The sequence below is a fragment of the Segatella copri genome (assembly GCF_009494395.1).
Classification (GTDB): domain Bacteria; phylum Bacteroidota; class Bacteroidia; order Bacteroidales; family Bacteroidaceae; genus Prevotella.
The window spans coordinates 1-52,140 of sequence record NZ_VZCB01000039.1 but is presented as its reverse complement, the minus strand read 5'-3'; the positions used below and the strand labels follow the sequence as shown (position 1 = coordinate 52,140).

Here is a 52,140-nt window from a genome sequence, read left to right as displayed (position 1 = left end):
AAGGTTAGATTATGAGCAAGACAAACGACAACAATCAGCCTGTAGGCGTGGGAAAAGCAAAAGCCACAGGCAGCACCTACGACAAACGAGGTGTTCATCCGTGTTGGCACTACCTTGTACAAGGTGGTTGACCAACCTACCATCACAGGAGGAAAGGTAAGAAAGCGCATCCCATGGAATATGGAGACCTTGCGTCAGGATTACGGCAAGGAGTTCATCAAGTACGTTCACAAGTATGACGGCTTCTGTACCGTTCCCGAACATGTGAACCACCGCACGGTGATAGATGGTTTTCTCAACCTTTACGAACCGATAGGACACAAGCCGATTCAAGGTGACTTCCCGAACATCAAGAAATTGGTAAGTCACATCTTCGGTGAACAATACGAGCTTGGCATGGACTACCTGCAACTGCTCTATCTCAGACCTGTGCAGAAGTTGCCCATTCTGCTACTTGTATCAGAGGAGAGGAACACAGGCAAGACCACGTTCTTGAACTTTCTGAAGGCATTGTTCCAAGACAACGTGACATTCAACACCAACGAGGACTTCCGTAGTCAGTTCAACTCCGATTGGGCTGGCAAACTGCTCATTGTCGTGGACGAGGTGCTGCTCAGCCGCAGGGAGGATTCCGAGCGGTTAAAGAACCTTAGCACCACACTCTCGTATAAGGTGGAAGCCAAGGGTAAGGACAGAAATGAGATTTCTTTCTTTGCCAAGTTCGTGCTATGTTCTAACAATGAATCCTTGCCTGTCATCATTGACGAGGGAGAAACCCGATATTGGGTGAGGAAGATTTCATCGTTGCAAGCGGATGATACCAACTTCTTGGAGAAACTAAAGGCGGAGATACCCGCTCTTCTGTTTCATCTGCAAGGCAGAACGCTATCCACCGAGCACAAGAGCCGAATGTGGTTCGCTCCCGAACAGATAGCTACTGATGCACTGAGAAGAATCATACGTTGCAACCGCAACAGGCTTGAGGTGGAAATGTCGGAGCTGTACCTTGAGGTCATGGAGAACACCCAGACCGACAGCTTGCAGTTCTGCCTTAATGACGCAATCGCCTTGTTGCAGTGCAACCACGTGAAAGCGGAGAAGCACCTTGTGCGAAAGATAGTGCAGGACTGCTGGAAGCTGCAACCTTCCGAGAACGCCCTCACCTACACCTCATACGAGTACAACTATAACAGCAGCGGTCGCTACTCGCCAACAAAACGTGTGGGCAGGTTCTACACAGTAACAAGAGACAAGCTAAATAGCATATAATTTTGTTGAATTGTTGAATATGATGAAAGAAGCGTTGAATACCAGGCAATTACGGTTCAACATTTTCTCAACAAATCTCTCAACAAAAGAAAGAGACTGTTGAAAAGATAAAACATGACGGCTCATGCCTTTCTTTCTCTTTTGCCCAGTGATTTTGTTGAAAAGAACCATTTGTTGAGAGATTGTTGAGAAGATAAGTCTTTGATTATCATACCAATTACATACTATCCTCAACAATTCATCAGAAATACATACACCACTTAATCCACAGTAAGACATGAACATTCAAGAAGCAAAGCAAATCAAGATTGCAGACTATCTGCAAAGTTTGGGACACAGTCCTGTCAAGCAGCAGGGCGCAAACCTTTGGTACAAGTCACCATTGAGAAACGAGAGCGAGGTATCTTTCAAGGTGAACACTACGATGAACAGTTGGTTCGATTTCGGAGTGGGCAAGGGCGGCAACATCATCACCCTTGCGTCATACCTCTACGCATCAGATAGCTTGCCATATCTCTTGGACAAGCTGGAGAAGCAAGCACTCCATGTCCGCCCGACTGACTTTTCTTTCCCTCAGCAAGCTTCCGAGCCGAGTTTTGAGAGATTGGAGGTTAGGGAACTCAACCACCCTGCACTCCTACGCTATCTGAGCGAGCGGAATATTGACCTGTGCATCGCCCGAAAGGAATGTGTGGAACTCCACTTCTCGCATAATGGCAAGAACTACTTCGCCATCGGCTTCAAGAACAAGTCGGGCGGTTACGAGGTTCGTAACCGATTCTTCAAGGGTTGCATGTCCCCCAAGGACATCACACATATCCGACAGCAAGGCGAGCCAAGATACGCTTGCTATGTGTTCGAGGGTATGATGGACTATCTTTCCTTTCTCTCGTTACGCATGGAGAAGTTTCCGTCTTGTCCGTCATTGGAAGCGCAGGACTACGTGATACTCAACTCAACAAGCAACGTTGACAAGGCTATTGGCGCACTACACGGCTACGAGCGCATCAGTTGTCTGCTCGACAACGACGAGGCTGGGCAGAAGGCAACGCTTGCCATCGAGACTGCCCTCGGCTACCATGTGAGGGACGCATCCCACTTGTACAGTGAGTACAAAGACTTGAACGACTATCTGTGCGGAGTTAAATCCAAACAGTCTGTACACCAAGTACAGCCTGTTAAGCAAACCGTTCCACCTCGAAAGAGAGGCGCAGCCTTGGGCATATAGGCGGTTCCTGCTCCAATGGCTATTCTGAACGGAAAAGCCATAGCTCAATAGGGCGTTTTCTTGACGCAGTGGCACGCCACCACTAAAAACGCCCATTGAGCAAAGGGGCATCCCCTTTTGAAACCCCGTGAGCCATGCGCAGGGCGCAATGCGGCAAGCGGATTTGTACAACTCAAGAACAAGTTTATTATGGGACATTTCAGTTTGGATTTCAAGAAGGCAAAGGGCAGCTCTGACGCAAGGGAGTCAGACCACATAGAGCGCAAGGTGATACCCGACAACGCTGACCCTACGAGAACTCACCTCAACCGTGAGCTTGTCAAGATGCCGAGCGGTGTGTATGGTCGTGACGAAGCCATCGCCCACCGCATCAAGACGGCAGGCATCAAGCGCAAGATAACCAATGACCAGGTGAGGGTGATTAGAACCGTGCTGTCTGGAACGCACGAGGACATGATGAACATCGCAGCCAATGGTCAGCTTGACGATTGGTGCAACGACAGCTTGAAGTGGTTGCAGGACACATTCGGCAAGGAGAATGTCGTTTCGGTGGTTCTCCACATGGACGAGCACACGCCACACCTCCATGCCTCCATCGTTCCAATAGTGATAGGCGAGCGGAGAAAGGCAAGAAGCAAACCTACGGAAGAGGGCAAGCGGACATACCGCAAGAAAGCCAATGCCGTGAGACTGTGTGCCGATGATGTGCTCAACCGAGACAAAATGATTGGCTATCACGACAGCTATGCTGAAGCCATGAGCAAGTATGGCTTGAAGAGAGGTGTCCGTGGATCAGATGCGAGGCATACCACCACGGCACAGTATTATCGCAACATCAAGCGAGAGACCGAGAGACTTCAAAACTGTATGAAGCTGCTGCAATCTGATATTGAGGAAGCACAGCGACTTCTACAACAAACCAAGAGTGAAATCAGCACGGAGAAACTACAGGCTGCTAAGATGGAAGCCAAGACAGCCTTTGTGTCGAAGATTGGTTTTCTTTTAGGTAGTGGAAAATTGAAGGAGGTGGAGCAACACAACCGAAAGTTGTGCGAGCTTGTGACAGACCGAGAGCAATACATTGACGAACTCCATGAGAAGGTGCAGCGAATGGAGGACAGCCACAGTAAACAGCTTGGCGAGATGCGGCAGAAGCACCAATCGGAGGTTGCGAATTTAGAGAGCAAGCACACAGTAGAGGTTTCTTTACTCAACGACATCATCCGCAAAGCCAAGCGTTGGTTCCCTATGTTGGATGCACGCTTGCAAATGGAAGACCTGTGCAGGAAGATTGGTTTCTCCATCGAGCAAATCGGAGTGCTTCTGACCGGAAAGGCACTCAACTTTAGCGGTTCACTCTATTCCGAGGAACACAGAAGAAAGTTCAAAGTGGAGAATGCAGAAATCAAGGTGTTCGCTGATTCTACCAAGCCTAACCAATTGTTTTTATATGTCAATAGACAGCCTATTGTTGAATGGTTCAAAGAGCAATGGAATAACCTAAAGTTACATTTGTTTTCACAACGTAAAAGTCTAAGATTATAAAAATCTATGAGGGTACGCTTAGCGCCCTCATGGATTATCAAGTTTTACGATATAACTTTCCTTTAAAATTTCTCTTTATTACCGATGCTTAATACATACCAGCATGAAGTGGTGAAGAAATTTCTGATATACTTCACTCTCCAGACCCAATGAGGCAAGAGCCGTGGGGTAAGATGGAACTTCTGCTTGTAATGAGGATTGATGAACCAAAGTTTTTGGTCAGTTACCGAAAAGCCACATTGGTGTATGAGTCTTTCAAACAACTCTATACTTGTTCGGCAATCTTTTATGCTCATAAGTTCATTTATTGTTCCTTTCTCTTCATTGCATGTTTTTAGCAACAACTTGTATAAAGGGTTTGACAACAAGTGAATGAATGGAAGATGGGAGCAAAGTTTGCTTCTGCAAATCTGTTGATGTCCCCCAAAAGGCATCTGCCATGCTGGAAATCCGACAAACAGCACACCTTTTGTTTTCAGAAATTTTCTTAGGTGTACAAGAAAAAGTTCTTTTGTCGGAACGTGTTCTATCACATCATGCAATAGTATTACATCATATTTATCCTCTTCATTACATGGAACAGGATATTGCATGAAATCACAGCATACAAATGTTGCATGATTACAGATTTCAGAAAAGTATGCCTTAGCATCTTTGATTCTGCATTCCGCAACATCTATGCCTGTCACCTTGCAGCCCAACTGTGCAAAGGGAACTAAGTTTCCTCCTTCGCCACAGCCAACCTCCAAGATTCTACTCTTTGATGTCAGTTCCGTGAAATCTGACAAGTAACTGATGTAAAACTCCTTAGATGTTATCTCCAAGTCACGGAAATACATCTTCCTGTCTGTATGTCTTTTTTGCATGTATCTTATTTTTTGAACTTTCTGTAAATATAGATACAGAAAGTTCATAAAGACTGCACGCAAAATGAGACTTTTTTACCAAGAGAACCTAATGCCGAAAGGCACAGTCAAGGTAAATGGACGTTCTGTCCAAGCATTCTTGACAGCACTTCCATTCGGAATATACCAATTCAGCGTAGGTTCAACAAATAAAGTCAGCTTTGGTGCAAATTGATATTGTATTCCAATGTTTGTGTTAACAGTCCACTGCATTGAAGATGTTGTCTTCCAATCCGTTGTATAGCCAGACTTTCCTCCTACTATATAATCTGCATAAGTCTTTCCATATAATGGTATCTGAATGCTTGCTCCTGCTGAACCATAAGCTGACAGCCTCTTGTACCTCATGAATTGGTATGAGAGCTTGACAGGAATACCGATGTAATGTAACTTTTGTTCCTTGTCAACACGGTAATCGCCTGTACCTAAGGTGAAGTATGATTTCAAGTAAGAGTATTGGAGTCCTGTTTCCAAACTCCAATGCTTTCCAATATTCTTGTTCACAGCCAATCCTAATGTTATAGGTTTGTCATGATGTTCTGCCTCTTCAATTTTACCCTTGTTGTTATCGGCAATATCCATCATGGCAACATTTTCAGCCGTATGGTCTGTTGGAGTTAAGCGATGTAGATATTCCGCATACTCTTCCCATGTCGTAAAGCTCTTTTCTGATGGTTGTTCACTCGTTATATCATCACCGCTGCCTGCTATAATCTTATAGACGTTTTGTGCAAGAGTAGTACCCAAAGAACCTGCTGCAAGCAATTGCCATTTACTTTTCTTGTGCGTCCTTGTATCACCTGCAATCCATTTTTCCTCATTTGGAATAGGTGTATAGACAGAATCTTTTATGATGATACTATCTCGCTTGTTATCTGCCAAAAAATGTTGGCTCTCCTGCAAAGAATCGGATATTTCGACAATAACATTTTGACCAGCCTTAATAGAATCACTAACAGTTATTACAGTGTTCTTTCCATGTTGAACACTTAGATAATTAGAGCATAAAACAGCATTTTGCGCACTACTAATAGAAACATTAGGTTTCTTTTGCATAGACGTAATGCCTTTACTTGGCTTTCGGGTTCTAACTATATTCACATCATTTTTAGAAACGAGTTTCTTCTTTGCTGTAAAATATCTATATACAGGAATGACTATCAACGCCAATGCGATGAGAAGCATAGCCCTTGGAAACAATGTATTTCGCAACATTGCCTTTGCCCTTGCCAATTGTGAGGAAGAACTATGTGGGGCAATATCAAGCAATTCTCCGATTTCTCGATGTGATAAGCCATCCAATACGGACATATTGAATATTTTCTTATACCCTTCTGGCAAATTGTCTATTGCCGACATGATTTCCTCATACTGAATTGATTGCTGGGAAGCACTGTCATTTTCCAACACGATACTAAAATCTTCCTCTATTTCAGACAAGGAAATGAAATTGTACTTCTTACCTTTCTCCTGATATTTCAAGACAAGGTTAGTGGTGATACTTGTAAGCCATTGACTAAACCTATGAGTATTTTTCAAGTCTTTCAACGAAACAAACGCAAGTACAAAAGCATCTTGGACAAGGTCATCAACGACTGCCTTGTCCTCTCTAAGAATATTGATGCATATCCCTTTCATCTTAGGATAATACATCTGGTATAATGTGCTGAAAGCGTCAGCGTCACCTAGTTTTGCTTTTTCTACTAATGTTGTTATATTCGAAGCCATGAGCGAATTGTTTCGTACTATCTATTTTGATATAGATACACCAATGGCTTGATGACTGCACGAAATTTGGTTAAAGAATGTAAATATGAATTATTTTAAGGCATTGATTTTGGAACAGACACTCTGCACATGGTCGAGCCCATACAACATTGAGCGAGAATCTATTCCCATCCAAGAGAATAAAGTCTGAATTTTCTGGTATTCATTGACGATGTAACTTGTGTCAATTTCCGATGCATGAAGTCTGAAACAGATAGGTTCATGGTGTGCAATTCTGTTTCTCAAACTGTTCACCTTGTCTAGTTCATTGAATATGTATGTGTTGTTGTATTGAATCGCAGCTGACGAACGAGGTTTGTTAGGGAATGCCCTTAGCAGACATTGTCCTGTCACACGATATTGTAGTGAGGAATACATATATTTCCAAACACCAAATTCCATTTCTGCAATCAGTTTGGAATGAGAGTATATGCCTTGTCTATTCAATCGGTTGTATGCCTTTTCTATGATTTTCCTTGTCTCGTTCATGCGTCCATTGGAGAATATTCCATTGTCTTGAACAGAATCTTTCAGCCAATTCTCTCCCAAGGTCGGCACCAAAAGACTATCAATCGCATTACGCAATGCCACTTCAAAGCAGCTAACTATCGTAAACATCTCCTGCGACAAACGTAAGTTGTAGCGATACAAAGCCATAGCCTTGCGAGTGTCACCATTCGCAGCATCCTTATATCTCTGCATTCGTTTGGCAGACAAGATTCGCTCAAATTCTAAATATTCCATAAAAAATCGTCCATTTACTTGGTTGTAACAAGAAAAAACACTATCTTTGTAGCGTTGATTCCCGGTAGCCTCTGATTCGTCAAGCTATCGGGTCTTGTTTTTATATGATTCTTGCCTACAAAAATACATCTTTTTCTGTGATTACGATTATGCCACATTATATAATTACAGAAATTTAACTGTAAAAAGTTGCAAAAATCCCTTGCGATTTCGTGTTATTGTTGTAATTTTGCAGTTAATAAGAGTTGTTAGGTAAGCAAACGTATGCAGATTGCAGAAATTAGAACCGTTGCTAAATCATTACCTCCATTGAGGTGAAACACTCATAAATCGCTCATTTTAAGCTATTCAGCAGATTTTAGCGTAATTTTATTAAAAAAGTTCACATAAATCCCATTATTGGGCGATAATCGAAAATAAAATAGTACCTTTGCATGGTCAAAAAAAGAAGAAAACAGATATTTCACAATGAAGAAAACAAGAGATAATTATACATTCCTGACCGAAGCTCCTGTGCACAAGGTTGTTTTCACGATGGCGATTCCTACCATCATCAGCATGCTGTCTACGAGTATGTACAATCTCGCCGACACCTATTTCGTGGGAAGCATCAACACCCAGAGCGTAGCGGCTGTGGGAATATCGTTTGCCATGATGGCGGTAATACAGGCTGTTGGCTTCTTCTATGGTCATGGAGCTGGTAATTATATCTCTCGTAAGTTGGGCGCCAAAGAGGAGGAGAACGCCAGAAAGATGGCGACAACAGGCTTTGTATTGAGCTTTCTCACAGGTTTGGTCATCGCAATTCTGGGTCAGCTGTTTCTTACCCCGCTCTGCCTTACCTTGGGCTCTACTCCCACCATCCTTCCCTATACAGAGCGTTATCTGGGCATTATCCTGTTAGGGGCTCCTTTCATGACCACTTCGCTCACTCTCAACAACATGATGCGTTTCCAGGGCAACACGATGTATGCGATGAAAGGCATCATGTCGGGCGTATTGCTGAATCTGATTCTCGCCCCTTTGCTCATTCTCTACTTCGAGCTGGGCATTACGGGTGCAGCCATCGCCACTCTCATCAGCCAATGTTTCGGTTGCGCCATCCTCTTCTGGATGACGCACAAGGGGCAGAACATCCGAATCCACCTTCGCTACTTCACACCTAGCAAGGCTTATGCCAAGGAAATCATCTTTGGCGGAACCCCTTCCCTGTCAAGACAAGGCTTGGGAAGTATCGCCACCTTGGTATTGAATGTGGCAGCGGGAGCTTACGGAGATGCTGCCATTGCCGGCATGAGTATCGTCACCCGCATCTCTTTCTTTACCTATGCTGTGGTAATCGGATTGGGTCAAGGATTCCAGCCTCTCTGTGGCTTCTGCTATGGAGCCAGACTATATGCCCGCGTCAAGGAAGCTTTTTATTACTGCATCAAGTGTGGCACCATATTCCTGGCTATCTGTGCTGTGATTGGCTTCATTTTCTCAGAGCCTATCATCGAACTCTTCCGTGATGACGCCAAGGTAATAGAGGTTGGTTCCATGGCTTTGAAATGGCAGGTTATCAGTTTTCCTCTGGTTGCCACCATCGTACTTACCAATATGCTGATGCAGACCATCCGCAAGCCTATCCGTGCCAATATCGTAGCTGCAGCAAGAAGCGGTTTGTTCTTCATTCCGCTCATCTTTATCCTACCCCATTTCTTCGGTTTGCTGGGGGTAGAAATGTGTCAGGCATGGGCAGACTTCTGCTCCTTTGCAGTAGCTATTCCGATAGCATGGAGTGCATTCAGAGATATGAGAAAGGTGTGAATGCCCATTCTTTGTTCTTTGAAAAAGTCATGGGATTATTAGCAAAAATCATAGCTGTCTTTTGGTTTTTTTGAAAGATTTTTGTAATTTTGCAGGCTGAAAGAAAGAAGAGAAATGAAGAAAGCAAAATATAGTATCGGACTAGATGTTGGCTCTACAACAGCCAAAGTTGCCGTTATCGATGGCAAAAAAAACTTGATTTACTCAAAATACGAACGCCACAACGCTCGTGTCAAAGAACTTGTGTCTCATTATTTCGATGAGATTAACCAGTTGATAGGCGATACAAAGGTAAATATCTGCGTTACGGGAAGCGTGGGCATGGCAACGGCAGAACAGCTGCAGGCTGAGTTTGTTCAGGAAGTAGTGGCAGCATCGGTTTATGCCCGTAAGGCTCATCCTGAGGCAAAGGCTCTCATCGATATCGGTGGAGAGGATGCCAAGGTTGTTTTCTTCAAGCCTAATGGCGGAATGGAGCTTCGCATGAACGGAAACTGTGCCGGAGGTACTGGTGCATTTATTGACCAGATGAGCGTATTAATGGGAGTAGACAACCAGAAAATGAGCCAGTTGGCTATGAATGCCCAACATGTTTATCCGATGGCAGCCCGCTGTGGTGTCTTCGCCAAGACCGATATCCAGAATCTCATGGCACGCAATCTTCCGGAAGAGGATATTGCAGCTAGTATCTTTCATAGCATCGCAGTACAAACTGTGGTGACGCTTTCTCACGGCATCGACTTCGAGGCTCCTATCCTGCTTTGCGGTGGTCCGCTGACCTTTCTCCCAGCACTCCGCAAAGCATTCTGCGACTATATGCAGCTGTCAGAAAATGATTTCATCGTATCTGAAAATAGCAATCTGATTCCTGCGCTGGGATGCGCCTACCGTAATTCTCCCACAGATTCCGCAGATTCTACAGATGCTTCTGATTCTGACGGAATCCAGCTTTCCATACTCAGAAAGCGCTTACATCAGGAAATAAAGGTTGAGTGGAACAGTAGCTTGGAACCTTTGTTTAAAAACGAAATGGAGCACGATAAATGGCTCCAGTCAAAAGCAAGATTCGCTACAGAAACCCATCCCCTGGCAAAAGGTAAGCAGCAGGTGGTTATCGGTATTGATTCCGGCTCCACTACGACCAAGATTGTGGCAGTTAGAATGGGAAGCAATACGGATACAGATGCGAAATCTGCCCAAAAGGACAAGGGCGATATTGTTTTTACAAACTATCGTCTGAACCTAGGCAACCCTATTAAGGCGGTAGCCGATGGTCTGAACGCCCTGAAGCAGGAAGCAGAACATAGAGGGGCTGAACTGGAAATCGTAGGCTCTTGTTCTACCGGCTATGGCGAGGAACTGATTAAGGCTGCATTCGGACTTGACAGCGGCATTATCGAAACCATGGCACACGAACGAGCAGCTGCATCACTCATGCCCGACGTCAGTTTCATCCTTGATATTGGCGGACAGGACATGAAGGCTATCTTCGTAGAAAAAGGTGCTGTAGTTAGAATGGAACTCAACGAGGCATGCTCTTCCGGTTGCGGAACCTTCATACAGACTTTTGCCAATAACATGGGATATTCTGTAGGTGATTTCGCCAAACTTGCCTGCCAGTCTAAAGCTCCTTGCGACCTGGGTACCCGCTGTACGGTTTTCATGAACTCCAAGGTAAAGCAGGTTCTCAGAGAGGGGGCTTCGGTGGCTGATATTTCTGCCGGAATCTCTTATTCGGTTATCAAGAACTGTCTTTATAAAGTACTGAAACTCCATGGTAACGAGAACCTTGGAGGAAAAATCGTCGTACAGGGTGGTACCATGAGAAACGATGCTGTGGTAAGAGCTTTCGAATTGCTGACTCATACCGAAGTGGCCCGTAGCAACATGCCGGAATTGATGGGTGCCTACGGCTGTGCACTCCATGCGGCAGCTGATTATCCAACAGAGACGAATGCCCGGAGCATTGACGACCTTCTGAATCTGGCTCATTACGAAACCAGGCAGTTGCAATGTAAAGGCTGTGAGAACCATTGCTATGTTTCTCGCTACACCTTCGCTGGTGGCAATAAGTTTTACTCGGGAAACAAGTGTGAACGGGTTTTCAACAACAAGGGTGCAAATGAGATAAAAGGTAAGAATATTTACGAATATAAATATCACTTACTCTTTGACGGTAAGGAAATTAAGCACTTTGATATCACAAAACGCCACATCAAGGTTGGTATCCCCCGCATTCTCAACATGTATGAGGATTTTCCGTTCTGGAATGCCCTGCTTCATGCAGCAGGTTTCGAGGTCATTCTCTCTTCTGATTCAACCTTCAGCCAGTATGAAGGAGCCTTGAATACAGTTATGAGCGACAACATCTGCTTCCCTGCCAAGTTGGCTCACAGTCATCTCAAAGAACTTAATGAGAACCCGGAGGTAGACCGCATCCTGATGCCATACGTAGTATATGAACACAATGACGACCCGAAGAATACGCTGAACAGCTTCAACTGTCCTGTGGTTTCGGGCTATAGCGATGTCATCAAATCGGTAATAGATCTGAAGAAACCGATAGATTCTCCAGTCATCAACTTTGCACAATCCAAGGCTTTGGAAAAGCAAATCGTGGATTATCTCAAGAAGTTGGGAGTAGACAGAAAGACTGCCCGAAAGGCCTTGGGAGAAGCACTCTATGCGCAAGCTGCCTATTCAGCAGAAATCAAGACGAAAGCTTGGGAGATTCTCAATCAGAACGAGGAAAAGCCTCGTCTTACCATCCTCCTGGCTGGTCGTCCTTATCATACAGACCCGTTGGTTCAGCACAAGTTGAGCGAGATGATTGCAAACCTGGGAGTCAACGTAATCAGCGAAGACATCGCCAGAGGCTCATCAGACAACAACGATGCATACAACAGCCAGCCAGAGACTTATCTTGTCAAGCAATGGGCTTACATGAACCGCATCATGAAGGCTGCGCAATGGGCAGCCGAACAAGGTGACAATGTACATTTCGTACAGATGACCAGCTTCGGTTGCGGACCGGATAGCTTTATCCAGGACGAGATTCGTGACATCATGAAGCGCCACAACAAGCCTTTCACGCTCTTGAAGATAGATGATGTCAGCAATATTGGTTCGCTGAAGCTTCGTGTCCGCTCGCTGATAGAAAGCCTAAAGGGAGTGAAGAGTGAAGAACGAAGAGTGAAAAATTCAACAGCAGAAGAAATTCAACATTCAACACTCAACACTCAACATTTACAGCAGACCAAGGTTTTCACCAAGCAGGATGTGCATCGCAAGATTCTCGCTCCGTTTATGACTGAGTATCTCACTCCTATCATTCCTCCTATCCTGAAGCTGATAGGTTATGATGTAGAAGTTTTGCCTATGAGCGATGAAGCTAGTGCAGAAATTGGCTTGAGATTCGCCAACAATGAGGTTTGCTATCCTGCAACACTCATCGTCGGAGACATCATCAAAGCCTTGAAATCAGGCAAATACGACCTCAAGAACACGGCTGTAGTAATGAGCCAGACGGGTGGACAATGTCGTGCAACCAACTATGCAGGTCTCATCAAACGGGCGATGATTTCCAACGGTTTCCAGGATGTACCATTACTCACACTAGGCGTGACAGCCTCGACAGGTGAAGCTTCCGGTTCTACGGATGATAAGCAAGACTATAATGAGCAGGATGGCTTCAACGTACCTTGGCTAAAATACAGCCAGATTATCGTTACCGCTATTTTCTATGGCGATGCGATTAACGAGATGTACAACGCCTGCATCGCAAGAGAACGGAAACAGGGAATAGCCAAGGAATTAAGGGATAAGTACATACGCCTCATCGACGAGCCTATCGCCCGAAACTCAGCAAAAGGTCTCATCAAGCTCCTGGAACAGGCTGCAGAGGAATTCAACCAGATGACCCTAGACAAGGATGTACCCAAAGTGGGCATCGTAGGAGAAATCTTCCTGAAGTTCAATCCTTTTGCCCATCAGTACCTGGAGCGATACATCATCTCTAAAGGCATTGAGGTAGTGCCTCCGCTACTCGCTCCATTCTTCCTACAGGAATTCGTGAATGTAGAGATACAGAAGCACATGCGACTGAATTGTACCAAGGTACCAGACTTCATCATCAAGGGTGCTTATCAGGCATTGATAGGCAGAAGATTGCGCCAGGTGAACAAGGCAGCCAGCAAGTTCCGCTACTTTCGTCCATTCACCAATATTTATGATGATGCGAAGGATGTGCAGGGATTGGTTTCGCTGGCAGCACAATTTGGAGAAGGCTGGCTCCTGCCTGCCGACATCGTGGGTTATATCCGAGACGGAGTGAATAATATCATCTCGCTCCAGCCATTCGGCTGCATCGCTAACCACGTGATTTCCAAGGGAATCGAGAAACGGTTACATGAGCGTTTTCCTCAACTGAACCTGGTATCCCTCGATTTCGATTCGGGAGTTTCAGAAGTAAATGTCACCAACCGATTGCTGCTCTTTTTAGACAGTATCACAGAATAGAAGCAAGAAAAGCAGATTCGCCCAAAAGCTGAATCTGCTTTTTCTGTTTCGATTATTCTACAAAAAAGCAAAAAAAACAGCCGTCATTTTTTTGCAATTCAAGAAATAAATCGTATCTTTGCACACGAATTTTATTGATACATGAAGAAAATGAGTAAAGATACATTAACTCATCAGCTGACAGAGACCATCGACGAGCTTTCTTGCGCCGATTCATTAAAAGGTCTATTCCATCAGCACAGAGACGGAAATCCACTTCCTTCGGGCAAGGCGCTCGAAGATATCATCAATCTGTCTCGCTCCATCCTCTTTCCGGGATATTTCGGCAATTCTTCCGTAAATATCTCCACTATCAAATATCATATTGGAGTAAGAGTAGAGAAACTCTACGAGATGCTTGCAGAACAGATTCTCGCCGGACTCTGCTTCACCAATGATTGCGAAACTGAGACACAGGCTGAACTACAGCATCAACGTGCCAAGGCTGGCGTTATCGCAGCAAAAGCCATCATGGAGTTTCCAAAACTTCGTAAAATTCTCGCCACCGACGTGGAGGCTGCCTATAATGGAGACCCTGCGGCAATGAGCCACGGAGAAATCATCTCCTGCTATCCTGTCATCAAGGCGATAACCAACTATCGTATCGCTCATGTACTTCACCTGCTCGGTGTGCCTCTCATCCCTCGTATGATGACCGAATTGGCACATTCAGAGACCGGTATCGATATCAATCCAGAGGCTACCATCGGTCACCACTTCACCATCGACCATGGAACGGGTGTGGTAATTGGAGCCACCTGCATCATCGGCAACAACGTGAAACTCTACCAGGGTGTAACCCTCGGAGCCAAGAGTTTTCCACTCGATAAGGACGGCAACCCTATCAAGGGAATCCCTCGTCACCCTATCCTGGAAGACGATGTCATCGTCTATGCCAATGCTACAATCCTCGGTCGCATCACCATCGGAGAAGGCTGCGTAGTGGGAGCTAACGTATGGGTAACCAAGGATATGAAGCCAAAAACAAAGAAATATAAAAAAGAAAAACAAAGTTTATTAGATATAGAATTCAATAATGGAACAGGAATTTGAACTCATTGCCAAGACCTTCATGGGTCTGGAGCCCGTCTTGGCTGAGGAGCTCACCCAGTTGGGTGCCAACAATGTACAGATAGGTCGCCGTATGGTATCTTTCACAGGCGACAAGGAAATGATGTATCGTGCCAACTTCCAGTTGCACACAGCCATCCGTATCTTAAAGCCTATCAAGCACTTCAAGGCTCGTTCTGCCGAAGAAGTGTATGATCAGATTCAGAAGATCAAGTGGGATGACATCTTGGACGTGAAGAAGACTTTCTCTGTAGACTCAGTAGTTTACTCAGAGGAATTCCGCAACTCACGCTTTGTTACTTACAAGGTAAAAGATGCTATCGTAGACTGGTTCCGCGAGAAGCAGGGCACACGTCCTAACATCAGCGTATCCAACCCAGACATCCGTCTTAATATCCATATCGCAGAAGATAACGCTACCTTGAGTCTTGACTCTAGTGGCGAGAGCTTGCACCGCCGTGGCTACCGCCAGGAGCAGGTTGAGGCTCCATTGAACGAGGTTCTGGCTGCAGGTATGATCCTGATGACCGGTTGGAAGGGCGAATGCGACTTCATCGATCCTATGTGTGGTTCAGGTACCATCGCTATCGAGGCTGCCCTCATTGCCCGTAACATCTCTCCAGGTGTTTTCCGCAAGGAGTTTGCTTTCGAGAAGTGGAACGATTTCGATCAGGATCTCTTCGACATGATTTACAATGATGACTCTCAGGAGCGCGAGTTTGAGCACCACATCTACGGTTATGATGTAGATATGAAGGCTGTAAATACAGCTAATCTCAACGTACGTGCTGCAGGTTTGACCAAGGATATAACGATTTCACAGCAAGATTTCAAGGACTTCACTCAGCCAGCAGAAAAGAGTATCATCGTGATGAACCCTCCATACGGTGAGCGTATCTCTACCCCTAACCTCTTGAATACCTACAAGATGATTGGCGAGCGCTTCAAGAAGGCTTTCGCAGGCAACGAGGCTTGGGTATTGAGTTACCGCGAGGAATGCTTTGAGCAGATTGGTCTGAAGCCATCTATCAAGATTCCTGTATACAACGGAAGTTTGGAATGCGAATTCCGCAAGTACGTGATGTTCGACGGTAAGATGAAGGAATTCCGCTCTGAAGGCGGTATTGTCAAGACCGAAGCCGAGAAGCGCGAAATGGCTCAGAAGCATCGTTTCAAGAAAGAACGCGAGTTTAAGAAACGCGTAAGCGAGGAGACAGAAAACGAGGATGCAGACATCCGCAGCTTCCAGTTCCATAGCCATCGCCTGGAAGACTTTGAAAAGCGCCGCAATGAGATTCGCCGTGGCGGACGAAGCCACGATGATGATGACCGCAAGGGCGGACGCAGCTTCGGCGGAAAGCGTGGCAACGACCGTGACGACAAGCGTGGCGGATTCAAGGGAGACCGCAAGGGTGGCAGAGATTTCGGAGGCAAACGCTTTGAAAAGGGAGATAAGCGTGGCGGATTCAAGGGAGACCGTCGCGGTGGTCGTGATTTCGGAGGAAAGCGTGGTGGCAAGCCTAGCTTCAACACCGACTTCGATGATGAGGATTAAAAACTACGCATCAAACTATACAAGACCTTGACGTGGCATTCTGCCACATCAAGGTTTTTATTCATTCAATCAACAAACAAAATAACAATGAATCTAAAGAATTCAATTTATAAATTATCTTTTGCAGCAATGATTTCCATGATGGCAATGAATGCAACCGAGATACAGGCTCAGGGCGTGGTTCCTGCACAGAAGGGTGAAAAGACCTTCACCCTGGAGGATTTGAACTTCGGCGGCAACAACTATCGCAACATGGTGGCAAAGAACCGCTGGTGCACCTGGTGGGGAAATGAACTCATCCATCAGGACATCGAGGCATGCTATCTCGTAAACAAGACTACCGGAAAGGAAACAAAGCTCTTCGGTATCAACGATATCAACCAGTGGATTGCTCCTACCAAGGACATCAAGGTAAGAGCCCTCTACAACGCTCAGTTCCCTTTTGCAGGAAAGAGCATCGTAATGGTGAGCAATGGCAGCAAGACCTATACCATCGACTTCAAGAAGCATAAGCTGCTGAGCGAGATGGAGTTTGCTGACGGCGAAAACCTCCTCGAGGCGAACGCCCAGCAGAATGCATTCGCCTATCTGAAGGGAAGCAACCTCTATGTGCGCACCTTCAACGTAGCCAACAATGCCATGACAAGAGAGAAGAAGTCTCACGATTTCCAGATTTCTACAGACGGTAGCCGCTCTATCGTATATGGTCAGAGTGTTCACCGCGATGAGTTCGGCATCAGCAAGGGTACCTTCTGGAGCCCTGACGGCGAACAGCTCGCCTTCTACCGCATGGACCAGAGCATGGTGACAGATTATCCGCAGGTGGATATCCCGGAGATTGATTACTTCAATCATCCTGAGACAGAGACCTGCTGCGCCAAGCCTGCACCAGACAAGTATCCGATGACAGGCGAGACATCTCATAAGGTGACCGTAGGCGTGTTCGACTGCATGACCGGCAAGACCATCTATCTGAAGGCTGGCGATCCTACAGACCGCTACTTCACCAACATCGCATGGAGCCCGGACAGCAAGACCATCTATATGTTCGAGCTGAACCGCGACCAGAACGACTGTCGCCTGACAGCCTACAGCGCAGAGACTGGTGAGAAGACCGGCGAACTCTATCGCGAGACCGATGAGAAGTATGTAGAGCCTTGCCACCCAATCCAGTTCTTGCCATGGGACAACAGCAGCTTCATCATGCAGAGCCGCAAGGATGGCTACAACCACCTCTATCTCTGCACCCTGGGCAAACACGGCAGCCGCATGGCAAGCAACACGGAATCACTCGAAATCAAACAGTTGACTTCCGGTAAATGGGAGGTGATGGAAGTGCTCGGCTTCAACGCCAAGCGCAAGAGCATCATCATCGCATCCAACGAGTGCTCTCCTATCCAGCGTAACATCTTCGTGGTGGATACCAAGACCGGCAAGCGCACCATGATGGACGACTGCGGCAAGGGATGGCACAACGCTACCCTGAGCGAGAACGGTCAGTTTATCTATGACAACTACTCTACCCCAACCGTGCCTCGCAAGATTGCCATCGTAAACACCGAGAACGGCAAGCGCACCGCCTACTTCACAGCCGAGAACCCTTGGAAGGGATACAACGTGCCTGAGTACAGCTGCGGTTCCATCAAGGCTGATGACGGCGAGACCGACCTCTACTGGAGAATGGTGAAGCCGGTGAACTTCGACCCTAACAAGAAGTATCCTACTATTATATATGTATATGGCGGTCCTCACGCCCACAACGTGGATGCCCGCTGGAACTACTCTAGCCGTGGCTGGGAAACCTACATGGCAGAAAAGGGCTATCTTCTCTTCATCCTTGACAACCGTGGCAGCGAGAACCGTGGCAAGGCTTTCGAGCAGGCAACCTTCCGCCAGCTGGGTCAGGTAGAGATGAAGGACCAGATGAAGGGTGTAGAGTATCTGAAGACCCTGCCATACGTAGATGCCGACAAGATTGGTGTTCACGGTTGGAGCTTCGGAGGATTCATGACCATCTCATTGATGACCAACTATCCTGACGTATTCAAGGTAGGCGTAGCAGGCGGTCCGGTAATCGACTGGCACTGGTACGAGGTGATGTATGGCGAGCGCTATATGGATACCCCCCAGACCAACCCAGAGGGTTACAAGAAGACATCCCTGCTCTATCAGGCTAAGAACCTGAAGGGTAAGCTGCAGATTATCCAGGGCTTGAACGATGTAACTGTAGTACCACAGCATTGCCTCACCTTCCTGAAGGCATGTATCGCAGCAGGTACACAGCCAGATTTCTTCGTATACCCAGGCGAACCTCATAACATGAGAGGTCACCAAAGCACTCACTTGCATGAGCGCATCAGCAATTACTTCTTCGACTATTTGAAGTAAAACTTGCAAAAAAATATATTTTATGTAAATATTTTGCCTAATTCATAGGATTTTAGTAACTTTGCAGCAAAATGGAGAAATTAAGTATCCTAAGGTAAAATATCAGAGGAACTATTAAACGTACAACGATGAAAATATTATTGTTAGGAGGCGGTGGACGCGAGCACGCCTTAGCTTGGAAAATCGCTCAGAGCGAAAAGTGTGAGAAACTTTTTATCGCTCCAGGTAATGCCGGTACTCAGAATGTCGGCGAGAACGTGAATATCAAGGCTGACGACTTCGAGGCTCTGAAGAACTTCGCTGTCGAGAAAGGTGTTGATATGGTTGTTGTTGGTCCTGAAGACCCATTGGTAAAGGGTGTTTATGACGACTTCAAAACCGATCCTCGCACCAAGAACATTCCTGTAATCGGTCCTTCAAAGGCTGGTGCTGTATTGGAAGGCAGCAAGGACTTCGCCAAGAAGTTTATGAAGCGCCACAACATTCCTACAGCTCAATACGAGACTTTCGATGGCGAGCATGTAGAGGAAGGTCTTAAATTCCTGGAGACCTTGAAGGCTCCATACGTATTGAAGGCTGACGGTTTGTGCGCAGGTAAGGGTGTTCTCATCCTCCCTACTTTGGAAGAGGCAAAGAAGGAGTTCAAGGAGATGCTGGGCGGTATGTTCGGCAATGCTTCTGCACGTGTGGTTATCGAGGAATTCCTGAGCGGCATCGAATGCTCTGTCTTTGTTCTCACAGATGGCAAGAACTATAAGATTTTGCCTGAGGCTAAGGACTACAAGCGTATCGGTGAGCACGATACCGGTTTGAATACAGGCGGTATGGGTAGTGTTACCCCTGTGCCATTCGCTACCAAAGAATGGATGCAGAAGGTAGACGAGCGCATCATCCGTCCTACAGTAGAGGGACTTGCAGAAGAGAACATCGACTACAAGGGCTTCATCTTCTTCGGACTGATCAACGTTGAGGGCGAGCCAATGGTCATCGAGTACAACTGCCGTATGGGCGACCCAGAAACAGAAAGTGTCATGCTCCGATTGAAGAGCGACATCGTAGACCTCTTCGAAGGTGTTGCTGCTGGCGACCTTGACAAGCGCAACATCGAGTTTGATGAGCGTGCAGCAGTCTGCGTCATGCTCGTGAGCGGCGGTTATCCAGAGGCTTACAAGAAGGGCTATCCTATCGAAGGTATCGACAAGGTTGAAGGTTCTGTGGTATTCCACTCTGGTACAGCGATGAAGGATGGACAGGTAGTAACCAACGGTGGTCGTGTTATCTGCGTAAGCAGCTACGGCAAAGACAAGGAAGAAGCCTTGAAGAAGAGCTTTGCCGAGGCCCAGAAGATTCAGTTCACCGACAAGTACTTCCGTTCAGACATCGGACAGGACCTTTAAGTAATGTTTAATTAGTAGTGATTAATGATTAATTAGGCAGATGCCTTATCGTTTACTTCAGAAGTAAAAATTAAACATTAATCACTAAACACTAATATTGATGTTAAGAAAAAAAACTTTTCAAAATAAAGTAGCACCTAGTCGCTACGCATTACCATTCACTGCAACCCTTGCCACCTTGGTTTGGGTTGCAGTAGGTTTTATAGAGGGTAACATTTGGCTTAATTTTGCTTTTACCATCATATCTACATTACTGATGGTAGAACTCAACAACCACAACTCTCTGATGCGTACCTACAGCCGAATGGTTTCGTGCAGTTTTCTGGTACTAGTCACCATGACTTGTCTACCAACCCCATCTTATAAAGCCAATATCGTGTCGATGTGTTTCATCGCCTTCTATCTCATTATATGGAATAGCTATCAGGATAAACGGTCGGCAGGATGGACTTTCTATGCCTTTACCTGTATCGGACTCGCTTCGATGGTATTCATACAGATAGGTTATTTCTTACCGATATTATGGCTGATGATGATGGTATTCACCAATTCCTTCAGTATCAGAAACTTATTTGCCTCTCTCATCGGAATCATCATACCTTACTGGTTCTCGGCAGGATACTATGCCTATACCAACAACATCGATGGACTTGTCAGCCATTTTACAGAATTCATCAACTATCATGAATTGTTTGATTATTCAAGGGTAACCGACCATGAAGTCGTCAACCTGATATTCATCACCATCCTGGGCATTATCGGTTCCATCCACTTCCTGCACACAGCATACGCAGACAAGATTCGTACAAGAATGATATACGAGTCGTTCACCATGGTGAACTTCGTGAGCCTCGCCTTCATCATCCTGCAGCCTCAGCACATCAAGGAGTTAGGCAGCATCATGATAGTAAACACGGCACCACTCATCGCTCACTTCATCACCTATACCAAGGGAAAAAAAACCAATATCATGTTTATCACGATGCTCGTGATAACTGTCTTGATATTATTATACAATATATTCATTCCTGAAACTGTATTATTACAGGCAGTTCAAGGATTAAGTATCCACGGATAAAGTTTGATGTGTTGAAACGCTGCATCAGACCTATTAAATGACGAATTGACAATGAGTTGGATTATCAGTTTCTTAATCGACTGGGGCTATTGGGGCATGCTTGCCGCAGCTTTTCTGGCAGGTTCTTTCTTCCCATTCAGCAGCGAGGCAGTAATGGCAGGCTTGCAGGCAGCTGGACTAGAGCCTCTCCCCCTCGTTATCTACGGTAGCATCGGTAATGTGCTTGGTTCCATGTTCAACTACGGTGTGGGCAGAATGGGTAAGATGGAATGGATAGAGAAATACCTGCATGTGAAGAAAAAAAGTCTGGATAAGGCTGAACGTTTCATGGCAGGCAGAGGCGCCTGGATGGGATTCTTCGCCTTTCTCCCACTATTGGGAAGTGCCATCACCATCGTTTTAGGCTTGACAAGAGCCAATATTCCGATTTCGATACTCAGTATCACCATCGGAAAAGTACTAAGATATGTTTTATTGGTCTATGGACTGAGTTTTATCGTTTAATTATGAAGAGATTTTTATACCTTATTATAATATGCACCCTAATGGTTGGCTGCAAAAGCAACCAGCAAAAGGCTGGCATGGCTGAAAGTAATGCCAAGCCTACAGTAACCGTTACCATCCCTCCCTACCAATATTTCGTAGATAAGATTGCCGGAGACAAGGTAGATGTCAACGTAATGGTATCGAATGGTAACAACCCAGAAACATACGAGCCAAACGCCCAGCAGATGATGGAACTCTCCAATAGTGCACTCTATCTGAAAGTGGGCAGCATCGGCTTCGAGCAGACTTGGATGAAGAAACTGCAGGACAACGCTCCCGACATGAAGGTGATTGATACCTCTGTAGGCATCAAGCCAGCCCAAACACCTGGCGGCAATATCGACCCACATGTATGGATGAGTTGCAAAAATGCCCGCATCATCGCCAGCAACATGCTCAAGGCACTCTGCGAACTGGAGCCAAAACACAAGACTTTCTTCGAGAAGAACTACAAATCGCTACTCAGCATCATCGACAAGAGAGACAGCACCATCAAGGAAAGCTTCAAAGAGAACCCAGATTTGGTACGCAAGTTTGTGATTTATCACCCTATCCTTACCTACTTTGCCCGTGACTACCAGCTTGAGCAGCTAGCCATAGAGGAAGAAGGAAGGGAGCCAAGTGCCGCCCAGCTGAAGAGCCTCATCAAGAGAGCAAGAAAAGAGAAGATCAAATATTGCCTCATACAAGCAGAGTTTGCCAACCGCAACACCAATACATTCATCAACGAGAGCCACACCAAGCCAATGAATATCAACCCATTGCAAGGCGAATGGAACTGGGCGATGCATGAAGCAGCCGCCGCAGTACAAGGCAAAGAAATAGTGGTTGGAAAGTAGGCTCGCCAATATTTTATAAAAAGTATAAAGAACAATAACTAATCATAAAGTTCAATGTTCAAAGTTCAATGTTCAAAGTTGGACGTACAAAGTTCAAAGTTAATAGAGATTGAGCATCTGTCCGCCGGATACGATGGCAAACAGGTGCTCCACGACATCAATCTCACCGTCTATCAAGACGATTATCTTGGCATCATCGGACCAAACGGTGGTGGCAAGACCACCCTCATGCGCCTCATTCTGGGACTGATGAAGCCAACAGAAGGAAGAATCAGATATTATAAAGATGGGCAGGAAGTCAAGGAAATCCGAATGGGCTATCTCCCACAATACAACTCCCTCGACAAACAGTTCCCTATCTCCGTCTACGAAGTGGTGCTCTCTGGCCTCAGCAAGACCAAGAGTCTCTTTTCGAGATATACGAAAACGCAGCATCAGCAGGTGCTCAATTGTCTAGAACGTATGCAATTGATGGAATTCAAGGACCGCCACATCGCAGCCCTCAGCGGTGGACAGCTTCAACGAGTCCTCCTCGCCCGGGCTATTGTCTCAAAGCCGGATGTAGTAATCCTCGATGAGCCAAACACCTACATCGACCGCAGATTTCAAAAGCAGATGTACGAGATGCTGGAGCAAATTAACAAGGAATGCGCCATCATCATCGTGAGCCACGACATTGCCGAAGTGCTTAATAACGTGAAGCACATCGCCTGTGTGAACCATCATCTGCATTATCACGATACAGCAGATATGCCAAGAGAAAAACTGGAAGAACATTTTCTAAATGTTTAGGTAGATAATATAATAATGCCTAAAAAACAAGAACAAACTTCAAGATTATCTCATCTTTTTAGTATCTTTGCAACGTTTTATACACATTATATAATAGGAAACATAGAAATATAATACATTAAAGTTTAAACAATAATGAAACAGTACAAATTGGTGGACAATATCTTTGGATGGGTCGCATTCATCATTGCGGCTTTCGTTTATTGTTCCACGATTGAGCCGACAGCCAGTTTCTGGGACTGTCCTGAGTTTATTACAACTGCCTACAAGCAGGAAATCGGTCACCCACCAGGGGCACCGTTCTTCATGCTCTTGGGCAATTTCTTCACACATTTCGCCAGCGATACCACTCAGGTGGCTAAGATGGTAAACACGATGAGCGCACTCCTCAGTGCCTTCTGCATCATGTTCCTCTTCTGGACCATCACCCATTTGGCTCGCAAGCTTATCATCGGTGACTGGAAGGAGATGACCACCGGCAAACTGATTGCCATTGAAGCATCCGGTATGGTGGGCGCCCTCATCTATACCTTCAGCGATACCTTCTGGTTCTCAGCTGTTGAGGGTGAGGTATATGCCTTCTCTTCTGCCTTTACCGCTGTGGTATTCTGGTTGATTCTGAAGTGGGAAGACCATGCCGATGAACCTCATAGCGACCGCTGGCTCGTACTCATCGCTTATATGACAGGTCTGAGTATCGGTGTGCACTTGCTTAACCTGCTCTGTATCCCAGCCATCGTATTGGTTTATTACTACAAGAAGGTGCCTCATGCCAACCTGAAGGGCTCGCTCCTGGCGCTGGTTCTCTCCTTCCTGGTAGTGGTAGCCGTATTGTATGGTGTGGTTCCAGGTATCATCACCGTAGGTGGATGGTTTGAGCTGTTCTTCGTCAACGTGCTCGGTTGTCCATTCAATACCGGTGAAATCGTATATATCATCTGCCTCGTAGCCTCTGTTATCTGGGGTATCTACGAGACATACAATGCCTCAGAAAAGAACGAGAAGAAGCAGAACATCGCCTTCGTTCTCGGTTTCGGCATGCTCGGTATTCCTTTCTATGGATATGGCTGGACCGCCGTTATCTGTGGCATCATCGTATTGGCAGCCCTCTGGTTTGCCTTGAACTACAAGCGCAAGAAGGAAATCACAACAGGTGTTGACGAGGTAACAGGCATCGCAAAGAAGAAGATGCAGGTATTGCCTCTCATCTCTGCCCGCATCAAGAATACAGCATTGCTCTGCATGCTGATGCTGATGATTGGTTACTCAAGCTATGCGCTCATCGTAATCCGTTCATCTGCCAACCCTCCTATGGACCAGAACTCTCCTGAGGACATCTTTACCTTGGGTAGTTACTTGAGCCGTGACCAGTATGGCGACCGTCCTTTGTTCTATGGTCAGGCTTATACCTCTCAGGTAGCTCTTGAGGTAGATGGCAACATGTGCAAGCCTGTCATGAAGGAAGGTGCACCAGTTTACCAGCGCAAGGAGAAGGCTTCTGCAGATGAGAAGGACTCCTACTTTGTAGTAAGTCATAAGAACAAGTACGTCTATGCACAGAATATGCTCTTCCCTCGTATGTACAGTTCGGCTCATGCCTCAGCATACGAAGACTGGATGGGTGGCGTAGAAGGTTCCCAGGTACCTTACGACCGTTGCGGTGAAAGCATCATGGTGAAGGTTCCTTCACAGATTGACAACATCCGCTTCTTCCTCTCCTATCAGTGCAACTTCATGTACTGGCGCTACTTCATGTGGAACTTTGCCGGACGTCAGAACGACATTCAGGGCAATGGCGAACCAGAACATGGTAACTGGATTTCCGGTTTCTCATTCATTGATGATGCACTCTATGGCGACCAGAGCAAATTGCCAGACGACCTGAAGGCGAACAAGGGACACAACGTGTTCTACTGCATGCCACTGATTCTCGGTCTCATCGGTCTCTTCTGGCAGGCTTGGTATACCCGCAAACGCAAGGTAATGAAGAACGGTGTAGAGACAGAGGAGACTCTTCCTATCGGTATCCAGCAGTTCTGGGTGGTATTCTTCCTGTTCTTCATGACAGGTCTTGCCATCGTCATCTACTTGAACCAGACTCCTATGCAGCCACGTGAGCGTGACTATGCTTATGCCGGTTCATTCTATGCATACGCTATCTGGTGTGGTCTTGGCGTCCTCGCCATCATCAACCTTCTGAAACAGAAGATGAAGATCAGCGGTACTGCCGTTTCTGCTATCGTAGCAGTCATCACACTTCTCGTCCCAATCCAGATGGCATCACAGACTTGGGATGATCATGACCGCTCTAACCGCTATACCTGCCGTGATTTTGGTCAGAACTATCTGATGTCACTCCAGGAGAAGAGCAACCCTATCATCTTCACCAATGGTGATAATGATACCTTCCCACTCTGGTACAATCAGGAAGTAGAAGGCGTAGGAACAGATGCCCGCGTTTGTAATCTGAGTTACCTGCAGACTGACTGGTATATCGACCAGATGATGCGTCCTGCATACAACTCACCTTCTGTGCCAATCACCTGGCCACGTCTCGACTTCTGTTCAGGTACCAACGAATATGTATCGGTAGAGCCGGAAGCAAAGAAGCAGATTCTCGACTTCTACAAGCAAGATCCGGAGAACGCCAAGAAGCAGTTTGGTGACGAACCGTTCGAACTCAAGAACATCCTGAAGAACTGGGTACGCAGCAAGAACCCTGACATGCACTTCATCCCTACGGATACCCTCTATGTCACCATCGACAAGGAGGCTGTAAAGAAGAGCGGCATGATGATGGCATCAGATTCTATTCCAGACAAGATGGTCATCTCGCTTGCCGGCAAGAGCGCACTCTACAAGAACGACCTCATGATGCTCGAAATGTTGGCACAGTGTAACTGGACCCGTCCGCTCTACGTAGCACTCACCGTAGGCGAAGAGAACTATATGAACCTGGGTGACAACTTCGTACAGGAGGGACTTGTGAACCGTATCACTCCGTTCACCACCAACAAGCCAGGTGCCAAGAACTTCGATACAGAGAAGACCTATCATAACATCATGACCCGATTCAAGTTCGGTAACCTCAAGCAGAAGGGTCTCTATATCGACGAGACAACCATGCGCATGTGTTATACTCACCGTCGCCTGCTTGCTCAGACTGCTCTCCAGCTCATAGCTGAAGGCAAGAAGCAGAAGGCTATCAACATTTTGAAGAAGGCTGATGTAGAGATTCCGGCATACAACGTAACCCTCGATTACATGAGTGGTGGTCTGGACATGGCTCGCGGCTGGTTGATGACCGGTCAGAAAGCCAAGGGTAAGGAATATGTAGAAGCAGTTTGGAAGAACGCTTCACAGTATCTCAACTATTACCTCTCATTGTCTAACGACCGATTCCTCATGAGTCAGAACGACTGCATCCGTCAGCTTATGATTATGCAGAGCATCTGCGATGTAGCAGGAATGGTAAGTCCTCAGTTGGAACAGAAGTATCAGAAGCAACTCAACAACCTCTATACCCTGTACCACGGCAGAGGCGGCAAAATGCCAGAAGGCAATCAGTAAATATCAGAAAGTTTGATGTAGCGATGGCTACATCAAACTTTTCATTATTCATAATAATCATTTTTTCCCATGTTCATAGAGCAACCAGCCAAATGGCTTAGATGGTTATATCCAAAGGCTATCTGGAGAATGGACAAGAATGACCACTCGGTGTATCTCACATTCGATGACGGTCCCATTCCAGAATCCACTCCATTCATCCTGGAAACCCTGAGAAAATACAACATCAAGGCAACCTTCTTTATGGTGGGCGAGAATGTATTGCGCAACCACGACCTCTACAACCAGATTGTGGCAGAGGGACATCAGGTGGGCAACCATACATTCAACCACATCGGTGCTTTCAAGCATCGTGTCATCTCATACGTTCTCAATACCAACAAAGCGAATGAGTTGATACATGCCCATCTCTTCCGTCCACCCCATGGATGGATGAGAGCCAGTGAATACTGGTGGCTGCATCGTACCTATAAAGTAATTATGTGGGACCTGGTTACCCGCGACTATTCTAAATGGATGACGGCAGAAGACGTGGTAAACAACGTGAAGAAGTATGCCCGCAACGGCAGCATCATCACCTTCCACGACTCATTGAAGAGCATCGACAAACTGAAGACTGCTCTTCCACAATCCATCGAATGGCTCATGGAACAGGGTTATGAATTTAAGATTTTTGAATAAACAGACATGAAAAGAATCAATAGTTATCAAGCTGTAGCTTCATTTGTAAGAGGTTTCTTCGAGGCTTATGCCCGAGGCATCATGGATGCAGCCATCGGAGGAGATGACTTCCAGAAGAAGAACGATCCGAAAGAGGTGAAGCAGATGATGCTGGAACACTATGGAGAAGTGAACCAGTATTTCTTCGACATCATGTTCTCTACCCTCGTACGACTCAACTACAAGAGCGCAGAAGAGGCTAATGAGCGCATGAAGAAGAACTTTGAGAGCATGAAGCAAGCAGATCCTACCTTCGAGCCAACCATGCTCGACTATCTGCGCATCGCCTGCAAATCCAACCAGCTTTACAAGGCGATGGAAGCTGAATACAAGCGCAACTTCACCTGGCTCCTGCAGGGTAAGTTTACAAGCATAGAGGAGCACGTACGCGATTATACGCATGGCATTCTCATCAGTCTTGCCGACGAACCGATGGCTATCCATCTGCTGGTGCGTATCATCGTGAAGGCATACGCAGCCGGACTGAAGTGTGGCAGCAAGGAAGGCACTCAGCATCAGCTCCACATGCCTACCCTGCATGGCATGCTGCTGAACAACGTGAATATCCTCTTGAACGAGGCTCCGCTGAAGGGCGATCCTGAAGATCCTGTCGCACTCTTCAAGGAAGCGTGCAAGAACGAAGAAGAAAACATCAACGTTCTTTTCAACACATTAAACGATGCGATGAAAGAACTGGCAGAAGAATAAGAGAAAAGAACAATTTCCTTCGCCTCATTGTCACCGATTACAACCTCGGCAAACTTTGGTTTGCTGTTTAATTGTTTCTTGCCTTGTACCATAATTTGAATAATTTAAAATTATGGTGCAAAGGTACGAAACTTTATCTAGGCGCACAATACGGCATAAAACAAGCCATCTTCATAATCCTGCAAATACTCATTTGAAAGAACCAATGCAGGGTGTGGCAAGATGCTTCCATCAGGCAATTCAAATGGAACCTCTACAATTTCTCCTTGATTTACTCTAGTTACAGCCATTTTGATATTGCTTTAACTGTTCTTGGAGATTTCTTATGTTTATACTGCCGATAATCAATATTCGACAAATCAGGATGTTCTGTTTCATCCCAAGATGGGAATTGTGACAACTCTGCAGAAAGTTCTGCATCCGTCTTAGCACGATACTTGCTACGATATTCTGTTGCTGGCTTACCTTTAAGAATAACCAAGCAGGAATATAATTTATCAACATCCTTGGAGGAATATATTGCATCCATAAGACAATGTCTCATTTCCTGAACAGACAAAGAAGGCCTAACGACCGGAGTTGGCTCAGCAACCATACCAGCCGCAGCATTATCTTCTGTTAATTTATATCTATTTTCTTCCATACCTTTGTATTTTATGTTAGATGCAGCCAAAATTACGCTTTTTTCTTGAAACCACCAAGAAAAAAGCAAGAAATCTGCAAGTTATCAGCAAATTACTACAAGAACAACTATAAACTATTAACTAAATACTAACTTAAAATTTTGCTTTTGCTAAAATAGCCTTCATCTCAGCACGTTGCTTTGAGAAATCTATGCTACCACGCTTCTTCAATGTTTCTTCAGTTTTTCTCTGAAAGCTAAAGCCTCATCACCTGTCAGCATTGGGATACCACTAATTGCTAATGCCATAATCTTATCTCCTATTATTTAGTTAATATTTCTGCCGCAACAGATGATCAATAAGATTTGGGCACAGGCTGGCATGAAGGCGTTGGCAGAGATAGCAGACATCTATCCACGTATGATGAGCATTCACGACAACAGCCTATTTGACGGTAGCTTTGCAATGGATTTTATCAATCATGGCGATAAAATTATCTATTGTGCAATGTACCTGTACATCGGCTACGTCAACGAAGCTACCAACTTCGCTGAAAGCCAAGGTGGTGGCGGCAGCGATACCAAGGATTGGGGACGTGAGAAGAACGAAGATGAAATAGAATGGATAAGACGATGCTTGCGACAAGCTACGAAGATGGTAAAGCCCAAGTGCGGACGAAAAATAAAGCGATAGATATGCAGCCTCAATGGAAGGTGTAGACTTCCATTGAGGTCATAATTAGTTAGAATGTTGCCATCACAAAATCAACAATAAGCTCTTTTCTTTTGTCAATTTTAGCCTTGTCCCAAAGATGATCCTGTTCCGTCATGTTACGGATTTCCTGTTGCTGGAGTAACTGGGTATAGGTGTTTCGTTTAGCTTCAAAAGTAGTGTTTCCGATAGATTCGTTATGATGACCAGAAAGCAGCAAGTAGTTTCCAAGACAATTTAGATACGACTCTCTAAATTCATCATCGTATGGACAATAGCCACTATTGGCATCTTGATTTTCTGTGTTTGGAGCAATATGCTCACACTGAGATTTCTCAACAGCATCATAACGTTTCAACCCATAGCCAGACTTGCCCTTTTCTATGAGGTGATTCTCATAAAGCCAAAGGATGATTTTGGCAATGCCATGCCCTCCATCGAAATTGCCTTCAAGCATACGCTTGAACTCCACGTTGTTCCAATAATCCCACCATCCGTCTGTTGTAGTCTTCATCCATTCTATATGATTGACAACAGCATGAACGTCACCTTCAAATTCCTTGAAGACATCATTCAATCTCCATGTGAGTACAGCACGTGTACCAATAACTCTGTGACGTAAGAATACAGAGGTTAGAGCCTTGGCTAATAATCTGAAATCGTCATCAGAAACGCCATTGCTATAAGCCTTGATTACAAATGGAAAAATAATAGCAGGCTGGCCGATAATCCACAGTGTGTGTGCCATAATATCCGTTTGCTCGTTGTGGAAGAAAACGGTCATTTGTTCAAAACTATCAGCAAGTGAATGGGTGAAACTGCGAATGAAATTGATGCGTGAATCATCTTTCCCTAATTCTTCATCCACTTTTTGCAAGGCATTGCTTGCATCCAGGCTATTGAAGTACACACGCAAAGTGTATGTGAGAATATCATCCTCATCTATATTGCCTTCTATCTTTGATATAGATTTGTAGATGTGTTCAAAGCGATTCTTTACCTCGCTTATCAACTCTGCTTTCTCATCTTCAGATGTACAATAAAGATGAATATTGTATAGGAACTGCGCTTTGATTATTTCAAGATTGGACGGCTTTTTGCCACGGTTGTTCTGGAAGATAAACATTTGGATGGCTTCAGCCTCGTCCTTTACTGTATGCGTAGTGCAAGTGGCATTTACGACTGCTTCTAATATATCGTGCAATGACTCCTCGTCATAGGCATTCAATTGACTAATAAAGTAGTCGTAAGCCGCGACAATACGCTTTTGTGATTCTGTCTCCAACCCATTACGGTCAGTTTTTACTTTATTGATGACATAGTCACGGAACAATTGGTTATCGTAATCAACAGTAGAGAATCTGTAGGTTTGTCCGACTTTCACAAGAGTGCCATAAAGAAAAACGTCATCCTCTGACAAAGCCCCTGCCAACTCTTCCAATCTTTTGTAGATGGCGGAGATGAATATAGTAATAGTGGTCAGACGCTGTTGACCGTCAATGATGGCAAAATTGCGACTGCCTTTATCCTCGAACAGGAAATGTCCGAAATAATAACTTGATGCCGTATGGCTTTCTACATAATCCTGCAAGTCCACAAGAAACTGCTTTGTCTGCTTGTCTTCCCAGGAATATGCTCTTTGATAAGTCGGGACAAAGATTTTGTTGCCCGACAGCATTTGATTTATAGTTGTTGAAGCGTCCATAATGAAAACATTTAAAAGTCTATGAGTTTAATTGCAATGGCAGCGCAAGCTTCCGCATCAGCCATTGCATGGTGATGTTTGGTGAGGTCATATCCACAATATGCGGCAACAGTTTGAAGTTGATGATTGGGAAGTTTGTCCCCCAACAATTTTCTTGAAGCACGGCATGTGCAGTAGAATCTATACCCAGGATACTCCATGTCGTATGCCTCAAATGCAGCCTTCAGGCAACTCTCGTCAAACGGACTGTTGTGGGCAACCAATGGTAAGCCCTGGATATGTGGTGCTATTTCTGACCATACTTCTGGAAAATCCATAGCATCATCAGTGTCCGCATTGGTCATTCCATGCACTTCTGTACACCAGTAAGTGTAGAAATTGGGAGTCGGCTTTATCAGCCGATACAGCTTGTCCGTTACCTTGCCATTGCGCACAACTACCACTCCAACACTGCACACGCTGGAGCGGTGCTGGTTGGCTGTCTCAAAGTCAATTGCTGCAAAACTTTTCATATTCGAAAAATCTTTTTCTGTTAGTCAATTGGCGGATGATGGTACAGATTCGGATATCAGTTTTATCCAATGCTGCAGTTTGTTTCCTACGACCTTTGGATCTAACGAGCCTGTTTCTTCCAAGTTGATGAAGCAGTCTTCTTGAATTTCGCTGATTCTGTCTGCCAATCCGATTTTATTCAAAGTTTGTTTGAGCAGTTCTCTGTCGTTAGCCCTATTGCCCAACTGAATGATTGCTGATTCCTTACCCTCAATAGGCATAGTATCCATATAGATTTTCCCTTCCGCATCATTCTGGTATTCACAGGCAAGAGTAGACCAATACCAAGTGAACAAATACCAGTCTTTCTGCTTGCCTACAGCCTTCATCCAACGGGTTGTAAGATCATTCTTCATGATGACAGATTGCAGGTATTCCACCTTGTCTATAATATACTTCCGTAGTTCTAAGGAAGATTCAAATTTCTGCAAGAATTCTCCTTGTGGAGTGTCAAAACATAATGGCGGATATTCCCACCACTCTCCATATCTTCTTCGACCTCCATTCTTCCATTTCAGGCATTGCGAGAAATTGGAATCGTTCTCATAACTTGCCTCCAAATAGTAATGACCATCATGAAATCCCATGTATATTTCGCCCAGAACACCATCTTCCCTTTTTAGCCACAAAGGACGTTCCTCGGTTATTGGCTCGGGGTTTACTGTCCATCCTGCGTTTTTCCATCTTTCAATAGCTTTTTCCCATAAACTCCCAAGATTGCCTGTACTTTCTTTCTCTATGCTATTTGCCTTTGGGTTATTGTCGTCAGCAAGTTCTGGGCTATTTTGAGTTGTCGCTTGCGTTATTAGCGTTGATATATTAGAAAGCAAATTTACATCAACAACGAGATGCTCCTTTGGGGAATCTTCACCCTCATTTGCATTCTGATATGCATCGTCAAATTTCTTGATAGCATAGTCTCTGTCTTCTTTGTCGAATTTTTCAAATTCATCTGGATACAAATCCTGTCTGAATGCTTCTACCACATCAAACAGACTGGCTATTAGTGCTGTCTGCGGAGTATGTTCATCACCTTTGTTTGGACAAGTGCTTTTTATCACGCCATTTACTGCGTCACTTATAGTCTTGATGAATTTAGGGTCACAATGCATGGCTACAAGAGATGTCTGGAATTGAAGCTCCATCTTCTCACTGTCGGTTAATTTTCCGTCTTTTACGGCTTTGTAGAGACTGTTGAGAAAATTCTGATATATTTTCATTTTTTCCTCGAATATTTTAGAATCCCGTTTCAACGTTCCCTCTTTTTGGGTTTGTCCCTGAAGAAGCACCTGTGTTATGGTTGCCGTAATGACAACACCTAATATCGCAGCCATGATTCTGCCTGGCAATTCAAAATCCGTAAAAACATTGAAAGCTACCGCAATAGCACATATCATACAAGCAGCAATTGCTGTGTATGTGAAGAATCTTTTGTTTTCCATAAAAGAGCTATTTTTCTGGTGTCATAAAAACAAACTCCCCATTATGACAGTGGAGAGTTTGTTGGTTACTAAATTTTATCTTGCAACACGAGAGCTTATTTTCTTTCCCCAAGCATCGTATGTATGAAGCCACGAATCTTTTCTGACAATGAATTGATCAGCGCAGATAGAAACATAGTTGCCAATGCTTGTTGAAATTGATTTGATTTTTTTACCTTGCTCATCATAGGTGTCATACCAATAGCCTTTCATAACAATGAAAAACCTGTCACTCCACCCCAGCAGTTCTCCGATGTTATCAGAAATGCTTTTTGCTTTTTTGCCTCGTGCATCGAATATCTCATAAAAATAGCCTCGATGCTCAATACTTGATATTGCCATATTGCAAATGTCTTTTGCCAATGGCTACCATGTTGGCTTGTTTTACAAAAGGTTAGTATATATACAAATGAAAACGTGGAGCCAGTCCTGTCACCCGTTCCACTTGTTAAGGCCTTCGCATTGCCCTGTTCGTCGAAACGAGCAACGCCGAAAGCCCCACGCCAGTGTAAGAATATAGAAAGCACTCTTGACAACGAACGATAGAAACGTCCGAAGCCAATGAGGGCTGTATATAATACACCCCATGAGGCGTTCCCGTTGCTTTGTCTTTGACGAACAGTTGAGAGTTTGCGAAGTTCTAACAAGTCAAAAACCAAGCGTACAGTTACGCCTTATATGTATATATGTCTGCCCAACCTCTGCCCATCGGGGCTTCCGGTAATGGGTATAGGCGTTACAAAGATAACACTTTTATCTTGGGAACCACTTTATTTGGCTGGAAAAGTATGATTTTAAGGTCTGATTTAACACTATTAAATATGAATATGCCAAAGAATTCCACTTTTGCGTGATTTTTCTTGCTGAAAAGTTTGTATTATCAATGATTACTTGTATCTTTGCATAGTCAGTTCCCACCAAGCCTCTCAACGATGCTCAAATGCGTGGGGCTTTTTTGTTTTTATGGGTATATGGCAACAAGAATTCCGTTTATAAAAACATATTCCACGCCCCATGAGTTAGTGCAGCTACTCAAAACAAGAGGTATGGAGTTTTGAATCTTGGATTAAAATCTTTACCTTTTCGTATCTAATTAGGCTCACACGGATCTCACGGATTCAAACTACTTCCAGACTCTACAGTTTTTGGTTTTACAGCACCCCCTTCCAGCCAGCTTTCGCCAGCAGGAAGGCGGCGCCTTAATGGTTCTAAATCAAACTAAAAAAATGAAATCATTTTTTTCCAATCTCGTCCTGGGCCTTCTTCAGGGCGCGGATTCTTAACTCCTTCTCTACTCGCTTCTTCACTTCCTTCTCTATCATGTCATCTAAGATCTGGTCGAGAGGACGGGAGAATGGATGCCAACCGTAATCGGCATTCTCCTTCGTGTGACAGAACAACACCGTGCCAATACCCATCCATACCTTCAGGCAAACCTCCTCGCTAGTATAATGGGGGAAAATCCAATTGGTAAAACGAACAAACTCGGAGAGCAACATATGCTCGCCCTTGTTCAAATGGGTGAAGAAACTGCGGGTCAGGTGAAACGCTTTCTTGATGTCACTCTTCTTCAACACCCAGGCACGCATGCCTTCGGTCAACTCATGATAAGTCGCCTTCTCTGAACAAATGTGCTTGGCAGACTTCACTAACCGGTTTGACAACTTGTCGAAACGCTGCTCAGCAGTCTTCGACGAAATCTCAGCCGCGAGCTTCAACTTCTCAGCGGCAGAAAGAAGCACTTTCTTTTTTCCATTCCTAAAACTTTTAAATAAAATTAGTACTTAAATTATTTATTTTTACCACAATGTGGTAATTTTCGATTTCCGATATCGCCCTTTTGTCGTAACTTTGCTGACAGTTACCGAATGGTGAACAGCGGGGTGAACACTTGCCCCAAGCATTCACCTTTTCGGCTCCGGGGTGAACCCTAATAAAAAGAACTTTGTATATACAGCGCATGCTAGAAATATAAGAGTCTCTATTATAATGGGTTATATAGTGTTTTTAACACATTATTAACGCTAAAGGTTGGCATCAGGGTTCACCCTTCACCGACTTCATCGCCAAGTGTTCACCCACACTCTTTCTTAGAGAACGTTGCAAACAACAAAGTAGAATATTAACAACTAATAATTTTTAAACAAAATGAAAAAAGACCAAAACATCAACAGCATGAATGGGACAGCTACGATGCCATCGTACTTCCCTTGTATCAAATCTTCGGAGAGCCATCCACTTGCCGACTTCCTCAAACCGACCTACATGTTACAGCTCGACTTCGACCATGTGAAGAAGGAAGATATGGTCATAGAGAAGGAACCTATCGAGCTGAACAGCGATGCTGCCGTCGATCCTACGGATACTTTCGAGGACTAAGTATCTTACTTTCAACCCGTAAGTATAATACTTAAACATCAAAAGCTATATGGATATAAGAAGCTATACGAAGCAGGAACTGGCCCTGCTCTATTTCCCCGATTCGTCACCCGTGGTGGCAAGTGCTCATCTGATGCGTTGGATTTGTCGCAATCCCGACCTTCTGAAGAAGCTTCATAAAAGCGGATACGACAAGAACAGCAAGGAATTCACACCTATGCAAATTTCCTATATTATCTATTTTCTCGGTGAGCCATAGGCTTCCAAGTATGAGAAAGTATGAGAAAGTGTGAGCAAGTATGAGAAAGTATGAAGTGGCGTTTTCAGATTTCGTATCTTTGCATTGTCATTCAAAGAGGATGATGCTCCTGCCCCATCGGGGGTAGAAGGATACCATCACTAAATTAACCACTTTATGATTCAGTACGTGTTAAAAAAGAACATCAATGAGAAGATGCCGAATGCCTATGGCTATCCATCTGCTGGTGCGTATCATCGTGAAGGCATACGCAGCCGGACTGAAGTGTGGCAGCAAGGAAGGCACTCAGCATCAGCTCCACATGCCTACCCTTCACGGTATGCTGCTGAACAACGTGAACATCCTCTTGAACGAGGCTCCGCTGAAGGGCGATCCTGAAGATCCTGTTGCCCTCTTCAAGGAGGCATGCAAGAATGAAGAAGAAAACATCAATGTACTGTTCAATACATTGAACGATACCATGAAAGAGCTGGCAGAGGAATAAGTTTTCTATCAAATTATACCGGAACTAAAATAACTGCACTTCAGCTGGGCAACGAGCGCACAACACGTGTTATGCAAGCGCACAACAGCTGATATGCAAGCGCACAACAGCTGTTATGCGGCTTTAGAAGCTGACTGTTCCGAAAATAAATAAGTAATATCCGGACAACTTTTACTATAAACGAGAACGACTTCTCACACTTATAAGCATTGCTGCCTATAATTGTGAGAAGTCGTTCTCATATATAATACAGTATCTTACTGCATATCATAAACTACCTGCATGAGCTTCTTACCAAGTTCATCAGCCTGCTCCATGGTAGAAGCCTCACTATATACGCGGATGATAGGCTCGGTGTTACTCTTGCGGAGGTGAACCCACTTGTCAGGGAAGTCAAGCTTCACACCGTCGATATCAGTAACAGTTACATCCTTCTCCTTGCCATACAGCTCCTTCACCTTGATGAGGATAGCATCTACATCGGTAGAAGCGGTCAGGTCGATGCGGTTCTTGGCGATGAAGTAGTTAGGGAAACTGGCACGAAGCTCGCTTACCTTGCAACCCTTATGAGCCAGACTGCTCAGGAAGAGAGCGATACCAACGAGGGCATCACGACCATAGTGGCTCTCAGGATAGATAACTCCACCATTGCCTTCGCCGCCAATCACAGCATGAACATCCTTCATCTTGGTGGTTACATTCACCTCACCTACGGCAGAAGCACAATATGAACCGCCATGCTTCTCGGTTACATCACGGAGCGCACGGGTAGATGAAAGGTTGCTGACGGTGTTACCTGGAGTCTTGCTCAATACATAATCAGCTACACTTACCAGGGTATATTCCTCGCCAAACATCTTACCATCCTCGCAGATGAAAGCCAGACGGTCAACATCCGGGTCAACAACGATACCCATATCATAGCCACCCTTCTTCAACTCATTCATGATGCCACCGAGGTTCTTCTCCAATGGCTCTGGGTTGTGAGCGAAATCACCGGTAGGTTCAGCATTCAGGAATGTATATTCTACGCCGAGTGCATCGAGCAACTCAGGGAGAATAACGCCACCCACAGAGTTGATGGCATCTACACAAACCTTGAAGTGAGCATTCTTGATAGCCTCAACATCAACGAGCTTCAATGCAAGCACCGAGTCGATATGGCGCTTATTGAATGTATTATCTTCTGTATATTTTCCGAGAGAATCAACATCAGCATACTCGAAGTCCTCCTTCTCAGCGATACTCAACACCTCGCTACCATTGGCAGCAGTCAGGAACTCACCCTTCTCATTCAGGAGTTTGAGAGCATTCCACTGACGTGGATTGTGGGAAGCAGTAATGATGATACCACCAGCAGCACCACTCATGGTTACAGCAAGCTCAGTAGTAGGAGTAGTAGCCAGACCAATGTTCAAAACATCGTAGCCCATACCCATCAAGGTACCACAAACTACATTCTTAACCATCTCGCCCGAGATTCGAGCATCACGACCTACAACGATGGTATTACTCTTCGAAGCACCGCTACGACGAATGAAGGTAGCGTATGCAGAAGTGAACTTTACGATATCGAGCGGATTCAAAGTATCGCCCGCTGGACCGCCAATTGTACCGCGGATACCAGAAATAGACTTAATTAATGTCATAATTATATCTTTAAAATGAATTATTAAGGAAAATTCTTCAACAAACCGGATTATCTTCCTCGCTGGATAAGCAAATCATAGAAATATGCATTCACACTACCCGCAGCGGTTGTTGTACCGTATGAATGAGGAATCAACAAGCGAACATGGGCAACACGCTCTGCATCGGTCTGAGGACGACCAACCTTTATCCATGTAAAAGGAACGAGCCATCCACTAGGTACTACACCACTGACACCATAATTCTGACTGGCATGAGCTGTAGCCATCAAACTGGTCTTGGTATCAAAAGTGGCCTGGAAGGTTCCGGTGGTATTGGTTACCGTCATCTTATCTATATAATAAGAATAAGCAGCTACCTTATTAGAGAGTGTCCATGAATCTTTACAGATCTTGGCACGGGTATTGATGTTATATTCATCGAAACGCACCAATACATCTGCAGTTTCACCAGATTTGATAAAATCGCCACAGCCCTGCTCCAATACCTGCATATACACACCATTACTGTTGAACAAGACATACTCGTTCTTGCCATTGGTATGCTCGGTAAGAGTCTTACCCTCTTTAAATCGCTTGGTAAACTCATCCTCTGAAATAACGGTGATATTCTCATTCTTCAGGAAGGCAGCGATAGAATCAAGTTCACGGTTACGCAAGTCTGCGTAAGTCTCATTATCACTACATGCGGCAAACGAGAAAACGGCCGCAAAAGCTATTATTGCAAACAATAATTTCTTCATTACTATTACTTAATGTCTGAATTACTTTGTATTAAAATCTAAATTATTGCGCAAAGTTACAAAAAAGAAAAGACAACACCGAGAGGAATAGGAGGATTTTATTATAATTTATCACTTATTATCATCCAAATGCCTCTTTCGGGGTTGTTTCTTCTTATTTTTTCACTATTTGCCGGATTTATACCCGAAGTTTTACTTCAATAAATCGGCAAATGTCATAATGGCTTTCTGGGCTATCAGCTCAGCTTCTTCTATGCTGCAAAGCAATTTGCCACCCGATGCGTTGAGATGACCGCCACCATTGAAGAACTGCTCTGCCATCTTATTGCATGGGAAATCATCTACCGAACGGAGACTTACCAGAATACGGTTATCAATGTCGGTATCCTCACGGAGAGAGATAGAAAGCTTATGTCCCTTGATGGTAAGAGGCACATTCACCAATCCTTCCAAATCGCCCTTGATGAAATCATATTCCTTCAATTCCTTACGGGTAACGGTATAATAACTGGCATGAAGTGACTCGATGACCTGCAACTTCTCGTTCATCAGATGACCACGGAAGCGGACTGCAGACACACGGGCGTTATTGAATACGTTGCGATAGATCTTATCCTTATCGATTCCCTTGGTCAGCAACTGGCAGATGATGTAATAGATGTCCGGATTAGAGGAATTATAAGTAAATCCACCGGTATCGGTCATCATACCGCAGTAAACGCAGGTTGCCCAGGTCTTATCCAACTCAGGGAAACCACCCAACTGCCATACCAATCGGAACACCAGTTCGCTGGCACTGCTGGCATGAGGCTGGGAAATCATCAGCTTAGCCTCCAGATTAGGAGCCAGATGATGGTCTATCACAATGCGCTGCGCCTTGCAACCGGCAAGTACATGATCCATCTCGTCAAGACGTCCGGTGCTGCCAAAGTCAACACAGAAGACGAGATCAGCCTCATCAAATGCCTGCTGCACCTTCTCCGGACGCTTATCATATCTTACTATGTCAATACAACCAGGCAACCAGGAAATGGCATCAGGTATCATATCCGGTACACAAACCATTGGCTCCTTGCCTAGAGAGCGCAAATAATAAGCCCATCCCAAGGATGAGCCAATCGCATCGCCATCAGGTGACTTATGGGCACAAATAACAATACGACGAGAAGCCGCTATAGTCTCTCGGAGAATAGCGGCTTCCTGATCTGATAATATGTTTAAATTAATATCCATCTAACTGAATTAGAAGAGTTTGTTTGGATATACACCTTCATCGATAAGACTCTGAATCTTATCTACCACACTCTGACGGTCTGCTGCATAAGTTACACCAAACCACTTACTTGTAGTATCGAGAACCTTTACAGTAGAAGTACCCTCGTTGATGAGCTTGTTGACCATCAATGGGATAAAGAATTCAGCCTTCTTGTTCTCCATGTTCTTAGGATCGCTCAAGAACTCCTTGAAGTAAGCCTCACTGTGCTCGAAGTAATCAGGTGTGAAGCCCCAGACATTCATGGAAACAGGTGTGTTGTCCTCAACAGCAACCCACTTGCCTTCCTCGTCCTTGTAAGATACCTTACCATCGATGCGCATAATTTCAGTGCGCTCAACGCAAGTGGTCAGGTTTTCCTTATCATCCTTAGAGCAGATACCACGAGCTACAGTACCATTGTCGCTCAAGGTGTTGCCTACACGGAAACCAACCATAGCATAACGGTTCTGGCTACCCTCTGGAAGTTCAGAGAGGAACTTGCCCATAACCATGAAGCAATCGCGATTGTAGAAGTCATCGCAGTTGATTACGCAGAAAGGTTCCTTGATGATATCCTTAGCCATCAATACCGCATGGTTAGTACCCCATGGCTTCTCTCGACCCTCTGGTACGCTGAATCCCTCTGGGAGGTCGTCCAATGCCTGGAAGCAGAGCTCTGCAGGAATATGACCCTCATACTTAGAGAGGATTTTCTCACGGAACTGATCTTCGAAATCCTTACGGATAACGAAAACGATCTTTCCAAAACCAGCCTGAATAGCATCGTAGATACTGTAGTCCATAATAGTCTCACCATTAGGACCCAGACCATCGAGCTGTTTCAAACCACCGTAACGGCTACCCATACCAGCAGCCAAAAGCAATAATGTAGGTTTCATATTGTATATATTTTAAATAGTTGATACTAAAAGAATACCGATGCAAAAGTACAAAAAAATATGCACGTAGCGGAATTTTTCTATCACTTTTTTTGATTTACATCAACATTTCTCATTTTCTACCCTTAACTCCGGGCAATTTGTTCTCTCAATTCACTAAAAAGGATAACCCACTGCCAAATGCAGGCTCTGATTTTTCTTGAAGCTAGGGATATTGTAGAAGCCGCTCTTGCCGGTATCGTATGGCAGATGCAAGCCGATTCCCCAATCTACACGAACCACGAACATGCCCATATCGTAACGGATACCCACACCGGTACCTACAGCCATCTGCTTATAGAACTCTCCGAATTTGAAGGCTTCATTCTCTGAGAGATCAGCATCCTTCATCCATACATTTCCGGCATCCAGGAACAGAGCACCGTAAAGGTCGCCCCAAATGCGGGGACGATACTCCAGATTTGCCTGGAACTTGATATCACCCGTACGCAGGATATTGGCATATTTATTACTAAGGTCACTATAATCCTGCCTTCCCGGACCGATACCTCGCACATTGAAGGCTCTGATGCTGTTGGCTCCTCCCACATAGAACATCTCGGTATATGGAGCCTGACTTGAGTTGCCGTAACTCCAGATGACACCTGCATTGAGATGGGCAACAAGGGTAGAAGTAGGATTCAACGTCCAATACTTCACGAAATCCGTCTCCATCTTAAAAAACTGAGAGTACTCATTCTTGAACATCGTCTTGCCATCCTCGCTCCATTTCTTACCCGCCAAGAGATAGCCCAGCGACAGGACATTACCGGCTTCGCTCACGGTCGTAGACCAGACTATAGGACTGCGATACTTCTGGGCACTGCGATAGGTATAGGTATAACTCATCTTCGGAATGAAGCGGTCTGCCATCGAAGTTGCCACATATACATTATTATTCATGATACTGTCAAACTTCGGTGAAGTATAATTCATATACTCATACGAAAGAATCAGCGGACTGAACGAGTGGCGATGCTGATATGATGTTGCCCAATCGTAAGTCAGCTCTCCTCCAGCCACATGGCGACGGAAATAACCGGCACGGTTCAATATGTTCATAGACGCCTTCACCGTGGTGGTTGGCGTACCATAGTAACGATGGGGCATATGACCGTTTCTGAATCTGCGCTCGTTCTGCGCCATCGTACGGAAAGCATTCCAAGGGGTTATGATACTTGGGAAGGAAAGTGAGACATCCGAACCGAATTCATACGAATTGATCTTGCTGGAACTACCTCCCTGCCCGTTGATGGTTTGCCATTCATGCGAACCATGGACGTTGATATCGAGTTTCTCGCCTCCACGGAAAGCATTGCGCTTGGTTAAACCCACAACAAGTTCCGGACCTACTCTTCCCGTCGTCTTACCCTTGGCATTCGCCTCTATATAGAAGTCGTACGGTTTGTCAAACACCAGGTCGATGTTGGCATCCAGGGTGTCACGGTACTGAATATTTCCCAAACTGTCTATCACCTGGGTAGTACGGGGAACATACTGCACATTGGTATAACTGAAGAGTCCCATTGACTGCAATCCCGCCTTTGCCCTCGTCTCATCATCCACCATATAGAGTTTGCGAGGACGGAGTTTCAATTCTCTGAGTACCACGCCGGCACGAATCGGCATCTTCTTACCTGCATAGCGGAACTTCAGGTAGCGGCGCACGAAAGAATCGGTCATCTCCTCCATAAACTGCTTCTTGAAGTTGATGTTGATATTGCCGATATACCATTGGCGTGTTGCCTCAGGCTCTATACTGTCGACCATCGCCAGACGGAGATTCACCTTTCCTGGCGTATTTACCGTATCAGCAAGATAAGATGCATAACCGTTCTGATAGAAGTAATAGCCATGGTTACGGAAAAGTCGGGTGAGTCGCTGGCGCTCCTGTTCCAAGGACGAAACCTTGAAAGGTCGTCCCTTCTTGATGATAGCCTCCGACATGGTGGAGTCGATAAGTTGCCTGCCATGCTCAGGGAAATTGAGATAAGCGATGGAATCCAATCTCCACAGATGACCCATATCCACCTTATAAGCCACCTTGGCTTCTTTCGGATTACTCTGGGTAAGCACCTCATAATCTACCTTGCCATTAAAATAGCCCAACTTATCGAGCTGATGTTCTGCCACCTGTGCTCTCAACTGCGGATTCACATTAGCCATTAATTTAGGCTTCGAGCCAAATACCTTGGTAATCCATCGCGAGAGTGCATCATCCGATTGGGAAAAGGCATTCCATACCCATAAGCGGACAGGAAATGGTGTACGATAATAGCTGCTTCCCATGAAAGCACCCGTTGGCGCTGAAGCCAGGGCATACTCCATCTCCTCCTTCACCGAATCAGCATACGGATCAGCCTCATAGTTGGTGTATTCTATAGGCTTCAATCCTGCAAAAAGCTGCTCGCCTTCCTTCAGGGCACTCGTTGAGGAGCACCCTGTAAACAAAAAGCTGGACAGCATCACCGATACTGCTATATATATAATAAGGTGAAGTCGATTCTTCTTTCTCATATCACTAACTTATTTTACTTGGTCTTCAAAGGGTCGAACATCTGCGATGTCTTTGCCTTGTTTATCGTATCTTTCCCGGTTCCAGGAGATGCCAGAGAGTCTTTCCTGATTCCCGGAGCTGGCGAAGGACCTTGGGGCTGCTGCTTATCAGTCTTCAAGCGGAAGATATCCGTAAACTTGGAAAGCTTTCTGCGCCAGGTGAAACCACCGCCATATTCACCAATCTGACCGTCCAGCCAATCGTAGGTATTGGCATTGTAAAAGGCTCTTACATACATACTGGCTCCTTCGTTGAGTCGATACTGCACTTCCACGTTATTAAAGAAGGTCTCATTATTATTGGCATTCTCCAATTCGGCACCTGTTGATACCTGTCCGCCCACCGAGAAGCTCAAGCGATTGTTAAAGAATCGCTTGGCAAACTTAAAGTTATAATCTGTATGGGTTGCTCCGGCTGCATTGGTCTGGTTATCAACAGACATACCGACATCAAGTCCGATACTTCTCATGGCTGTACCGGCAATATTGTTGATTTCCGAATTGAGGAAGGACGTCAAGGCACTGTTCATAGAGAACGAGCTGGTAGAACCACCCGCCAGATACATTCCCGAAGCCAGCATCGTGATGGCTATCTTGCCTCGCTCCTCAACACTCATCGAACTCAACTCGTCCTGAACGGTCTGGTCGTTCGATGCAGAGATGATGAACTGGATGCCCGGTTTCTCCAAGGTCTGACTCAGTTTTACTCCGCATACGAAATCTACCGAACGTCCACTACCCTCACCTTCGTTGACGGTAGTCTTGATATCCTCCGTTGCCGTAATATTCAGGGTAGGATTAAACGGATCACCCGTGAACTGGATATAACTTCCGTCCTGAATATTGAAGGTCTTCAATGGAATGATAGGCAAGGAATACTTCATCTCACCATCATTCAGGGTATATCGACCCGTCAATCTGATACCGTCAGCCGTATTGTACCGCATCTGCAAATTGCCTCCTCCCATCAAATCCACATAGTTGGTCTTATCTGCATTCAAGGCACACAAGATACGTGCTGACTCGTCGATAGACATGCTCAGCAACATATCCAAACCATCCAGTGCCGGTTTCTGGACCACAACTTCCTTACCGCTCTTAAAGTTGGTAAACTTCACGAGCTCATCCAACTGATTATCGGTGGTCAACTCCGACTCACGCAGGATATAGGTCATATCGGTCTTACCCAATACATCCAGCTTACCCATCATCTTCAGATTGGACAAGGAGCCCTGCATACTTCCGAGGAAATTGACATACGCCTTACCGAAAGCTTCAGAACGTGCATTCTCCTGAGCATCTATCAGCAGGAAGTCCTGCGCCCTCATACGGATATTGAGCTTCATATTCTCAACATCAGTAAAGTCGAGGGCACCCTGGATATTGAGCGGACTCTCATTGTTGGCATACATCATGAAGTTCTCAAAGAGCAGCTTACTATCCGTAATGCGCACCGGATCATTGGCAAATCGCATGGAAATGCCGTATGGAACACTCACGAGATAAGCAGAATCGAGATATACCTCACCATCGATATCAAGATTACTCAAGGCGCCCTTCATCTTCAAGGCACCTTCTCCATATCCCTTCAAACCAAGAAGCTGATCGGGTACGAAACCATTGATGAAGTGAAGCGGGAGTTTCTCCAGTCCTACCTCTGCATCCAACTCACCGGCACCCTCCGATTTGTAGGTACCCGTAACGGTAGCCACCTCATTACCATCATAGGTAAGGGTGGCATCTACATAGTGAGAGCCGTCACTCTTTGGCATATAGGTGAACTCAGAACCCACATTACCCATCCTACAATGCTCGTAGGTCATATTATCAATCTTCAGATTAGAAGAAACAGAGAGTTCCTCCTTAGTCTGGATAAAGTGGAAGTCACCATCCATGATACCCGTGATATCCGGCATATACGGAATCACACTCAGCACCTTGTCCAGATTGAACCTGCTCATGCTGACAGTAATATCCTGCAAGGCATCCTCATTTTCATCATTGGAATAGAGACGCATACCCATACTGCCTGATGCAGCCTTCAGCACCAGATCGGCAGATACACGGCCATCATTACTCAACATCACATAGTTGGAATCATTAGCTACAAATTCCTTGTAACCCAATATCGGATGCGTATCAATCAAGGAAAGTTTCACACCATTAGGCTGCAACATGGCACCCAGTCCGACATCTACACCCAGTTTGTTGGCTGCATCATAGATACGTGCCTTGACATTGGAACCATGCTCCTGAACCTCGCCTTCTACCAAAGCACGGAACACATACTGCGGATTGTGCTTATTGTTCTGAACACGAGCCGAATAACGGATAGTATCTCCCTGCGTATGGACCAAGGCACGGATGGTATCCAGCTGTATGCCACTTGCTACCAGGGAATCGATATTCATATAACCTTCAAGTCCAGCCAAAGGCGAAGCATTCAAATCCATTTCTACAGACTTGAAGTCATATCCCATGTATTTGATGAAGCGCGAGATGAAATTATCCCTGCCGGTAGAGAGATAGATATGTCCGAGCGGGAAGCTGTTACGTATCTGCACCTGATCGATGCGACGGTTCTTAAACTGCTTCCACAATTCCTTCTGCAATCCCACCACTCTATCGAAGAGCATCTGATATCCACCATGCGCATCCATGTTCAGGCGGAAATCACCACAGGAAGCAATGGCATGGGTAGTATCCCTGGTGGTCAGCACATCCAGATTCACTCCTACCGGACGATAGACATTATCTCCTGCTCTTACGGTAATATCGTCCATAGAGGCCCATACCTTATGGTTATCCTTTAAATCAGAATGAATATCTATCTGTCCACAAAGTGAAACACCCACAGGCTTTTGGGTTATCTGTAACTGATACATGTCTGCATGGCGCACATCAGCCACCAAAGTAGCCTGCAACTTCTTGGTACTTGCCAAGGCACTCACGGCAATGACACCGTTCAGCAAATCGTTCTTACTATCCAGCGTGGCATGTATCTTACCATTAGCAACCTGCGCATCAGCCAAGACATCATGCAGATGATACTTGTCATAATGCACCTGATTCACTTTGGCTTTCGCCATCAGTCGGGTACGTGGTGACAGGAAATCCGTGCCCACACCCTTTGCCTCTACAGTTCCGGTAAAAGTGTAGAGATCCTGATGAGGCAAGAAATGTCTGGCTTGGATGTTTGAAGCCTGCAACTTAGCCTGATAAGCCAGACTGTTCATGTCCAGGCTACCGTCCTTGCGGGTCCTGGCATCAACAGTAGCATCCACCTTCATGCTTCCCTTACCCTCGGTTAGAGCCAGCCTGGTTGCATATTTCGTACCATCAACCTTTACATTACCATTGATGCTGATACCGCTAGGAATACGGATTTCCTGAGTCAAGGAAGGATCAAGCATCGCCGTCACCATACCGAGGTTATAGGTACGGGCCTGCAAATCGACATTCGCCTTCAGATGGTCCATATCCATCAGATTGGCAATGGTACCATCAGTACTCAACTGGAAAACCGTAGGCAGACTCAGCTTGACTCCCGAGAAGGAAGCACGCTGCATATTTCCCTTGAATGAGCCTTCTAACTTCATCGGATAGTAAGGCCATCTGTTCTTCATCTGCTTAGGCAAAGCATCACCTATAAAGAGGAAAAGATCAGAACGTCCCAAGGCTCCGTTGACACGAGCCATGATCTTGCCCGGATTTTTCTCGGCAAAAGCATTCATATCGAAATCTACAGAAGCCTGCAAATTAGAAACAGGGGTACGAAGATAGAGATCAGGCAACTGCATCTTCACAGAATCCATTACGAATCTGCCATAGAGCTGGTTGATTTTCAATCCGCTTTTCTCCTTCAACTTCGCTTCCTGAATCTTCACATCAATCCTAGAATCGCAGAAATAGAAAGAATCTGCCTTCAGTTCCATATCAGAGAAGGCAAGATGATTGAAATCCATACCCGGAACCGGGCGCTCAAAATTCTGGTCGTAGTTCACCCTTCCGTTCTTCCAATCCAGATGCTGTATCTGATACAGACCTTTATACAGGTCGAGATAGGTGGTGCGAGCCAACGCATCACCCAAATAAGCATTCACCTGAAGTGTATCTCCAGGCATGTGTAGGGTAAAATCGGTATTCTTTAGTTTTAGCTTCTGGATATTGATTTTCCAGAAATTAGTACTTGGAGTCGTATCAGGTGGAACAGTATCACTCAATTCCACGGACAACCTGGCATCCTTAATGAGCGCATCATTTACATTCACACGCTCTTTTCCCAAATCGATGCCATGTGCCACCAATTGCAACTTGCCCACATCTCCCTTGATGCGGGCTTCATGAATGAAATTGGTAGTATTCACCTTCATCCTGGTGAAATTGAGTTCATCCACCATCACCTGATTGCTGAAGAGTGGAAGCAACTGCACATCTACCACCATCTTCTGGATGTCGGCAACAGTATCCTTTTTATTTCTCAGAGTAAGATTTCTGCTGTTCTTCAGCGAATCGACAGGTTGCAGTACCTTCACGCCTTCCACTCCCAATTTGAGAGGGAAAACGAGTTGCACATGCTCAACAGAAATATCCATGCCCGTCGATTCTGAAGCATAAGAAGCTACTTGCTTTACCGCCCAATTCTGTACAGGTGGCAAGTAAAGCAAAACGGTTAGCAACAATATAAGCAAGAATGGAGTAAGGATTAAGACACTTACCCATTTCGCATACTTCTTCATAAGCATGGATATTTAATAGTTATGGAGCTATCGCTCTCCATAGATTATCATCAGGCAGAGGAGCTTCCACTATAATCGTTTCCTTAGATACCGGATGCACAAACTCTACCTTGTGCGAAAGAAGCGAGATACTGCCGTCGGCGTTGCTGCGGGGGGAACCATATTTCAAGTCGCCCTTGATTGGACATCCCATCTTAGCCAACTGACATCTGATTTGGTGATGACGTCCTGTCATCAGGTTCACTTCCAACAGAGTGTAATGATCAGTATGTCCTATCACCTTATACTTCAAAATCGCTTTCTTCGAATTCTTTACCTCATGATCGTAAGCATAGCTTTTATTCTGCTTTTCGTTTCTTACAATCCAATGAGTCAAGGTTGCCTCTGTCTCTTTTGGCATGTTCTTCACAATCGCCCAATAGGTTTTGTGAACATCGCCATCACGGAACATCGTGTTCAGACGGTTTAATGCTTTTGAGGTCTTGGCAAACACTACGAGTCCTGAGACAGGACGATCAAGTCGATGCACCACGCCTAGGAATACATTTCCCGGCTTCTGGTATTTCTCCTTGATATATTGTTTTACCGTCTCTGAGAGAGGTTCATCGCCGGTCTTGTCGCCCTGCACGATTTCACCACTTCTCTTAGAGACGATAATTATATGGTTGTCTTCGTAAACTACCTGCATGTTTTAGCTAAAAAACGGATGCCAATAGATTACATGTTCATACCACCATCGATCTGGATAACCTGACCACTTACGTAGCTAGACATATCAGAAGCGAGGAAGAGACAAACGTTAGCGATATCCTCAGTCTGACCACCACGGCGCAAAGGAATCTTCTTCATCCAGTCCTTACGGATTTCCTCTGGCAACTGTGCAGTCATAGCTGTCTCGATGAATCCAGGAGCAACAGCATTAGCACGTACACCCTTAGGACCCAACTCCTGAGCAATAGACTTAGCCAAAGCAATCATACCAGCCTTAGAAGCAGCATAGTTGCACTGACCTGCGTTACCATGAACACCAACAACAGAAGCCATATTGATGATAGAACCACTGCGCTGACGGAGCATGATTGGAGAGCAAGCGTGGATAAAGTTGAAAGCAGACTTCAAGTTTACGTTCAAAACAGCATCCCACTGAGCCTCTGTCATACGAAGCATCAAACCGTCCTTTGTGATACCTGCGTTGTTAACGAGAATGTCAATAGAACCGAAATCTGCATGAATCTGCTTAACAGTCTTCTCTGTCTCCTCGAAATCAGCAGCATTACCTGCGTAAGCACGACATGTCACGCCAAGAGCCTCAATCTCCTTACGAGTAGCTTCCAAACCAGCAGCCATATCATCGTTGAGTACGAGGTCAGTGAATGCAATATTAGCACCCTCAGATGCAAACTTCATTGCGACAGCCTTACCGATGCCGCGTGCAGCACCTGTAACAAGGGCTGTCTTACCTGTTAATAATCCCATTTCTTTTATATTTAATTAATTATCAATAAATTACAATTTCAATCCAGATTTACCCAAGGCACCATATACTACCTTGGCAACAAGAGGTCTGCTGGATTCTACATTCAGTCCATGTCCCAATCGTCCATAGATGAATGGTACTTCCAAGCCCTTGATACAATAATGAGTAATATCTGCAACGAGATCAACATTATCAATGTCAAACTCACCGTCTTCCTTTCCTTCAGAATAAATCTTTCTCAGAATCTCAATTTCATCCTCATCAAAATTCTTGCGAGCCTTCTCTACCATCCAGATATTACGGAAAAACTCAGCTCGCAAATTACCATTACGAACTACAGTTTCCTTAATCATACTGAGATGTGTATAAATAAGCTCTATGATTTTATCTTGAGGACGCATTTTGCAAGAGGCAACTTCATCGAGTCTCTCAGACAAACGATCCAACTCTGATTCTATCACAGCATAATAGACATCTTCTTTTCTGCTAAAATACGTATAGAGCGTACGGCGACCCTTACCAGAAGCTACAGCAATATCATTCATAGTGGTATTTGCTATACCGTTCTTTGCAAACAGTTGTCGGGCGACATCTACTAACTTTTGTCTTGTTTTGGAAATTGACATATTGAAGTCCCTCCTAATTAAAATGATTGCACATAAAAATATCTGTGTGCAAAATTAGTAGTTTTATTCGATATATGCAAATATTTAGTGTTAAATTATAAATATAGGGATAAAAAAGAATCGGATAGAATGTTGAATTACAACTTTCTACCCGATTTGCATGGTTGCGGCGGCAAGACTCGAACATGCGACCTCCAGGTTATGAGCCTGGCGAGCTACCAACTGCTCCACGCCGCGATATAATCAACTCATTTCTGAATTGCGAGTGCAAAGGTACAACTTTTTTCGATAACCGCCAAATATTTCTAGCAAAAAGTTATCTAATTAACAATGTTTTAACACTTAACAAGAAAAATGTAGTGATAAATGATAAATATCACCTCAAATAGCTAATAAAAGGTTGTCTATCTAAAAAACAGAAAGAGACAGAAAACAAAATCCGACCTATCCCAGCGGGACAGATCGGACATATCAAAAATCAATTACTTTTTCAAAAGCTTCATGACCTTCTCAAAATAGCGCTGGGTTCTCTTCACACTGTAGTGATTTCCACCATTCCAGGCACGAATCGCCTTCTCAATGCTATTAAGAGGATTGTGGACAGACTGCATCAGGAGAAACATCTCCTTAGATTTAGAAATACTATATCTATCTGCTAATGTGTAACGCTTCTTACTCTTCCTTTTCTTCAAGATGTCATTACACTCTGCCACTAAGATTGGGGTAATCTGCATAACACCAACAGAATTACCACTCTTTGCTTTGGGGTTACCCTCACTCTCTACCTGGATAATCGCTTCCATCACTGGAGTCCAATCGAAATCATCAGTAGAGGATACATTTCCATTTGTAGCAGCCGACGCTGTACATACTTTCATAACCAGCACCAAGATGCTGACCAATACCATTGTTATTCTCTTCATATTTTTTGTTTTATGGAACCTGAAAAGCTGAAATACAACATCAGTGATTTCGCGGTGGCAACTTGTGAGAAAAAGAAAGGCTGCTCATCTCAGTTCCGTTAGATACCTTAACGGATACCAATCTATGCGAAAACGCATAAACATGCTATCCTTATTCTTATCGTTTGCAAAGGTACAAAAAAAAATCGAAATATGCAAGTAATCTATTGATTATCAGCGCTTTTTTGAAGTTTTTAAACACTTTATAACAAAACGTCTTGACCTTAATCAAGCAGAAAAAAGGTAAAAAGGTAAAAGAATAAAAGGGTAAAAGAGTAGAAGAGTAAAAAGGTAAAAGGAAAAAACAGCTAAAAGAATCTGCGTCATCTGCGAATTGAAAATCGGCGGCCGAAGGGAAAGCCAAATCTGCGTGAGAAAAAAATCAGCATAAAAAAGCAATCAGCGTGAGAAAACAAAATCCGCATGAAAACAAAAAAGCCCCGACTACTTTCGTAATCGAGGCTCTTGATGAAAGAAGGCGGCTACCTACTCTCCCGCATTGCATTGCAGTAC

General features: G+C 44.9%; 40 protein-coding genes and 1 tRNA gene. 20 read left to right on the top strand and 21 right to left on the bottom strand.

From position 1 onward, the window contains the following. Positions 1-90: 90 nt before the first annotated feature. The 3 genes from F7D73_RS04150 to mobV all read left to right on the top strand — a co-directional run bounded on the left by F7D73_RS04150 (position 91) and on the right by mobV (position 4,042). Positions 91-1,269: a primase-helicase family protein gene (locus tag F7D73_RS04150; protein WP_367383698.1), complete on the top strand. Its 1,179-nt coding sequence runs from the start codon at positions 91-93 to the stop codon at positions 1,267-1,269. A gap of 277 nt (positions 1,270-1,546) precedes the next feature. Next, positions 1,547-2,497, top strand: coding sequence for a toprim domain-containing protein (locus tag F7D73_RS04145; protein ID WP_153122429.1), 951 nt, complete (start codon positions 1,547-1,549; stop codon positions 2,495-2,497). A 189-nt stretch (positions 2,498-2,686) separates the two neighbouring features. Further along, positions 2,687-4,042, top strand: coding sequence for a MobV family relaxase (gene mobV, locus F7D73_RS04140; RefSeq protein ID WP_153122427.1), 1,356 nt, complete (start codon positions 2,687-2,689; stop codon positions 4,040-4,042). A gap of 62 nt (positions 4,043-4,104) precedes the next feature. Here the strand turns inward: mobV and F7D73_RS04135 are convergent, their stop codons facing one another. The 3 genes from F7D73_RS04135 to F7D73_RS04125 all read right to left on the bottom strand — a co-directional run bounded on the left by F7D73_RS04135 (position 4,105) and on the right by F7D73_RS04125 (position 7,458). After that, entirely contained in the window at positions 4,105-4,908 is an 804-nt protein-coding gene (locus F7D73_RS04135) for a class I SAM-dependent methyltransferase (RefSeq protein ID WP_100766125.1), read from the bottom strand. 75 nt (positions 4,909-4,983) lie between these two features. Then, entirely contained in the window at positions 4,984-6,675 is a 1,692-nt protein-coding gene (locus F7D73_RS04130) for a sigma-70 family RNA polymerase sigma factor (RefSeq protein WP_153122425.1), read from the bottom strand. A 90-nt stretch (positions 6,676-6,765) separates the two neighbouring features. Next, on the bottom strand, positions 6,766-7,458 hold the full coding sequence (locus tag F7D73_RS04125; RefSeq protein WP_153082174.1) for an Abi family protein: 693 nt from the start codon (positions 7,456-7,458) through the stop codon (positions 6,766-6,768). A gap of 468 nt (positions 7,459-7,926) precedes the next feature. On the opposite strand from F7D73_RS04125, the gene F7D73_RS04120 reads away from it, so the two are divergent. The 13 genes from F7D73_RS04120 to F7D73_RS04060 all read left to right on the top strand — a co-directional run bounded on the left by F7D73_RS04120 (position 7,927) and on the right by F7D73_RS04060 (position 28,488). Further along, positions 7,927-9,267, top strand: a complete 1,341-nt coding sequence (locus tag F7D73_RS04120; RefSeq protein ID WP_153122423.1) for an MATE family efflux transporter — start codon at positions 7,927-7,929, stop codon at positions 9,265-9,267. Between the two features lie 114 nt (positions 9,268-9,381). Beyond that, positions 9,382-13,785, top strand: a complete 4,404-nt coding sequence (locus F7D73_RS04115) for an acyl-CoA dehydratase activase-related protein (protein ID WP_153122421.1) — start codon at positions 9,382-9,384, stop codon at positions 13,783-13,785. 150 nt (positions 13,786-13,935) lie between these two features. After that, complete coding sequence (locus F7D73_RS04110) at positions 13,936-14,877, top strand: serine O-acetyltransferase (protein WP_153122419.1); 942 nt, start codon at positions 13,936-13,938, stop codon at positions 14,875-14,877. After that, positions 14,861-16,450 (top strand): THUMP domain-containing class I SAM-dependent RNA methyltransferase, encoded by a 1,590-nt coding sequence (locus F7D73_RS04105; RefSeq protein WP_153122417.1) that lies wholly within the window; start codon positions 14,861-14,863, stop codon positions 16,448-16,450. Before F7D73_RS04110 ends, F7D73_RS04105 begins: the two co-directional genes overlap by 17 nt. 141 nt (positions 16,451-16,591) lie before the next feature. Continuing rightward, positions 16,592-18,838 carry a S9 family peptidase gene (locus tag F7D73_RS04100; RefSeq protein ID WP_194256845.1) on the top strand — a complete coding sequence of 749 codons (2,247 nt, stop codon included), beginning with the start codon at positions 16,592-16,594 and terminating at the stop codon, positions 18,836-18,838. Between the two features lie 128 nt (positions 18,839-18,966). After that, positions 18,967-20,235: a phosphoribosylamine--glycine ligase gene (gene purD / locus F7D73_RS04095; protein ID WP_153122416.1), complete on the top strand. Its 1,269-nt coding sequence runs from the start codon at positions 18,967-18,969 to the stop codon at positions 20,233-20,235. Between the two features lie 100 nt (positions 20,236-20,335). Next, entirely contained in the window at positions 20,336-21,313 is a 978-nt protein-coding gene (locus F7D73_RS04090) for a hypothetical protein (protein ID WP_153122414.1), read from the top strand. 51 nt (positions 21,314-21,364) lie between these two features. Then, a complete protein-coding gene (locus F7D73_RS04085; RefSeq protein WP_118063560.1) occupies positions 21,365-21,817 on the top strand; it encodes a YqaA family protein in 453 nt (150 codons plus the stop codon). A 41-nt stretch (positions 21,818-21,858) separates the two neighbouring features. Continuing rightward, entirely contained in the window at positions 21,859-22,698 is an 840-nt protein-coding gene (locus F7D73_RS04080; protein WP_194256844.1) for a metal ABC transporter solute-binding protein, Zn/Mn family, read from the top strand. 54 nt (positions 22,699-22,752) lie between these two features. Next, positions 22,753-23,490, top strand: coding sequence for a metal ABC transporter ATP-binding protein (locus F7D73_RS04075; protein ID WP_153122411.1), 738 nt, complete (start codon positions 22,753-22,755; stop codon positions 23,488-23,490). 135 nt (positions 23,491-23,625) lie between these two features. Beyond that, complete coding sequence (locus tag F7D73_RS04070) at positions 23,626-27,060, top strand: glycosyltransferase family 117 protein (protein WP_153122409.1); 3,435 nt, start codon at positions 23,626-23,628, stop codon at positions 27,058-27,060. Between the two features lie 69 nt (positions 27,061-27,129). Further along, positions 27,130-27,741 carry a polysaccharide deacetylase family protein gene (locus F7D73_RS04065; protein WP_153122407.1) on the top strand — a complete coding sequence of 204 codons (612 nt, stop codon included), beginning with the start codon at positions 27,130-27,132 and terminating at the stop codon, positions 27,739-27,741. A 6-nt stretch (positions 27,742-27,747) separates the two neighbouring features. Beyond that, on the top strand, positions 27,748-28,488 hold the full coding sequence (locus tag F7D73_RS04060) for a hypothetical protein (RefSeq protein ID WP_153122405.1): 741 nt from the start codon (positions 27,748-27,750) through the stop codon (positions 28,486-28,488). A gap of 137 nt (positions 28,489-28,625) precedes the next feature. On the opposite strand, the gene F7D73_RS04055 is transcribed toward F7D73_RS04060, so the two are convergent. Both F7D73_RS04055 and F7D73_RS04050 read right to left on the bottom strand, forming a co-directional pair. Further along, positions 28,626-28,778 (bottom strand): type II toxin-antitoxin system PemK/MazF family toxin, encoded by a 153-nt coding sequence (locus tag F7D73_RS04055; protein WP_147337115.1) that lies wholly within the window; start codon positions 28,776-28,778, stop codon positions 28,626-28,628. Continuing rightward, positions 28,769-29,131, bottom strand: coding sequence for a hypothetical protein (locus F7D73_RS04050; RefSeq protein WP_153122404.1), 363 nt, complete (start codon positions 29,129-29,131; stop codon positions 28,769-28,771). The genes F7D73_RS04055 and F7D73_RS04050 overlap by 10 nt, the downstream gene beginning before the upstream one ends. Positions 29,132-29,462: 331 nt before the next feature. Between F7D73_RS04050 and F7D73_RS04045 the strand changes: the two genes are divergently transcribed. Continuing rightward, the gene (locus tag F7D73_RS04045; protein ID WP_153122402.1) at positions 29,463-29,804 is read left to right on the top strand and encodes a hypothetical protein; all 342 of its coding nucleotides are present in this window, start codon (positions 29,463-29,465) and stop codon (positions 29,802-29,804) included. A gap of 49 nt (positions 29,805-29,853) precedes the next feature. Here the strand turns inward: F7D73_RS04045 and F7D73_RS04040 are convergent, their stop codons facing one another. The 5 genes from F7D73_RS04040 to F7D73_RS04015 all read right to left on the bottom strand — a co-directional run bounded on the left by F7D73_RS04040 (position 29,854) and on the right by F7D73_RS04015 (position 35,302). Then, positions 29,854-31,527 (bottom strand): DUF262 domain-containing protein, encoded by a 1,674-nt coding sequence (locus F7D73_RS04040; RefSeq protein ID WP_153122399.1) that lies wholly within the window; start codon positions 31,525-31,527, stop codon positions 29,854-29,856. 11 nt (positions 31,528-31,538) lie between these two features. Continuing rightward, positions 31,539-32,039 carry an exonuclease domain-containing protein gene (locus tag F7D73_RS04035; protein ID WP_153122397.1) on the bottom strand — a complete coding sequence of 167 codons (501 nt, stop codon included), beginning with the start codon at positions 32,037-32,039 and terminating at the stop codon, positions 31,539-31,541. Positions 32,040-32,063: 24 nt separating this feature from the next. Continuing rightward, on the bottom strand, positions 32,064-33,521 hold the full coding sequence (locus F7D73_RS04030; protein WP_153122395.1) for a hypothetical protein: 1,458 nt from the start codon (positions 33,519-33,521) through the stop codon (positions 32,064-32,066). A 75-nt stretch (positions 33,522-33,596) separates the two neighbouring features. After that, a complete protein-coding gene (locus F7D73_RS04025; RefSeq protein ID WP_153122394.1) occupies positions 33,597-33,902 on the bottom strand; it encodes a hypothetical protein in 306 nt (101 codons plus the stop codon). Between the two features lie 890 nt (positions 33,903-34,792). Further along, on the bottom strand, positions 34,793-35,302 hold the full coding sequence (locus tag F7D73_RS04015) for a hypothetical protein (RefSeq protein WP_153122393.1): 510 nt from the start codon (positions 35,300-35,302) through the stop codon (positions 34,793-34,795). Positions 35,303-35,708: 406 nt separating this feature from the next. Between F7D73_RS04015 and F7D73_RS04010 the strand changes: the two genes are divergently transcribed. The 3 genes from F7D73_RS04010 (at position 35,709) to F7D73_RS04000 (ending at position 36,682) form a co-directional block, all read left to right on the top strand. Then, positions 35,709-35,939, top strand: a complete 231-nt coding sequence (locus F7D73_RS04010) for a hypothetical protein (RefSeq protein WP_153122392.1) — start codon at positions 35,709-35,711, stop codon at positions 35,937-35,939. A 49-nt stretch (positions 35,940-35,988) separates the two neighbouring features. After that, complete coding sequence (locus F7D73_RS04005) at positions 35,989-36,198, top strand: DUF4248 domain-containing protein (protein WP_153122391.1); 210 nt, start codon at positions 35,989-35,991, stop codon at positions 36,196-36,198. Between the two features lie 187 nt (positions 36,199-36,385). Continuing rightward, a complete protein-coding gene (locus F7D73_RS04000) occupies positions 36,386-36,682 on the top strand; it encodes a hypothetical protein (RefSeq protein ID WP_194256843.1) in 297 nt (98 codons plus the stop codon). Positions 36,683-36,939: 257 nt separating this feature from the next. Here F7D73_RS04000 and glmM read toward each other — a convergent pair whose 3' ends face one another. From glmM to F7D73_RS03945, 11 genes are all read right to left on the bottom strand, one after another. Further along, entirely contained in the window at positions 36,940-38,331 is a 1,392-nt protein-coding gene (gene glmM / locus F7D73_RS03995) for a phosphoglucosamine mutase (protein WP_153122390.1), read from the bottom strand. Positions 38,332-38,381: 50 nt separating this feature from the next. Further along, entirely contained in the window at positions 38,382-39,074 is a 693-nt protein-coding gene (locus F7D73_RS03990) for a DUF4827 domain-containing protein (protein ID WP_153122389.1), read from the bottom strand. A 192-nt stretch (positions 39,075-39,266) separates the two neighbouring features. Continuing rightward, positions 39,267-40,301, bottom strand: coding sequence for a DHH family phosphoesterase (locus F7D73_RS03985; RefSeq protein WP_437182287.1), 1,035 nt, complete (start codon positions 40,299-40,301; stop codon positions 39,267-39,269). Between the two features lie 15 nt (positions 40,302-40,316). After that, the gene (locus tag F7D73_RS03980) at positions 40,317-41,228 is read right to left on the bottom strand and encodes a nucleotidyltransferase (RefSeq protein ID WP_153122387.1); all 912 of its coding nucleotides are present in this window, start codon (positions 41,226-41,228) and stop codon (positions 40,317-40,319) included. A 156-nt stretch (positions 41,229-41,384) separates the two neighbouring features. Continuing rightward, entirely contained in the window at positions 41,385-43,784 is a 2,400-nt protein-coding gene (locus F7D73_RS03975) for a BamA/TamA family outer membrane protein (protein ID WP_153122386.1), read from the bottom strand. A 14-nt stretch (positions 43,785-43,798) separates the two neighbouring features. After that, on the bottom strand, positions 43,799-48,562 hold the full coding sequence (locus F7D73_RS03970; protein WP_153122385.1) for a translocation/assembly module TamB domain-containing protein: 4,764 nt from the start codon (positions 48,560-48,562) through the stop codon (positions 43,799-43,801). Positions 48,563-48,581: 19 nt separating this feature from the next. Next, on the bottom strand, positions 48,582-49,250 hold the full coding sequence (locus tag F7D73_RS03965) for an RluA family pseudouridine synthase (protein ID WP_153122384.1): 669 nt from the start codon (positions 49,248-49,250) through the stop codon (positions 48,582-48,584). A gap of 29 nt (positions 49,251-49,279) precedes the next feature. Next, positions 49,280-50,038 (bottom strand): 3-oxoacyl-[acyl-carrier-protein] reductase, encoded by a 759-nt coding sequence (gene fabG, locus F7D73_RS03960; RefSeq protein WP_119249530.1) that lies wholly within the window; start codon positions 50,036-50,038, stop codon positions 49,280-49,282. A 30-nt stretch (positions 50,039-50,068) separates the two neighbouring features. After that, a complete protein-coding gene (locus F7D73_RS03955; protein ID WP_153122383.1) occupies positions 50,069-50,665 on the bottom strand; it encodes a TetR/AcrR family transcriptional regulator in 597 nt (198 codons plus the stop codon). A gap of 161 nt (positions 50,666-50,826) precedes the next feature. After that, positions 50,827-50,902 (bottom strand) — tRNA-Met (locus F7D73_RS03950). A gap of 245 nt (positions 50,903-51,147) precedes the next feature. Then, positions 51,148-51,543 carry a lytic transglycosylase domain-containing protein gene (locus tag F7D73_RS03945; RefSeq protein ID WP_420377621.1) on the bottom strand — a complete coding sequence of 132 codons (396 nt, stop codon included), beginning with the start codon at positions 51,541-51,543 and terminating at the stop codon, positions 51,148-51,150. Positions 51,544-52,140 lie beyond the last annotated feature (597 nt).

What these genes read in the sequence shown, in the direction of transcription:
- F7D73_RS04145 (WP_153122429.1), top strand. Translation starts at nt 1,547, where the DNA reads ATGAACATTCAAGAAGCAAAGCAAATCAAGATTGCAGACTATCTGCAA.
- mobV (WP_153122427.1), top strand. Translation starts at nt 2,687, where the DNA reads ATGGGACATTTCAGTTTGGATTTCAAGAAGGCAAAGGGCAGCTCTGAC.
- F7D73_RS04135 (WP_100766125.1), bottom strand. Translation starts at nt 4,908, where the DNA reads ATGCAAAAAAGACATACAGACAGGAAGATGTATTTCCGTGACTTGGAG.
- F7D73_RS04130 (WP_153122425.1), bottom strand. Translation starts at nt 6,675, where the DNA reads ATGGCTTCGAATATAACAACATTAGTAGAAAAAGCAAAACTAGGTGAC.
- F7D73_RS04125 (WP_153082174.1), bottom strand. Translation starts at nt 7,458, where the DNA reads ATGGAATATTTAGAATTTGAGCGAATCTTGTCTGCCAAACGAATGCAG.
- F7D73_RS04120 (WP_153122423.1), top strand. Translation starts at nt 7,927, where the DNA reads ATGAAGAAAACAAGAGATAATTATACATTCCTGACCGAAGCTCCTGTG.
- F7D73_RS04115 (WP_153122421.1), top strand. Translation starts at nt 9,382, where the DNA reads ATGAAGAAAGCAAAATATAGTATCGGACTAGATGTTGGCTCTACAACA.
- F7D73_RS04110 (WP_153122419.1), top strand. Translation starts at nt 13,936, where the DNA reads ATGAGTAAAGATACATTAACTCATCAGCTGACAGAGACCATCGACGAG.
- F7D73_RS04105 (WP_153122417.1), top strand. Translation starts at nt 14,861, where the DNA reads ATGGAACAGGAATTTGAACTCATTGCCAAGACCTTCATGGGTCTGGAG.
- F7D73_RS04100 (WP_194256845.1), top strand. Translation starts at nt 16,592, where the DNA reads ATGGCAATGAATGCAACCGAGATACAGGCTCAGGGCGTGGTTCCTGCA.
- purD (WP_153122416.1), top strand. Translation starts at nt 18,967, where the DNA reads ATGAAAATATTATTGTTAGGAGGCGGTGGACGCGAGCACGCCTTAGCT.
- F7D73_RS04090 (WP_153122414.1), top strand. Translation starts at nt 20,336, where the DNA reads ATGTTAAGAAAAAAAACTTTTCAAAATAAAGTAGCACCTAGTCGCTAC.
- F7D73_RS04085 (WP_118063560.1), top strand. Translation starts at nt 21,365, where the DNA reads ATGAGTTGGATTATCAGTTTCTTAATCGACTGGGGCTATTGGGGCATG.
- F7D73_RS04080 (WP_194256844.1), top strand. Translation starts at nt 21,859, where the DNA reads ATGGTTGGCTGCAAAAGCAACCAGCAAAAGGCTGGCATGGCTGAAAGT.
- F7D73_RS04075 (WP_153122411.1), top strand. Translation starts at nt 22,753, where the DNA reads ATGTTCAAAGTTCAATGTTCAAAGTTGGACGTACAAAGTTCAAAGTTA.
- F7D73_RS04070 (WP_153122409.1), top strand. Translation starts at nt 23,626, where the DNA reads ATGAAACAGTACAAATTGGTGGACAATATCTTTGGATGGGTCGCATTC.
- F7D73_RS04065 (WP_153122407.1), top strand. Translation starts at nt 27,130, where the DNA reads ATGTTCATAGAGCAACCAGCCAAATGGCTTAGATGGTTATATCCAAAG.
- F7D73_RS04060 (WP_153122405.1), top strand. Translation starts at nt 27,748, where the DNA reads ATGAAAAGAATCAATAGTTATCAAGCTGTAGCTTCATTTGTAAGAGGT.
- F7D73_RS04055 (WP_147337115.1), bottom strand. Translation starts at nt 28,778, where the DNA reads ATGGCTGTAACTAGAGTAAATCAAGGAGAAATTGTAGAGGTTCCATTT.
- F7D73_RS04050 (WP_153122404.1), bottom strand. Translation starts at nt 29,131, where the DNA reads ATGGAAGAAAATAGATATAAATTAACAGAAGATAATGCTGCGGCTGGT.
- F7D73_RS04045 (WP_153122402.1), top strand. Translation starts at nt 29,463, where the DNA reads ATGATCAATAAGATTTGGGCACAGGCTGGCATGAAGGCGTTGGCAGAG.
- F7D73_RS04040 (WP_153122399.1), bottom strand. Translation starts at nt 31,527, where the DNA reads ATGGACGCTTCAACAACTATAAATCAAATGCTGTCGGGCAACAAAATC.
- F7D73_RS04035 (WP_153122397.1), bottom strand. Translation starts at nt 32,039, where the DNA reads ATGAAAAGTTTTGCAGCAATTGACTTTGAGACAGCCAACCAGCACCGC.
- F7D73_RS04030 (WP_153122395.1), bottom strand. Translation starts at nt 33,521, where the DNA reads ATGGAAAACAAAAGATTCTTCACATACACAGCAATTGCTGCTTGTATG.
- F7D73_RS04025 (WP_153122394.1), bottom strand. Translation starts at nt 33,902, where the DNA reads ATGGCAATATCAAGTATTGAGCATCGAGGCTATTTTTATGAGATATTC.
- F7D73_RS04010 (WP_153122392.1), top strand. Translation starts at nt 35,709, where the DNA reads ATGAAAAAAGACCAAAACATCAACAGCATGAATGGGACAGCTACGATG.
- F7D73_RS04005 (WP_153122391.1), top strand. Translation starts at nt 35,989, where the DNA reads ATGGATATAAGAAGCTATACGAAGCAGGAACTGGCCCTGCTCTATTTC.
- F7D73_RS04000 (WP_194256843.1), top strand. Translation starts at nt 36,386, where the DNA reads ATGAGAAGATGCCGAATGCCTATGGCTATCCATCTGCTGGTGCGTATC.
- glmM (WP_153122390.1), bottom strand. Translation starts at nt 38,331, where the DNA reads ATGACATTAATTAAGTCTATTTCTGGTATCCGCGGTACAATTGGCGGT.
- F7D73_RS03990 (WP_153122389.1), bottom strand. Translation starts at nt 39,074, where the DNA reads ATGAAGAAATTATTGTTTGCAATAATAGCTTTTGCGGCCGTTTTCTCG.
- F7D73_RS03980 (WP_153122387.1), bottom strand. Translation starts at nt 41,228, where the DNA reads ATGAAACCTACATTATTGCTTTTGGCTGCTGGTATGGGTAGCCGTTAC.
- F7D73_RS03975 (WP_153122386.1), bottom strand. Translation starts at nt 43,784, where the DNA reads ATGAGAAAGAAGAATCGACTTCACCTTATTATATATATAGCAGTATCG.
- F7D73_RS03970 (WP_153122385.1), bottom strand. Translation starts at nt 48,562, where the DNA reads ATGAAGAAGTATGCGAAATGGGTAAGTGTCTTAATCCTTACTCCATTC.
- F7D73_RS03965 (WP_153122384.1), bottom strand. Translation starts at nt 49,250, where the DNA reads ATGCAGGTAGTTTACGAAGACAACCATATAATTATCGTCTCTAAGAGA.
- fabG (WP_119249530.1), bottom strand. Translation starts at nt 50,038, where the DNA reads ATGGGATTATTAACAGGTAAGACAGCCCTTGTTACAGGTGCTGCACGC.
- F7D73_RS03955 (WP_153122383.1), bottom strand. Translation starts at nt 50,665, where the DNA reads ATGTCAATTTCCAAAACAAGACAAAAGTTAGTAGATGTCGCCCGACAA.
- F7D73_RS03945 (WP_420377621.1), bottom strand. Translation starts at nt 51,543, where the DNA reads ATGAAAGTATGTACAGCGTCGGCTGCTACAAATGGAAATGTATCCTCT.